At 37.8% G+C, this 57,318-nt stretch carries 58 protein-coding genes, 4 tRNA genes and 4 pseudogenes (1 of these 66 only partly in view); 46 read left to right on the top strand and 20 right to left on the bottom strand.

Annotated features, from left to right (window positions below; all coding sequences use genetic code 11):
• The 4 genes from EXE10_RS02575 to EXE10_RS02560 form a co-directional block, all read left to right on the top strand.
• Positions 1-393, top strand: the 3' end of a protein-coding gene (locus EXE10_RS02575; protein ID WP_130112256.1) for a tetratricopeptide repeat protein. 918 nt of this gene lie to the left of the window's left edge; 393 of the gene's 1,311 nt are visible here — the last part of the coding sequence; the start codon falls outside the window, past its left edge; the stop codon is at positions 391-393.
• Between the two features lie 83 nt (positions 394-476).
• Positions 477-800: a pyrimidine/purine nucleoside phosphorylase gene (locus tag EXE10_RS02570; RefSeq protein WP_068973849.1), complete on the top strand. Its 324-nt coding sequence runs from the start codon at positions 477-479 to the stop codon at positions 798-800.
• A 177-nt stretch (positions 801-977) separates the two neighbouring features.
• Positions 978-1,730, top strand: a complete 753-nt coding sequence (gene rlmB, locus EXE10_RS02565) for a 23S rRNA (guanosine(2251)-2'-O)-methyltransferase RlmB (RefSeq protein ID WP_068973848.1) — start codon at positions 978-980, stop codon at positions 1,728-1,730.
• A gap of 56 nt (positions 1,731-1,786) precedes the next feature.
• Positions 1,787-2,704 carry a DMT family transporter gene (locus tag EXE10_RS02560; RefSeq protein ID WP_087552277.1) on the top strand — a complete coding sequence of 306 codons (918 nt, stop codon included), beginning with the start codon at positions 1,787-1,789 and terminating at the stop codon, positions 2,702-2,704.
• A 12-nt stretch (positions 2,705-2,716) separates the two neighbouring features.
• Here EXE10_RS02560 and coaE read toward each other — a convergent pair whose 3' ends face one another.
• The 4 genes from coaE to pilB are packed head-to-tail and all read right to left on the bottom strand — an operon-like array spanning position 2,717 to position 7,210.
• Positions 2,717-3,328: a dephospho-CoA kinase gene (gene coaE, locus EXE10_RS02555; RefSeq protein ID WP_087552278.1), complete on the bottom strand. Its 612-nt coding sequence runs from the start codon at positions 3,326-3,328 to the stop codon at positions 2,717-2,719.
• Positions 3,329-3,366: 38 nt separating this feature from the next.
• Entirely contained in the window at positions 3,367-4,227 is an 861-nt protein-coding gene (locus EXE10_RS02550; protein WP_087552279.1) for a prepilin peptidase, read from the bottom strand.
• The gene (locus EXE10_RS02545; protein WP_087552280.1) at positions 4,227-5,453 is read right to left on the bottom strand and encodes a type II secretion system F family protein; all 1,227 of its coding nucleotides are present in this window, start codon (positions 5,451-5,453) and stop codon (positions 4,227-4,229) included. Before EXE10_RS02545 ends, EXE10_RS02550 begins: the two co-directional genes overlap by 1 nt.
• A gap of 32 nt (positions 5,454-5,485) precedes the next feature.
• Positions 5,486-7,210 carry a type IV-A pilus assembly ATPase PilB gene (gene pilB / locus EXE10_RS02540; protein WP_087552281.1) on the bottom strand — a complete coding sequence of 575 codons (1,725 nt, stop codon included), beginning with the start codon at positions 7,208-7,210 and terminating at the stop codon, positions 5,486-5,488.
• Between the two features lie 253 nt (positions 7,211-7,463).
• On the opposite strand from pilB, the gene tpiA reads away from it, so the two are divergent.
• From tpiA to EXE10_RS21850, 17 genes and pseudogenes are all read left to right on the top strand, one after another.
• Positions 7,464-8,258, top strand: a complete 795-nt coding sequence (gene tpiA, locus EXE10_RS02535; RefSeq protein ID WP_087552282.1) for a triose-phosphate isomerase — start codon at positions 7,464-7,466, stop codon at positions 8,256-8,258.
• A 9-nt stretch (positions 8,259-8,267) separates the two neighbouring features.
• Positions 8,268-8,600: a preprotein translocase subunit SecG gene (gene secG / locus EXE10_RS02530; RefSeq protein ID WP_087552283.1), complete on the top strand. Its 333-nt coding sequence runs from the start codon at positions 8,268-8,270 to the stop codon at positions 8,598-8,600.
• Positions 8,601-8,661: 61 nt separating this feature from the next.
• Positions 8,662-8,746 (top strand) — tRNA-Leu (locus EXE10_RS02525).
• Between the two features lie 47 nt (positions 8,747-8,793).
• A tRNA-Met gene (locus EXE10_RS02520) sits at positions 8,794-8,870 on the top strand.
• Positions 8,871-8,937: 67 nt separating this feature from the next.
• Positions 8,938-9,014 (top strand) — tRNA-Met (locus EXE10_RS02515).
• Positions 9,015-9,104: 90 nt separating this feature from the next.
• Positions 9,105-9,181: transfer RNA gene (locus tag EXE10_RS02510), tRNA-Met, on the top strand.
• 217 nt (positions 9,182-9,398) lie between these two features.
• The gene (rimP, locus tag EXE10_RS02505) at positions 9,399-9,923 is read left to right on the top strand and encodes a ribosome maturation factor RimP (protein ID WP_087552284.1); all 525 of its coding nucleotides are present in this window, start codon (positions 9,399-9,401) and stop codon (positions 9,921-9,923) included.
• 34 nt (positions 9,924-9,957) lie between these two features.
• On the top strand, positions 9,958-11,442 hold the full coding sequence (gene nusA / locus EXE10_RS02500) for a transcription termination factor NusA (protein ID WP_068973839.1): 1,485 nt from the start codon (positions 9,958-9,960) through the stop codon (positions 11,440-11,442).
• A gap of 43 nt (positions 11,443-11,485) precedes the next feature.
• Positions 11,486-14,014 (top strand): annotated as a pseudogene (gene infB / locus EXE10_RS02495) (translation initiation factor IF-2); the annotation flags it as partial.
• Positions 14,014-14,418 (top strand): ribosome-binding factor A, encoded by a 405-nt coding sequence (locus EXE10_RS02490; RefSeq protein WP_068973838.1) that lies wholly within the window; start codon positions 14,014-14,016, stop codon positions 14,416-14,418. The pseudogene infB and the gene EXE10_RS02490, both read left to right, overlap by 1 nt.
• Before the next feature lie 85 nt (positions 14,419-14,503).
• Entirely contained in the window at positions 14,504-15,325 is an 822-nt protein-coding gene (locus tag EXE10_RS02485) for a tetratricopeptide repeat protein (protein ID WP_130112255.1), read from the top strand.
• A gap of 97 nt (positions 15,326-15,422) precedes the next feature.
• The gene (locus tag EXE10_RS02480; RefSeq protein ID WP_068973923.1) at positions 15,423-16,013 is read left to right on the top strand and encodes a LemA family protein; all 591 of its coding nucleotides are present in this window, start codon (positions 15,423-15,425) and stop codon (positions 16,011-16,013) included.
• Positions 16,014-16,106: 93 nt separating this feature from the next.
• Positions 16,107-17,228 carry a TPM domain-containing protein gene (locus EXE10_RS02475; protein ID WP_130112254.1) on the top strand — a complete coding sequence of 374 codons (1,122 nt, stop codon included), beginning with the start codon at positions 16,107-16,109 and terminating at the stop codon, positions 17,226-17,228.
• Positions 17,222-17,782 (top strand): TPM domain-containing protein, encoded by a 561-nt coding sequence (locus EXE10_RS02470; RefSeq protein ID WP_130112253.1) that lies wholly within the window; start codon positions 17,222-17,224, stop codon positions 17,780-17,782. The genes EXE10_RS02475 and EXE10_RS02470 overlap by 7 nt, the downstream gene beginning before the upstream one ends.
• A 330-nt stretch (positions 17,783-18,112) precedes the next feature.
• Positions 18,113-18,457: pseudogene (locus EXE10_RS21855) on the top strand (hypothetical protein); the annotation flags it as partial.
• Between the two features lie 91 nt (positions 18,458-18,548).
• Positions 18,549-19,412: an IS982 family transposase gene (locus tag EXE10_RS02460; protein ID WP_130112252.1), complete on the top strand. Its 864-nt coding sequence runs from the start codon at positions 18,549-18,551 to the stop codon at positions 19,410-19,412.
• A 22-nt stretch (positions 19,413-19,434) separates the two neighbouring features.
• A pseudogene (locus tag EXE10_RS21850) lies at positions 19,435-19,614 on the top strand (hypothetical protein); the annotation flags it as partial.
• 66 nt (positions 19,615-19,680) lie between these two features.
• On the opposite strand, the gene EXE10_RS02450 reads toward EXE10_RS21850, so the two are convergent.
• Complete coding sequence (locus tag EXE10_RS02450; RefSeq protein ID WP_130112251.1) at positions 19,681-20,304, bottom strand: HAD family hydrolase; 624 nt, start codon at positions 20,302-20,304, stop codon at positions 19,681-19,683.
• A 145-nt stretch (positions 20,305-20,449) separates the two neighbouring features.
• Between EXE10_RS02450 and EXE10_RS02445 the strand changes: the two genes are divergently transcribed.
• Together EXE10_RS02445 and EXE10_RS02440 are read left to right on the top strand one after the other, a co-directional pair.
• The gene (locus tag EXE10_RS02445; protein WP_130112250.1) at positions 20,450-20,845 is read left to right on the top strand and encodes a transposase family protein; all 396 of its coding nucleotides are present in this window, start codon (positions 20,450-20,452) and stop codon (positions 20,843-20,845) included.
• Between the two features lie 34 nt (positions 20,846-20,879).
• Positions 20,880-21,260 (top strand): annotated as a pseudogene (locus EXE10_RS02440) (transposase); the annotation flags it as partial.
• Positions 21,261-21,323: 63 nt separating this feature from the next.
• Here EXE10_RS02440 and EXE10_RS02435 read toward each other — a convergent pair.
• The gene (locus tag EXE10_RS02435) at positions 21,324-21,590 is read right to left on the bottom strand and encodes a hypothetical protein (protein ID WP_004281168.1); all 267 of its coding nucleotides are present in this window, start codon (positions 21,588-21,590) and stop codon (positions 21,324-21,326) included.
• A 161-nt stretch (positions 21,591-21,751) separates the two neighbouring features.
• On the opposite strand from EXE10_RS02435, the gene EXE10_RS02430 reads away from it, so the two are divergent.
• Positions 21,752-21,961 carry a helix-turn-helix domain-containing protein gene (locus tag EXE10_RS02430; protein WP_130112291.1) on the top strand — a complete coding sequence of 70 codons (210 nt, stop codon included), beginning with the start codon at positions 21,752-21,754 and terminating at the stop codon, positions 21,959-21,961.
• 70 nt (positions 21,962-22,031) lie between these two features.
• Here the strand turns inward: EXE10_RS02430 and EXE10_RS02425 are convergent, their stop codons facing one another.
• Positions 22,032-22,457, bottom strand: coding sequence for a hypothetical protein (locus EXE10_RS02425; protein ID WP_130112248.1), 426 nt, complete (start codon positions 22,455-22,457; stop codon positions 22,032-22,034).
• A 15-nt stretch (positions 22,458-22,472) separates the two neighbouring features.
• Positions 22,473-22,856 carry a helix-turn-helix domain-containing protein gene (locus EXE10_RS02420; RefSeq protein WP_130112247.1) on the bottom strand — a complete coding sequence of 128 codons (384 nt, stop codon included), beginning with the start codon at positions 22,854-22,856 and terminating at the stop codon, positions 22,473-22,475.
• A 116-nt stretch (positions 22,857-22,972) separates the two neighbouring features.
• Here EXE10_RS02420 and EXE10_RS02415 point away from each other — a divergent pair, with 116 nt between their 5' ends.
• The 5 genes from EXE10_RS02415 to EXE10_RS02395 all read left to right on the top strand — a co-directional run bounded on the left by EXE10_RS02415 (position 22,973) and on the right by EXE10_RS02395 (position 29,132).
• Positions 22,973-23,161, top strand: coding sequence for a hypothetical protein (locus tag EXE10_RS02415; protein ID WP_130112246.1), 189 nt, complete (start codon positions 22,973-22,975; stop codon positions 23,159-23,161).
• A gap of 192 nt (positions 23,162-23,353) precedes the next feature.
• Positions 23,354-24,781, top strand: a complete 1,428-nt coding sequence (locus tag EXE10_RS02410; protein WP_130112245.1) for a tyrosine-type recombinase/integrase — start codon at positions 23,354-23,356, stop codon at positions 24,779-24,781.
• The gene (locus EXE10_RS02405) at positions 24,778-26,715 is read left to right on the top strand and encodes a hypothetical protein (RefSeq protein ID WP_130112244.1); all 1,938 of its coding nucleotides are present in this window, start codon (positions 24,778-24,780) and stop codon (positions 26,713-26,715) included. The genes EXE10_RS02410 and EXE10_RS02405 overlap by 4 nt, the downstream gene beginning before the upstream one ends.
• Positions 26,712-28,769 carry a hypothetical protein gene (locus EXE10_RS02400; RefSeq protein ID WP_130112243.1) on the top strand — a complete coding sequence of 686 codons (2,058 nt, stop codon included), beginning with the start codon at positions 26,712-26,714 and terminating at the stop codon, positions 28,767-28,769. The genes EXE10_RS02405 and EXE10_RS02400 overlap by 4 nt, the downstream gene beginning before the upstream one ends.
• A 3-nt stretch (positions 28,770-28,772) precedes the next feature.
• Positions 28,773-29,132, top strand: coding sequence for a hypothetical protein (locus EXE10_RS02395; RefSeq protein WP_130112242.1), 360 nt, complete (start codon positions 28,773-28,775; stop codon positions 29,130-29,132).
• 67 nt (positions 29,133-29,199) lie between these two features.
• On the opposite strand, the gene tfpZ (EXE10_RS02390) is transcribed toward EXE10_RS02395, so the two are convergent.
• Positions 29,200-29,934 (bottom strand): TfpX/TfpZ family type IV pilin accessory protein, encoded by a 735-nt coding sequence (gene tfpZ, locus EXE10_RS02390; RefSeq protein ID WP_130112241.1) that lies wholly within the window; start codon positions 29,932-29,934, stop codon positions 29,200-29,202.
• Entirely contained in the window at positions 29,934-31,274 is a 1,341-nt protein-coding gene (locus EXE10_RS02385; protein ID WP_228256768.1) for a spermidine synthase, read from the bottom strand. The genes tfpZ (EXE10_RS02390) and EXE10_RS02385 overlap by 1 nt, the downstream gene beginning before the upstream one ends.
• On the opposite strand from EXE10_RS02385, the gene EXE10_RS21845 reads away from it, so the two are divergent.
• The gene (locus EXE10_RS21845) at positions 31,269-31,436 is read left to right on the top strand and encodes a hypothetical protein (RefSeq protein ID WP_228256767.1); all 168 of its coding nucleotides are present in this window, start codon (positions 31,269-31,271) and stop codon (positions 31,434-31,436) included. The genes EXE10_RS02385 and EXE10_RS21845 overlap by 6 nt on opposite strands.
• Before the next feature lie 21 nt (positions 31,437-31,457).
• Here EXE10_RS21845 and EXE10_RS02380 read toward each other — a convergent pair whose 3' ends face one another.
• From EXE10_RS02380 to EXE10_RS02370, 3 genes are read right to left on the bottom strand one after another with little or no spacing between them, the layout of a single operon-like run.
• Entirely contained in the window at positions 31,458-32,063 is a 606-nt protein-coding gene (locus EXE10_RS02380; protein WP_130112240.1) for a fused MFS/spermidine synthase, read from the bottom strand.
• On the bottom strand, positions 32,060-33,715 hold the full coding sequence (locus tag EXE10_RS02375) for a phosphoethanolamine transferase (RefSeq protein ID WP_130112239.1): 1,656 nt from the start codon (positions 33,713-33,715) through the stop codon (positions 32,060-32,062). The genes EXE10_RS02380 and EXE10_RS02375 overlap by 4 nt, the downstream gene beginning before the upstream one ends.
• 59 nt (positions 33,716-33,774) lie before the next feature.
• Positions 33,775-34,275: a pilin gene (locus EXE10_RS02370; RefSeq protein WP_130112238.1), complete on the bottom strand. Its 501-nt coding sequence runs from the start codon at positions 34,273-34,275 to the stop codon at positions 33,775-33,777.
• 327 nt (positions 34,276-34,602) lie between these two features.
• Between EXE10_RS02370 and EXE10_RS02365 the strand changes: the two genes are divergently transcribed.
• The 4 genes from EXE10_RS02365 to EXE10_RS02350 all read left to right on the top strand — a co-directional run bounded on the left by EXE10_RS02365 (position 34,603) and on the right by EXE10_RS02350 (position 39,247).
• Positions 34,603-35,064: a pilin gene (locus tag EXE10_RS02365; protein WP_228256766.1), complete on the top strand. Its 462-nt coding sequence runs from the start codon at positions 34,603-34,605 to the stop codon at positions 35,062-35,064.
• 61 nt (positions 35,065-35,125) lie between these two features.
• Positions 35,126-36,796, top strand: coding sequence for a PglL family O-oligosaccharyltransferase (locus tag EXE10_RS02360; RefSeq protein WP_228256765.1), 1,671 nt, complete (start codon positions 35,126-35,128; stop codon positions 36,794-36,796).
• Positions 36,793-37,539, top strand: a complete 747-nt coding sequence (gene tfpZ, locus EXE10_RS02355) for a TfpX/TfpZ family type IV pilin accessory protein (protein WP_130112237.1) — start codon at positions 36,793-36,795, stop codon at positions 37,537-37,539. Before EXE10_RS02360 ends, tfpZ (EXE10_RS02355) begins: the two co-directional genes overlap by 4 nt.
• Positions 37,540-37,600: 61 nt before the next feature.
• Positions 37,601-39,247: an O-antigen ligase family protein gene (locus EXE10_RS02350; protein ID WP_130112236.1), complete on the top strand. Its 1,647-nt coding sequence runs from the start codon at positions 37,601-37,603 to the stop codon at positions 39,245-39,247.
• Positions 39,248-39,514: 267 nt separating this feature from the next.
• Here the strand turns inward: EXE10_RS02350 and bfr are convergent, their stop codons facing one another.
• From bfr to gmk, 6 genes are all read right to left on the bottom strand, one after another.
• Positions 39,515-39,979, bottom strand: a complete 465-nt coding sequence (gene bfr / locus EXE10_RS02345; RefSeq protein WP_068973821.1) for a heteropolymeric bacterioferritin subunit Bfr — start codon at positions 39,977-39,979, stop codon at positions 39,515-39,517.
• A gap of 326 nt (positions 39,980-40,305) precedes the next feature.
• Complete coding sequence (locus tag EXE10_RS02340; RefSeq protein WP_087552291.1) at positions 40,306-40,500, bottom strand: bacterioferritin-associated ferredoxin; 195 nt, start codon at positions 40,498-40,500, stop codon at positions 40,306-40,308.
• Positions 40,501-41,002: 502 nt separating this feature from the next.
• On the bottom strand, positions 41,003-41,386 hold the full coding sequence (locus tag EXE10_RS02335) for a RidA family protein (RefSeq protein WP_130112235.1): 384 nt from the start codon (positions 41,384-41,386) through the stop codon (positions 41,003-41,005).
• Between the two features lie 95 nt (positions 41,387-41,481).
• Positions 41,482-43,593 carry a RelA/SpoT family protein gene (locus EXE10_RS02330; RefSeq protein ID WP_068973818.1) on the bottom strand — a complete coding sequence of 704 codons (2,112 nt, stop codon included), beginning with the start codon at positions 43,591-43,593 and terminating at the stop codon, positions 41,482-41,484.
• A 211-nt stretch (positions 43,594-43,804) separates the two neighbouring features.
• Positions 43,805-44,086 (bottom strand): DNA-directed RNA polymerase subunit omega, encoded by a 282-nt coding sequence (rpoZ, locus tag EXE10_RS02325; protein ID WP_004718302.1) that lies wholly within the window; start codon positions 44,084-44,086, stop codon positions 43,805-43,807.
• Between the two features lie 137 nt (positions 44,087-44,223).
• Positions 44,224-44,844, bottom strand: a complete 621-nt coding sequence (gmk, locus tag EXE10_RS02320; RefSeq protein WP_130112234.1) for a guanylate kinase — start codon at positions 44,842-44,844, stop codon at positions 44,224-44,226.
• Between the two features lie 134 nt (positions 44,845-44,978).
• Between gmk and ispH the strand changes: the two genes are divergently transcribed.
• The 12 genes from ispH to rplS all read left to right on the top strand — a co-directional run bounded on the left by ispH (position 44,979) and on the right by rplS (position 56,423).
• Entirely contained in the window at positions 44,979-45,929 is a 951-nt protein-coding gene (gene ispH / locus EXE10_RS02315; RefSeq protein ID WP_130112233.1) for a 4-hydroxy-3-methylbut-2-enyl diphosphate reductase, read from the top strand.
• Positions 45,930-46,093: 164 nt separating this feature from the next.
• Entirely contained in the window at positions 46,094-46,531 is a 438-nt protein-coding gene (locus EXE10_RS02310; RefSeq protein ID WP_130072227.1) for a pilus assembly FimT family protein, read from the top strand.
• Between the two features lie 18 nt (positions 46,532-46,549).
• Positions 46,550-47,032, top strand: coding sequence for a type IV pilus modification protein PilV (gene pilV / locus EXE10_RS02305; protein ID WP_130072226.1), 483 nt, complete (start codon positions 46,550-46,552; stop codon positions 47,030-47,032).
• Positions 47,025-48,047, top strand: a complete 1,023-nt coding sequence (locus EXE10_RS02300; RefSeq protein WP_130112232.1) for a PilW family protein — start codon at positions 47,025-47,027, stop codon at positions 48,045-48,047. The genes pilV and EXE10_RS02300 overlap by 8 nt, the downstream gene beginning before the upstream one ends.
• Positions 48,047-48,733: a pilus assembly protein PilX gene (locus tag EXE10_RS02295; RefSeq protein WP_130112231.1), complete on the top strand. Its 687-nt coding sequence runs from the start codon at positions 48,047-48,049 to the stop codon at positions 48,731-48,733. Before EXE10_RS02300 ends, EXE10_RS02295 begins: the two co-directional genes overlap by 1 nt.
• A 27-nt stretch (positions 48,734-48,760) precedes the next feature.
• Entirely contained in the window at positions 48,761-53,146 is a 4,386-nt protein-coding gene (locus EXE10_RS21835) for a pilus assembly protein (protein ID WP_228256764.1), read from the top strand.
• 9 nt (positions 53,147-53,155) lie between these two features.
• The gene (locus tag EXE10_RS02285) at positions 53,156-53,695 is read left to right on the top strand and encodes a type IV pilin protein (RefSeq protein WP_130112230.1); all 540 of its coding nucleotides are present in this window, start codon (positions 53,156-53,158) and stop codon (positions 53,693-53,695) included.
• Positions 53,682-54,125, top strand: a complete 444-nt coding sequence (locus tag EXE10_RS02280; RefSeq protein ID WP_008303099.1) for a type IV pilin protein — start codon at positions 53,682-53,684, stop codon at positions 54,123-54,125. The genes EXE10_RS02285 and EXE10_RS02280 overlap by 14 nt, the downstream gene beginning before the upstream one ends.
• 138 nt (positions 54,126-54,263) lie before the next feature.
• Entirely contained in the window at positions 54,264-54,521 is a 258-nt protein-coding gene (gene rpsP, locus EXE10_RS02275) for a 30S ribosomal protein S16 (protein WP_068973809.1), read from the top strand.
• Positions 54,522-54,563: 42 nt separating this feature from the next.
• A complete protein-coding gene (gene rimM, locus EXE10_RS02270; RefSeq protein ID WP_087554320.1) occupies positions 54,564-55,112 on the top strand; it encodes a ribosome maturation factor RimM in 549 nt (182 codons plus the stop codon).
• A 54-nt stretch (positions 55,113-55,166) separates the two neighbouring features.
• On the top strand, positions 55,167-55,913 hold the full coding sequence (gene trmD, locus EXE10_RS02265) for a tRNA (guanosine(37)-N1)-methyltransferase TrmD (RefSeq protein WP_130112229.1): 747 nt from the start codon (positions 55,167-55,169) through the stop codon (positions 55,911-55,913).
• Positions 55,914-56,051: 138 nt separating this feature from the next.
• Entirely contained in the window at positions 56,052-56,423 is a 372-nt protein-coding gene (rplS, locus tag EXE10_RS02260) for a 50S ribosomal protein L19 (protein WP_068973806.1), read from the top strand.
• 67 nt (positions 56,424-56,490) lie between these two features.
• Here the strand turns inward: rplS and EXE10_RS02255 are convergent.
• A partial coding sequence (locus EXE10_RS02255; RefSeq protein ID WP_130112228.1) for an esterase/lipase family protein occupies positions 56,491-57,318 on the bottom strand: 828 nt, incomplete at its 5' end.

Raw genomic sequence — 57,318 nt, 5'->3', positions numbered from 1 at the left:
TTTTCCAATACACGTGTTATAGATCAGCATTTTTTACGCTATGCGATTTGGTCTACGATCAAGCAAAGTGTCTTGATTCATGACAGCCAAAGTTTTGAAGTGGATGCTATGCCATTTCCAAAACATGAACAATATACTGGTTTTGAAGACTTAAGCCAGTTTCATATTGGGATGAATGAAGGTTCTGGAAATTTGAAATTAGGCGTAAAATTTCCAAATCAGAAACAGGTTTTTTGGACCTTGCTAGATGAGAATGAACAACAAGTGTGTCGATATATTGCAGATGTCACAAAAGATCAGCAGATTATATTGGATGTACCAAGGTCATATGCACGACAGATCGAAAAGCAAAATTGGAAAATACAAGTAGACTTATTTGAAAACAATGAATGAAACATAGATTGATTAGTTGGTGAGGCAACATTAAACTACTCAAAACATAATTTTTATAAATGCGCATTATCTGGAGAATACGCATGTCAACTCAGTACGATCATGTATCCGTAGTAAAAAAATCGAATGTATATTTTGGCGGTTTATGTATTAGTCACACTGTTCAATTTGAAGACGGAACGAAAAAAACTTTAGGCGTGATTCTTCCATCAGAAGAAGCTTTAACTTTTGAAACGCATGTGCCTGAACGTATGGAAATCATTTCTGGTGAATGTCGCGTTAAAATTGCAGACAGTGAAGAAAGTGAATTGTTCCGTGCAGGTCAGTCATTCTATGTACCAGGCAATAGCCGTTTTAAAATCGAAACAGATGATGTTTTAGATTATGTATGCCATTTAGAAGGTTAATCTAAAGCTCCATTTTTCAAAGTGTAGATTGGATTGTCTTTACGAGTTTGGAAAATAAGCAAAGAATTTTTAAGCTAAATCGGTTAGACTAGATCATCAAATAAAATCCTGTAAAGTTGGCTTTGCAGGATTTTTCATTTCTATATTTCTATTATCGTGTTGTTAATGAGGTCGTTCATGGCGAAGTCCGAATATTATTATGGCGTTCATTCTGTGGAGTCATTATTGGAGTTAGAACCTGAGCGTGTTTTGACCTTATTTACCTTGAAAGGACGTGATGATCAGCGTTTGCAAAAGATTTTACAACTGGCTGAACCATTTGGAATCAGTGTGCAAAAAGCCAGCCGTGAAAGTTTGGAAAAACTGGCAGGGCAACCTTTCCATCAAGGTGTCGTGGCTGCAGTACGTCCACATCCTGTGCTGAATGAAAAAGACCTAGATCAATTACTTGAGTCTTCAAATCAACCTTTATTATTGGCTTTGGATCATATTACTGATCCACACAATCTCGGTGCTTGTATCCGAACTGCTGCGGCAATGGGTGTGGAAGCGGTGATCGTACCACGTGATCGTTCTGCGACTTTAACACCGACTGCACGTAAAGTTGCGGCAGGTGGTGCTGAAAAAGTGAAGTTTATTCAAGTGACTAACTTGGCACGTACATTGGGTCAAATCAAAGAAAACTACAATGTCCGTGTTGTTGGCACGATGTTGGATGAGAAAGCATTACCGATTCAAAAATTTGATTTTACAGGTACAGCAGTCTGTGTGGTGATGGGGGCTGAAGACACAGGCTTACGTCCAATCACTCAGTCGCATTGTGATCAAACGGTCTTTATTCCAATGTCTGGAAACCTACAAAGTTTAAATGTCAGTGTGGCAACAGGGATGGCGTTGTATGAAGCATGCCGTCAACGACAAACAAGCTAATTCACTATTTTTAGTGTCAATTTAATTATCAGTCCGCTGTAAATTAGAGAAAGATCATGATGACCTCCCGTACCCAAGGCTATTTATATGTAGCAATTACCATGTGCATTTGGGGCGGGTTTACCATTACATCAAGGTTGAATGCAATTTGGCATATCAGCCCTTGGGACATTACAGCTTTACGTTTTTCTCTGGCATTTTGTATTTTAATGCCAATTCTGCTTTATAAAAAAGACACGGCATTTTTATTAAAAAAAGAACCTTTTATTCTTGCTATGATTGGTGGGGTTGCTTATTGCCTAACTTCATATAGTGCTTTTCACTTTGTCCCCGCAGCACATGCAGCTATTTTCCTGAATGGTTGTATTCCTTTATGTACCGCTTTGGCAGGATTTATTTTATATAAACAGCCTTTCGATAAGCATACGTGGATCAGCTTGGTCATTATGATGACTGCGATTTCAGCCATGAGTTTCCTAATGTATGAGGAAACGGGCGTTGCTTTTGGCTTTGGTGATTTTCTATTCTTCTGTAGTGCGATTTGGTGGGGAATATTCACCGTCTTGTTGCGACAGTGGAAGCTATCTGCATGGCATTCGATGGCAGGTGTAGCGATTTGGTCAGCGATTATTTATGTGCCGATTTATTTATTGTTTCTACCAAAGCATCTTGATCAAGCCACTATGCCACATTTGCTTATGCAAACGCTTTTCCACGGCGTGTTCGTGGTGATTATTGCGACCTTGGCTTATGTGGAAGCGATTAAGCGTTTGGGCGCGTTTAAGACGGGCAGTATTGTCACACTTGCACCGTTCATTGCAGCCATTATTGCAGTACCATTGTTGAATGAACCGTTAAGCCTTGCGATTATTTGTGGTTTGATTGGTATGGGAATCGGTGCATTGCAACCTTGGCGCTGGTTTGCTCATAAGGACAGTTTACAAACCAGTTTAGAACAACAGAATAAAGATTAAGCCATCTGCTATTTATTGACTGTATTCGTTTTTAGATCTAGTTAAATATTGTTGGTGTAAGGGGGCGAGCTTTGTGTGTAAATGATCGATATGTCCATCATTTAACACAATGTCATTAGCCAACTCTTGTTTTTTCTCTCTTGGCATTTGCGCTGCAATAATTTTTTGAATTTGTTCAATAGATTGTCCATCACGCTGAGAAGCACGCAGAATTTGTAAATCCTCACTTGCATCAATCAGTAGTGTATGTTGTGTGAGTTGATGTTGATTGGTTTCAAACAATAAAGGTGAGACAAGAATTACATAAGGGCTCGTCGCTGCTTGAAGCTGTTGAATGATCGAGGTGCGGATCGCAGGGTGGGTGATTTGTTCGAGTTGATGGCGTGCTTCAGGTTCTTTGAAAATATATTCACGTAAAGCACGACGATCAAGTTCACCATTTTCAAGGAGTACCCAATCACCAAAAGTTTGCTGAATCTGTTGTAGTGCAGGCTGACCTTTTTCGACAATCTCTCGCGCCACAATATCAGCATCAACAACAGTAATTCCTTGGGTCTCGAACCATTGACTCGCAGCAGATTTGCCGCTACCAATTCCACCTGTTAAACCCAAGATAAATGACATGGTTGATTCCTGATTTTATAATTTAAAGTACTTTAAAATTATTGTCCTAAATAAATCTTCATGATTTGATCGCCCCATAAGAAAGCAATCCAACCTGCTATCGCGATATAAGGACCAAATGCGAAAGGAATATTTTCCTTGCGTATTTTGAGGAGAATAATTCCAATAATCGCGCCTACAACTGATGACAATAGAATAATTAATGGGAGGAGTAATGGTCCCATCCATGCACCCAATGCTGCAAGTAATTTAAAATCACCATAGCCCATGCCTTCTTTGCCAGTCACAACTTTAAAGAGGTAGTAGACAATCCATAAGCATAGAAAACCAATAATATAGCCCCAGATTGCTGATGTTGCAGTGGTGTATATGTTAAAACTGTTAATGCCTAAGCCAATCGCACCAAGTGTCAGAGTGAAGCGATCTGGGAGCAGTTGGGTATCAAAATCAATAAAGGTGAGGGTAATCAGCACCCATGTTAAAAAGACCCCGAAAACCATTTGTAAAGTTGGTCCAAAAACAGCAACGACAATTAAAGAGCATATAGCAGTCAGTAACTCAATAAAAGGATAACGAATGCTGATTGGGTTTTGGCAAGTACCACATTTTCCTTTTAATGCTAACCAACTAATAACAGGTATATTTTGATACCAACGAATTGAGGTTTTGCATTTTGGGCATGTTGAAGCTGGTTTGCTTAAACTGAGTTTTTCTTCATCAATGATAGGCTGCTCTGGATGAAGCAGAAGTTGACAGTCAGTATGCCACTCTTGTTCCATCATTTTGGGTGTTCTGTAAATGACAACATTTAAAAAACTACCAATGCACAAACTAAACACACCAACAGTCAAATAAAGTGCCGTTGGTGTTTGAATCAAATAATCGAGAAGTTCTTGCATTAAACTACTGAACCCATTTGGAAGATTGGAAGATACATTGCAATTACGAGACCACCAACAAGTACACCAAGTATAGCCATGATGAGTGGTTCCATCATCGAAGTTAAGCCATCAACAGCATTATCCACTTCATTTTCAAAGTGTGTTGCAACTTTATCTAGCATGGTATCCAATGCACCTGATTCTTCGCCAATGGCAACCATTTGAACTGCCATTGAAGGAAATAAGTTGGATGTCTTCATTGCAAAATTAAGTTGTTGACCAGTAGCTACATCTTCCCGAATTTTCATTACAGCATCTTCGTAAATTACATTATTGGTTGCACCAGCTGTTGACTTAAGTGCATCAATTAAAGGTACACCAGCAGCGAAAGTAGTCGCTAAAGTACGGCTATAACGAGCAATAATGGATTTGTAAATTAAATCACCAAAAATTGGCAGTTTTAAAGCCAATTTATCTAGTGTATTGCGAAATTTTTTACTACGTTTCTTGGACTCTAGAAAAAGAGTAATGACTAATCCTATCCCAATAATCATAAGGAACCAGTAAGATTGCATCCATTTCGACATATTTACGACCATTTGGGTGAAAGCCGGTAGATCAGCACCAAATGAGCTAAATAAGTCTTGGAACACAGGAACAACTTTAACCATTAGAATAATGGTGACGATGATTGCAACGCAAATAACTGCCATTGGGTATTTCATGGCTTTTTTAATTTTTTGCTTAAGAAGTTCTGATTTTTCTTTATAGATCGCAACACGATCTAGCATTGTCTCTAATGCACCAGAGATTTCACCAGACTCGACTAAAGAGCAAAATAATGGGTCGAAATGTTGTGGGTATTTTTGTAAAGCATCTGCAAAAGTACTTCCGCCCTCTACTTCTTTTTTTAAATTGAGAACTAAATCTCTCATGGTTGGATTTTCTAAGCCTTCAGCAACAATTTCAAAGCTTAAAATTAACGGAACACCAGCTTTCATCATTGTCGCTAATTGTCGGGTAAAAATAGTAATATCTAAAGTGGATATTTTTTTCTTAAATAATCCCTCTAGAATATTTTTACGCTTTTGACGGATAGTTTTAATGCTGATGCCCTGCTTTCGCAAGGTTACTTTCGCAAGAGCTAAGTTCCTTGCTGATAACTCCCCTTTAATTTTTCCCCCTTTACGATCAACTCCTTCATAAGTAAAAGTTGGCATCACTTGAGCATTATTAATTGCCATGGTTTCATCCTTAATTATTTTAGAGTTATATGCTATTCACTTGTAACACGATTGACTTCTTGTAAAGAAGTTAAACCATTCATCACTTTAATTAAGCCTGAGCGTCTTAAATTATTAAACCCCGATTTTTCAGATGCTGCTGCGATTTCAAGCGCATTACCATCTTCCATAATAATCTTCGAAATTTCAGGCGTGACTTTCATTACTTCATAAATACCTACACGGCCTTTATAGCCTTCTCTGCATTCTGGACAACCTACTGGTTGATAAACAGTAAATTTTGAACTAGATAAATCTTGTTCTGTAAATCCCAACTCAATTAAGCTATTTCGTGGAATTTGAATCGGTTTTTTACACTTATTGCATAGTCGTCTGGCAAGGCGCTGAGCGATTACCAAGTTGATAGATGTAGCAAGATTAAATGATGCCACACCCATATTATGCAATCTCGTTAATGTTTCAGGTGCACTATTGGTATGTAGTGTAGACATCACCATATGACCTGTTTGTGCAGCTTTAATCGCAATTTCAGCCGTTTCAAGGTCTCGAATCTCCCCGACCATGATGATATCAGGATCTTGACGTAAAAAAGATTTCAAGGCGGCTGAAAATGTTAATCCTACTTTTGGGTTGACGTTAACTTGATTGATACCTTCAAGATTAATTTCGACAGGATCTTCGGCAGTTGAAATATTCGAACTTTCGGTGTTCAAAATATTTAAGCCAGTATAAAGCGAAACGGTTTTCCCTGAACCTGTTGGTCCAGTAATTAATAACATACCTTGTGGTTTGTTTAGAGCTTCTAAAAAAAGTGCTTTTTGGTCTTCCTCGTAACCTAGCGCGTCGATACCTAATGTAGCACTTGATGCATCTAAGATACGTAAAACTAGTTTTTCACCATATAAAGTTGGTAATGAGCTAACACGAAAATCTATGGATTTAAACTGTGAAACTGGTAACTTGATACGACCATCTTGTGGTGAGCGACGTTCAGATATATCCATCTTCGACATGATTTTTAGTCGGACGGTAAGTCTAGGTGCAAGAACTAAAGGAGGAAACGAGATTGAATGTAACACACCATCAATACGGTATCTAATACGGTAAATCTTGGCATATGGTTCAAAGTGAAGATCAGATGCCCCCATTTTTATAGCATCATAAAGTATTTTATTTAAATATTTAACAACGATAGTATCGTCTTTTTCATGATCAGCATTTATATCAAAGTTGAGCTCTTTTAATATGTCTTCAGTGTTTTCGCTATCATCATTATTGTGAAGATTATTAAGAAATTCAAGCTGAGCATTTGTGCCGTAAATCTCTTCGAGAGCTCGTTCTAGTTTGTCATGTTCAACGATAATAATCTCAAGTTTTTTCTTGCTATTAAATCGAATGGTATCTAGATCATGTGTGAGAGTGGGGTCGGCTACTGCAATAAATAATGAGTGGTCTTTAACACTTAAAGGTATAACTTTATGTTTTGTGATTAATTTTTCATCGATTGCGCCTTTTGGAATTAGCGAAAGATTAAATGTGCTAAGATCAAGTAGAGGTTCTTCATATTCAGCAGAAATAGCCTCTGCAATGATTAATGGTTTTATATCAAAAGCTTCTACTAAGTATTGAACTATGAGTTTGTTGTTTTTATTTATTTCATAAAACATTCGATGAATCTGTTCATTTGTCAGAAATCCATTCGTTACTAAACGATCCAAATAGGTTGGATATTTTGACTTTAGTTCATCATCCGCCATTAGTTCACCCCAAATTTGTGAATATATATGAATTATTTAAAACTTATTTTTTAGATTATACGTATACTATTTTATTAAACAATCTTCAACGACCAAATCTATATTGAGGTCGATTCAATAGCAGTATGTGTTGGGTTTCAGAGAGTTCTTTTGAAACAAGGAAATTATATTTGATTTTTTTACCAAATAAAAAATTCAAAGTTTCTATAAAATCCGTGTAGAATGTGCTCATTTTCGATAAAAGGTTAGATGTATGTCGGATTCGACTATTACTCCTTGGGTTGTCGGCAATTGGAAAATGAACCCAATGCAAGCGAATTCGCAACAGCTCATTCAAGATTTAAAACAGTATTTAAAACAAACACCGATTACAGAACAACAATGTCATATTGGTGTTGCACCGATTTCTATTGCTTTATTGTCCGTTCAACAGTCATTGGTTGATGCACTGTCACCTGTTAAAGTTGTCGCTCAAGACCTTTCTCGTATGGCAGGTACAGGCGCATTTACAGGTGAAGTCAGCGCGGAGCTACTTAAAGACAGTCAAATTGATTATGTGTTGATTGGTCATTCTGAGCGCCGTGAAATTTTTGGTGATGATGTTGAACATGTGAAAGCCAAAGTTCTAAATGCACTGAATGCTAGTTTAACCGTCATTTACTGTGTCGGTGAAAGCTTGGAGCAGCGTGAAGCAGGGCAAGCTGAGCAAGTTGTGCTACAACAAATTTGTGACCTAGCGACAGTTGTAAAAGCAGATCAGTGGCGCAATATTGTAGTTGCTTATGAACCAATTTGGGCAATCGGCACAGGTAAGACAGCTTCTCCTGAAGATGCACAAGCGATGCATGCTCAAATTCGTCAAGGTTTGGCTCAAATTACAGCTGAAGGGAAGAATATTGCCATTTTGTATGGTGGTAGTGTTAAACCTGAAAATGCAGTAGAGTTGGCAGCTTGTCCAGATATTAATGGTGCACTGGTTGGTGGTGCATCACTCAATGCAGCGTCATTTTTTGAAATTGCTCGCGCATTTGCGAAAATAAAAGAATAGGAGTTCAGCATGCATACTTTTGTGCTGGTAGTACATATTATATTGGCTGTTCTGATGATTGGGCTTATTTTGGTTCAACATGGTAAAGGTGCAGATGCTGGCGCTTCATTTGGTGGCGGCGGTGCAGCAACTGTATTTGGTGCATCAGGTTCAGCGAGTTTTTTAACACGTTTAACTGCGATTTTAACGGCATTGTTCTTTGTTACCAGTATCACGCTTGCTGTGTTTGCGAAAAAGCAAACTTCCGATGCTTATGGTTTAAAAACTGTGCAAACAACATCGCAAGGTTCTGTACCTGCATCGTCAAATACGGGTGAAACTTCGCCAACCGCACCGAAATAACTCTTTTTTTGAAATTAAACCTTTCAATTTGGCGTGTAAGCTACTAGAATGCGTCACAGCTGCGGTGGTGGTGGAATTGGTAGACACGCTACCTTGAGGTGGTAGTGCTTTCGGGCGTGGGGGTTCAAGTCCCCCCTTCCGCACCAACAAAGAATCCAGAAATTTTTGTTGGTGTTTGCAGTGAATACGTTGTTGCGGGATGGAGCAGTCTGGTAGCTCGTCGGGCTCATAACCCGAAGGTCGTTGGTTCAAATCCAGCTCCCGCTACCAATTTAATTAAGATGCAACTTAATTAAAGGTAAAATTGAAAAATTTTACTCGTATATTTGCAGTTTGTTGCGGGATGGAGCAGTCTGGTAGCTCGTCGGGCTCATAACCCGAAGGTCGTTGGTTCAAATCCAGCTCCCGCTACCATTTTAGTTAAGATGCAACTTAACTAAGCTTAGAAATGAAACATATTGATTGAAATTTGAATCGTTTTTGAGTATAATATTGCAACGCTGATGCGGGATGGAGCAGTCTGGTAGCTCGTCGGGCTCATAACCCGAAGGTCGTTGGTTCAAATCCAGCTCCCGCTACCAAGTTTCTAAAAGGGCTCACAGATAGGTGGGTCTTTTTGTATAGTGAGCTACGGTTTACTGTACGATAATAGGGGCGATTACGCCCTTTTTTATTGGCTATCGTGTGGTGTGTACATCAATTGGTCAAAAAGACATGCTTCACTATAGTAAAGTTTGGTTAGTCCAAAAAATTGGTTAGTCCGATGAGCGATTGAATCGCACAAATTGACGAGAGTAAATGAAGCTATCAAATAAAACTCAGGCACTTCAAGATCTAATCACTCCTGCAGTGCAAGCTTGTGATGTTGACCTTTGGGGAATTGAATTTATCCCTCAAGGTAAACGTTCTTTATTGCGTATTTATATCGATAAAGAAGTTTCTGAAAATGCTGAACCTGTTCTAAATGAAGAGGGTGAGGTAGAGTTGGGTCGTGGTATCGGTGTACAAGATTGTGTACGTGTAACACAGCAAGTGGGTGCGATTTTGGATGTTCATGATCCAATTTCAGGTGAATATGCCTTAGAAGTATCATCACCAGGTTGGGATCGTCCATTTTTCCAATTGGCACAGCTACAAGCTTATATTGGTCAACAAGTTGCTTTGCGTTTAATCGCAGCGGTGGAAAATCGTCGTAAGTTTCAAGCGAAATTGGTTGCTGTTGATTTAGAAAATGAATTCATTCAAGTTGAAGTTGAAAAACAACAAATACTTGAAATTGATGCAAACAATATTGATAAAGCGAATCTGATCTATCAAGATTAATCCAGAAATAGAAATCTGAACAAATAGGTGACCTATGGCACGCGAGATTCTCACCGTCGTTGAAACGGTTAGTAATGAGAAAGGTGTAAGTCGCGAAGCAATTTTTGAAGCGCTTGAACAAGCTTTAGTTGCAGCGACTAAAAAGAAATTCTACGAAGGAACGAATTCGGAAGAAGCGCGTCTACGTGTGGAGATTGATCGTAAAACTGGTGACTATAGTACTTTCCGTCAATGGGAAGTGGTTGCTGACGAAGATCATGAAATGCCTGCGTGCCAAGATGCTATTTCTGATGTAGATCCTGCGCAGTGGTCAATCGGTGATATTCGTGAATTAGAAGTACCATCAATCGATTTCGGTCGTATTGCTGCTCAAATCGCGAAACAAGTGATTGTACAAAAAATTCGTGAAGCTGAACGTGCGTTGGTTGCAGATGCTTATGAATCTAAAGTGGGTGAGTTGATCTACGGTGAAGTGAAAAAACAAACCAAAGATGGCTTTATTATCGACTTAGGTGACAATGCAGAAGCATATTTAGCGCGTGAAGAAATGATTCCTAAGGAAATTCTTCGCCCTAAACAACGTATGAACGCAATTCTTTTCAATGTGAACCGTGAAGGTCGTGGCGCGCAATTATTATTGTCTCGTGCTAAACCTGAAATGTTAATCGCATTGATGAAAAAAGAAATTCCAGAAATTTCTGAAGAAATCATTGAAATTAAAGCAGCAGCACGTCAACCAGGCGTTCGTGCAAAAATTGCTGTGAAAACCAATGACCATCGTATTGACCCAGTAGGTGCTTGTATTGGTATGCGTGGTACACGTATCCAAGCAGTACAATCTGAGTTGAATGGTGAACGTATAGATGTGGTTGTATGGTCTGATGATCCTGCTCAATATATCGCTAGTGCTTTAGAGCCAGCAGATGTATCGGGTATTGTGATCGATGAAGAAGAGCGTACTGCAGATATTATTTTTGCGACCAGTGATCAACTCGCGCGTGCGATTGGTTCTCAAGGACAAAACGTTCGTTTAGCTTCAGAGCTAACTGGCTATAAACTCAATATGATGCTTGAAGATGAGTATCGTGCTCGTCAACAAAATGAAGCTCAACAATATTTAGACATGTTTGTAACGCGTCTTGATATTGAAGAAGATCTTGCAATGGCTTTAGTAGAAATGGGCTTCACTTCTCTTGAAGAGATTGCTTATGTACCTGCAGAAACTTTCGATGAAATCGAATTGGATGCGGATACAGTTGAATTGCTACAAAGTCGTGCAAAAGAAGCCGCTTTGGCAGATGCATTGAAACAACAAGAAGATATTCAGGATCCAAGTCCAGAGCTTCTTGAGATGGAAGGTATGACTTCTGAAATTGCGCATGCTTTAGCTGCTCGTGGTGTTGTAACAATCGATGACTTGGCTGACCAAGCAACTGACGATATTTCAGATATCGATGGTTTAGGTGCTGAAAAAGCAGGTCAATTGATTATGAAAGCACGTGAATCATGGTTTAACTAGGAGTGCATAAATGACGGATAAGTCAACGCAAGATGCAGGACAATCAGGACAAATTACGTTAAAGCGTAAAACGACCAGCACTGCAAAAGTTGCTAGTACTTCAGGTAAATCTAAAACGATTAATGTTGAAGTGCGTAAGAAACATACTTTTACCAAGCCGGATCCTGAACAAATTAAAGCTGAAGCTTTAGCGAAGGCTCAGGCTGATGCACAGGAAAAAGTGGCTCCAAAAGCACAGGAAGAAACTGCTGTTCAAGAAGTTGAAAAAACTGAGAGTTCAGCAAAAGCGAATTTGGAAAAAATGCGCGCTGCTGCAAAACAGCAAACCGCTGCAAAAGAAACACCGAAAGCTGCGGTTGTGGTTAAACGTAAATCTACGAACAAACCAATTACTAAAGCAACAGTGAAAACAATTGAAACGCCTGAGCAAAAACGTGCACGTGAAGCTCAAGCAGCGCAATTGAAAGCGACGGAAGAAGCAGCACGTAAAAAGTCAGCAGAAGAAGCACAACAACGTACACTTGAGCAAATGCGTCAAATGGCGTCGAAGTACTCGGCTGATGATAATGCACCAACAATTCGTGTTGTGGATGACTCTCCTTTGGCTGCTGGTCTTGTCGGTCAGGCTTATGAAGACTCATTTGCGAAAGAAGACCGTGAGATTAAGCGTGGTACAAACACGAATAATCCACGTGGTCAAAAGAAAGGTGGACGTCGTGGTCAAGAAGAGCAATCTTTCAGCCATAACCCACACAAACGCGGTTTGAAAACAAGTCAAGCAAACAAGCATGGCTTTGAAAAACCAGTTAAAAAACAAGTTTATGATGTTGAAATTGGTACAACGATTGTGGTTGCTGACTTAGCTGCGAAAATGGCAGTTAAAGTTCGCGAAGTGATTAAATCACTCATGAAAATGGGTGAATTGGTTACACAAAACCAAGCGATTGACCAAGAAATTGCAGCATTGATCGTAGAAGAAATGGGACACAATCCAGTTCTCGTTTCTGATACACAAGCGGAAGATAACTTACTTGAAGCAGCTGAAGAAGCGCGTGGTGTTCAAACTACTCGTCCTCCAGTCGTTACCATTATGGGTCACGTTGACCATGGTAAAACTTCGCTTCTTGACCGTATTCGTCGTGCGAAAGTGGCACAAGGCGAAGCGGGCGGTATCACTCAGCATATTGGTGCTTATCACGTTAAAACTGAGAAAGGCATTATTACTTTCTTAGATACACCAGGACATGCTGCATTTACTGCAATGCGTTCACGTGGTGCGAAAGCGACTGATATCGTGGTGCTTGTTGTGGCTGCGGATGATGGTGTAATGCCACAAACTGCGGAAGCAATTGACCATGCACGTGCTGCAGGTACACCAATCATTGTTGCAATCAACAAGATGGATAAAGAATCTGCTGATCCAGATCGCGTATTGAACGAATTGACAACGAAAGAAATCGTCCCTGAACAATGGGGTGGTGATGTTCCAGTTGCAATGGTTTCAGCACATACTGGTGCCGGTATCGATGACTTACTTGACTTAATTTCAATTCAAGCTGAATTGTTAGAATTGAAAGCATCTGAAGAAGGTGCTGCGCAAGGTGTTGTTATTGAAGCACGTGTAGATAAAGGTCGTGGTGCGGTAACATCTATTCTTGTACAAAACGGTACATTGAATGTAGGTGACTTGGTACTTGCTGGCGCATCTTATGGTCGTGTTCGTGCGATGACAGATGAAAATGGTCAACGTATCAAATCTGCAGGTCCTTCGATTCCAGTTGAAATCTTGGGTCTTCCAGAAGCGCCTATGGCGGGTGATGAAGTTCTTGTGGTTGATGATGAGAAGAAAGCACGTGAAGTTGCTGAAGCTCGTCTAGATCGTGAACGTCAACGTCGTCTTGAGCGTCAATCTGCAATGCGTCTTGAAAACTTGATGGCTTCAATGGGCAAAAAAGATGTGCCGATTGTCAATGTGGTCTTGAAAACAGATGTACGTGGTACTCTCGAAGCATTGATCGTTGCACTTTCTGAATTATCTACTGACGAAGTTAAAGTTCGTGTGATCAGTTCAGGTGTCGGTGCGATCACTGAGTCTGATGTGATTCTTGCTGAATCTTCAGAAGCGTTCTTGCTCGGCTTTAATGTACGTGCGGACAATACTGCACGTCAAAAAGCAGATGCAGACGACATCGATATTCGTTACTACAGCGTAATCTATCAATTGATTGATGACGTAAAAGATGCAATGAGCGGTAAGTTGGCTCCTGAACATCGTGAAACGATTCTGGGTGTTGCTGAAGTACGTGAAGTGTTCCACTCAAGTAAATTTGGTGCTGCTGCAGGTTGTATGGTACTTGAAGGTATGTTGCATCGTAACAAACCAATTCGTGTACTTCGTGATGATGTGGTGGTATTCCAAGGTGAGCTTGAATCTCTTCGTCGCTATAAAGAAGTGGTTGAAGAAGTTCGTGCGGGCATGGAGTGTGGTCTTGCGGTTAAAGGCTATAAAGACATCAAAGCACAAGATAAGATCGAAGTGTATGATGTTCAGTTGATCAAACGGAGTCTTTAATGGCGGGTAGTCAACGTCTTAAGCGTATGGCAGATACAGTTCAGAGAGAGCTCTCTGAACTGATTCGTCAGGAGCTGAAAGATCCACGCTTAGGTGGTCTCGTGACCATCTCTGCGGTAAAAGTAAGCCCAGACTTAGGTTATGCAGAAGTTTACGTGACTGTAATGGGGCGTGAACTGGGTGATGAACAAAGTGAAGCTGCGAACAAAGAAACTTTAGATGTATTGAATAAAGCATCTGGTTTCTTGCGTCATGAACTGGGTCGTCGCATTAAAACACGTGTAACGCCACGTCTGCGCTTCCATTATGACAAAACCAATGCATACGGAAACTATATGTTTGGTTTGATTGCAGAAGCTGTGAAGGACTTACCTCCTTCAGAAGACAAAAAAGATGATGAATAAACCATCATTTTGATGAGAGCCACCTTAGGGTGGCTTTTTTGTGGCTGAAATATATAATGAATACATTGAATAATAATGAATCAAAATGATGACAATAAAAAATATCTTATTTTTAAGCCTAGCTTATGCGGTTTCAAACTCAGCCGTTGCATGTATTAATAGTTATGCCTTTGATATGGGGGCAGGTGCTATGACTCAAGAATATGCAGAAGAAAAGCTTGAGAAAACTAAAGCTAAAATAAAAACAGTTGAAGAATTAAATGATTATGGTGTATTGCTCATTTTTGCCCATCGCTATAACGATGCGATAAAAATATTTAAACAACTTGAAAAACAATATCCCAATTTAGCCAAGACTGCGGCAAATTTAGGTACAGCCTACGAACTTTCAGGTGATTTAGAAAAAGCGAAATATTGGATTGCGCAAGGTATGCAACGTGATGCCAATATTCACCAAGGCAGTGAGTGGATTCATTTAAAAATATTGGATGCACAGATCCAGCAGAAGAAAGATTCAAAATGGATTCAAACCCATGATGTATTAGGTTTAGATTTTGGTACTTCAACTGTACCTAAGGCAAAAGTGCAAGAAATTGTATTTGAAAATAAGCATTATGATTTGGACAAAATATTGCTAGACAGTGAGATACAAATGGATCAGCGGCTAAGGTTTGTCAAGCATGATCCAATCAGCGCGCAGATTGTTTTTAATATGGCAAATATCGAACTTACAAAATACAATACAGATAATTATACCGTTGATATTCTTTATGATCGGGCTAAAGACTTAAGTTATAGCAATCCACAATTATTGGAAAAGCGTAAAGACTATTTCCTACATTCTAAGTGGTTTCAATTCAAAGCATTTGTATTTCAATTATGGCAACATTTAAAAGAAATATTTTGATTAAAGAATAGCAAAAATACACAAAACTTGTGCAAATTGTGTTTAGAATGCAAATATATATGAACAAATACAACGAAATATCTTTGAGGGAAATATGATGAATGCAATGAAAAAAGGCTTATTGGCACTTACATTGGCAAGTACTTTGGCATTTTCAGGTTGTGGCTATAATACCTTGCAGGCTAAAGATGAATCAGTAACTGCAGCTTGGTCAGAAGTTGAAAACCAATACCAACGTCGTGCAGATTTGGTTCCAAACCTTGTGAATGTGGTGAAAGGTTATGCAACACACGAAGAAAAAGTACTGACTGAAGTCACTCAAGCGCGTGCCAATGTTGCAGGCTTGAAAGTCGATAAAGAAGTGTTGAACGATCCTGAATTATTCAAAAAATACCAAGAAGCGCAATCGCAAATGACAGGTGCATTATCACGTTTATTGGCAGTGACTGAAAATTATCCAGATCTAAAAGCCAATGAGCAATTTCGTGACTTACAAGTGCAACTAGAAGGTACGGAAAACCGCATCAGTACTGCACGTACTCGTTATGTGACCACTGTTCAAGATTACAACACTTACGTACGTCAATTCCCTCAAGCAATGACTGCTAAAGTGATTGGTATGAAAACCAAACCAAACTTTAGTGCAGAAGCAGGTGCTTCTAAAGCGCCAACAGTGAATTTTAACTAATTTCAAAATACCTCACTCACCATCTTATTTGACGTGAATCGAGAGGGGTATTGATCTGGTTAATGAAGGCATTGTGTGAATAGAGGTGGTTTGATGATTGAATGGTTACAAGCATCACGAATTAAAAAAATCAGTATAGGTATCTTTATACTGTTTGGGTTGATGCTGTCTGTTCAATCAACCGTATGGGCTGAAACGGCAACAGCAACGGATGAACAAGAGGCACAGGAAGCAGTAGTTTTAGGTAAAATTGTGCCTAATGCGAATGTTCCAAATGTGATTGGTACAAATGCATCGGCGATCAATGGGCAACAAGCAACAAATACTGCACCGAAAACTCAATCACAAGCACCGACTGATGCGACTCAAAATTCAATCGCTGTTGCCAATGATATGGCAGAAGGGCAGTTATCTCGTGATATTCCAAGCTTAAATCAACCAGTTATTGACCAAGCAAATGTTTTAACTCCCGCGGAAAAGCAAAATCTCGAACAACAAATTCAAGATATTTACCGTCAGGGCAAGGCACAAATTGGTGTGATTATTGTTCCGACAACAGGTAATGAAGGCATTTTTGATTTTGCTATGCGTGTGGCGGAACAATGGAAATTGGGTTCAGCAAAACAAGACAATGGTTTATTGATTGCAGTGGCGGTGAATGATCATAAATTGCATATCGCTACAGGATACGGTTTGGAAGGTGTGCTTCCAGATATTATGGTCAATCGTATTATCCGTAATCAAATCACACCAGCATTTAAACAAAACCAATTTGGTCAAGGCATCCAAGCTGGTGTTGATGAAATTGAGCGTATCTTGGATATGGATCCAGAGACAGCCGCCAAAGCTGCGGATGAACTCAAGGATCGTCAAGATCAAGCGATAAAAGCACAGGAAGCCAAAGATCGAACACTCACTACCACGATGATTATTTTGATTATTGGTGTATTTGCATCGTTTATTGTGGGGAATCGTTTGAGTGCATCTGTGGCAGGAGTAACTGCTGCTGCGGCAGGTATGATTTATGGCTCAGGCATCGTGATGAGTTTAGTGCTTGGTTTTGGTGTGTTCTTTTTATTGATCACTTCAATCGCGCAGTTGCTGTTCCAAATGTTCGCTTCTGGTGGTGGACGTGGTGGAGGCTTCGGTGGGGGCGGAGGCTACAGCGGTGGCGGAGGTGGTTTTGGTGGAGGGGGAGCATCAGGTTCATGGTAACAAAGAACGATACAACAGAAATTGTGACGCAACCTAAGTTGCAAGAATCAGTTGAACCGAGTTTTAGACGTTGGCTCAAGCACTTTTTTTATATGCCTGCATCTAAACGGTATTTTTCTAAACAAGATCAGGTTGTGATTGCTCAAGCTGTACAACAGTCGGAAGATGGTCATGTTGGTGAAATTCAGGTGGTGATCGAAGGGCATATTCCAAGTCATCAGGCGTATTATCAAAATACACGTTTAAGAGCACAACAACTTTTTGCTGAGTTGGGTGTATGGGATACCGAGTTTAATAGTGGCGTTTTGCTGTATTTGAACTTATGTGAGCAAACTGTAGAAATTGTGGTGGATCGGGGGATCAATTTAAAGACGTCTACAAAGGTTTGGCAGCAAATCTGCGATCAAATTATTGCTGAGCTTAAAAATAAGCAGTATCGTTCTGCTGTAGTTAATGGTGTAGCAGAAATAGGTAAAGTATTGAATTTGTTTTACAATGATAAAAAACCTGATATGATGAACGAGTTGTCAAATCAACCTATAATTTTGAATTAGAACAGAAAAGTCTGAATTTTTTCTTTAAAAAAGTGACCATAAATGTCACTTTTTTACGTTAAATTACATGTTGAAAAATAACAATAAAAAAAGCTTGTAAAGAATTACATTCACACTAAAATCAGAATGTGTTCGAGGGCTGTTGGTTTTTTTCCACATAAGACAGACTCATAAAAGCTCTAAAAAGCGATAAAAAATTTTTAAAACATTGGAGAAATGTTATGAAATCAGTTCAAAAGGGTTTCACCCTTATCGATACTCCATAAGTGTCCATATAAAATGAACAATCCATAAGTAAGTCAATATGGAAATCAAAATAATAAATTTGATATGAAGAATCAATATTATCTTTTTCTACTTTTTTCAATCTCCGTTTTTACTCATGCTCAAGAACTAGACCTCATTCAATATTCAGATATTTCATCAATTCCTCAAATTGTTATGAATCCAAAAATCTAAACAGAACTTCAAACATTGTTAAAGCACGATTATCTAAAATTTCAATCGAATTTCGACAATTACTCAGCGCCCTATTTACTGAAAACAGATGAGGCTCTGTGTTATGAAGGTCGGTCTGGAAGCTGTTTAGATGCTTCATCAGCGATTGTGTTTAAAGATGGGCGATTGTTTGCTGCAATATATTTTTCCAATACCAACACCTTAAAATACTTTAACCTGAGTTCGATATAAAAAAGAGTAGAAAAAAAGCCCTGAATTTATAACATATTGGTTCTCAATACAAAATTTTATAAAACAAGGCTTTTCAATGGATCATATTACCGAATTATTTTGTATTTTGGACGATTTCTGCAAAACATTTAATGAATCTTTAGAAAAAGCTTTAATTTCTGATCAAAAATCCAAACTGAAAAAGTCAGCCTTGAGCTTGTCTGAAGCAATGACCATTGTCATTTTATTTCATCAATCCGGTTTTAGATTCTTCAAATATTTTTATTGCCAAATGATCGTTCCATTCTGGAAATCTGCTTTTCCTAAACTGCTTAGCTACAACCGATTTATTGAAATCATGCCCCGTTGTTTGCAAGCTCTGAGTAGTTTCTTCCACCAGGTGAAAGGAAAAGATACGGGAATCAGTATCATTGACTCCACTAAATTGGTAGTTTGCCATAATCTTCGGATTAAAAGGCATCGTGTATTTAAAGGCTTGGCCAGCCGTGGAAAAAGTAGTACGGGTTGGTTTTATGGTTTTAAATTACATATCGTTATCAATAATTTAGGTGAAATTATTAATCTCAAACTGACATCGGGAAATGTTCATGATGTTGCTATATTAGAATCTTTAACTCAAGAATTAAAAGGAATCCTACTCGGAGACAAAGGCTATTTGAGCAAAGCAAAAGCCGAAGCTTTAGCAGCAAGAGGACTGAAAATATTGACCCCATCACGTCGGAATATGAAAAATAAACCCATCCAAACTGAAGAAGAAAAACAATTACTTTGCAGAAGAGGATTGATCGAAACTGTGAATGATCAATTAAAAAATTTACATCAACTTGAACATTCACGTCATCGTTCGGTAAATAACTTCATGGTGAATATCATGGCTGCTGTAGTGGCTTATTGTTTGAATCCCAATAAGCCAACTTTCCAAAATATGCTAAAAGGCTAAGCAGATTTCGTCGAACTCAGGTTACTTTAGCAACGATGCCAGTTGCTCAGAACAGTTACATCCTACGATTCAAGTTTTTGCTCAGCAGCGTGAGATTCAAAGTATTGAGTATGCAATGGTAGGATTGGATACAACTTTAAAAAATTTTGGTATGCTCTCTAAATGTGAGGCTTATATGAAAAAGCTAAAGAAACGAAACTAATTTGAGTCATTTGAATTATACATATTTTTATCAATAATTTGTTCTCTAGCCCTAAGCCAAGACTCGTCACTTAATGATATCAGCTAAAACATCTGCTAGCTTTTGCCCATTCATACGATCAATTAAACGTGCTGACATACCAAATTCAGTTGGACCACTGTAATCAGCTAAACGAGTATCTCCAATAAACAAAATGTCTTTGGCATGACATTGTAATTTATTAATTAAATATTGATAAATTTGTGAATCTGGTTTAATTGCTCCAACCTCATAACTCCAAGCATAAGCATCAAGAGAAGGTAAAAGTGAAGAAACAACTTTTCCATATGGCATAGCTAAATTTGAGCATAATGCCAATCTGAATCTCAATTTTTTTAATTCTTCCAGAGTTGATAAGGTATCTTCATACAGTCTAATAGAGCGTAACTCTTCATCTAAATCATGTTCAAGTTCTTGCAGAAATTGGTATGGAATATTTACTGCTAATCGCTTTGTAAGCTCTGCTAAATTTAAATTGTGCGACATAATAAATTTGGCATCATCAGGTTTTGGTTGTCGCCCATTTTCTTTTAGCCATTTCATTAATTTTCTATATGGGGAACGTCTTTCCCCTATTTTTGCAAGTGTACCAAACACGTCAAAAACAATGACCGAAGGCTCAATATGGTCTGCTTTTATAAATGATTCCATATTTTTACAACCAATTAAATTGAATTTTACTTTTTGTTGAGATTACCATAAGAGACATTAGGTCTCTTTCATAAATCAAAAAATGATCAGTTAATTGGTCACTTTTAAATCAGTATATTTTTCGGATTTAATAGATAATTCAAGTATGAGATATACGGATATTCAAAAGCTTGAAGATATTCAGTTTAAGCGACTCACAGGTATCACTTGGTCAACTTTCAAGATCATGCTCATTGAACTAAATAAGCATATTCCTACTAAAGGCAGACCCAGTATTTTAAGCTTAGAAGATCAACTCCTTCTATGCCTAAGCTATTGGCGTGAATACAGAATTTTATTCCATATTGGAGTGAGCTACGGTGTTTCAGAAGCCACTGCATCACGAATCGTTCGTCACGTAGAAGACTGCTTAACGAAATCTAAATTATTTAATTTACACAAAAGAATACCTGCTGGCAGTGAACTTGATTGGAATGTTGTGATTGTTGATGCAACTGAAATAACAGTACAACGTCCAAAAAAAACAAAAGAAAAGCTATAGCGGTAAGAAAAAAGCACATACATTCAAAGTACAGGCAATTGTTCACTACAAGACCCAAGAAATACTTAGTCTATGTATGAGTAAAGGAAGTAAACATGATTTTGAGTTATTTAAAGAAAATTTAAAATGCATTCCTAAAGATGCATTTATATTGGCAGATAAAGGCTACCAAGGTATTCATAAGGTCTATGAAAAAAGTCTGATTCCATTCAAGGCAAAAAGAGGACGAAAATTAGCTGTTGAATTAAAAGTTTATAACAAAGAAATCAACAAAAGACGTATAGGGATAGAACATATATTTGGCAAATTAAAATCTTTTAAGATTTTAGGTGAAAGATACAGAAATCGTGGTAAGCGCCTAGGATTAAGATTTAATTTGATTGCTGGAATTTACAACTATCAGTTGATTAAATAATGATTTATGAAAGAGACCTATTACTATAAAAATTAAGGGAGATATTTGATATCTCCCTTTGTTTTATTCGCTAAAATTTGCAAACATAATTTTAGGAAAATTTTTCATAAAGTGGCGTCTGACATGATTGAAGTCACTGAGATCATGTTGATTTTTTTCAAAATAATTAACCCACGCTAAAGTTGCATCTTGGTCATTTAAATTGGGGTTAACATTCAGAAACAAAGCTAAATCAAATGTACGGTCAATATTAAACTCTTTGATTAGTGCAACAGCAGTTGAACGAACTTCCTCTGAAACAGAGAATTTTGGAGAAAAATAGTTATTCATAGCTGAACTTCCATAAAAAATTATATAATGAGATTTAGAGAAGTTAATTTGTTTTTAGGAAACAAAATAACCTGCTGTAGGTTAAATTATCATTCTAAATATGATTTATCAAGTTAAATTGACTTGCTGTAGGTTAATTTTTTAATTTAAAGGTCGTTATGATGATTAGATGTAGGCTATCAACTTTGATGGGTGAGCGAAAAATTCTAAAGTTAAGTGAGGTGGCTCAGGCGACTGGTATCAATCGTAATACGCTAACAAGTCTTTACTATGATCGTGCAGTACGAATTGAACTTTCAGTCGCAAATACCTTATGTGAATATTTTAATTGTAATATGCAAGATTTATTTGAATACAGTGAAGACTTGTAAAGCAGGGAACTAATTGGTTCATAATTTATTGATAAATTTAAAAATAATATAGAGTCAGCAAAGTTTTATGTTAGTGATAGCTTAAATTTTGATTGATATATTTTTGGGCTAAAAATATAGCATAAACTCTACCTAGATAAAAAATTACAAGACATAAAATTAATGTTGACATTAATGGGATGAAAGGCTCCATTAAATTATGATTCTGAAACATAATACCCGCAAAATTTGGTAAACGTCCCATAATGAAATAGAATCCACCAATTACTAAGGCAAAGATTACCCAACAAATCGCGATAGCATGTTTTTTATAGCGAAAAAATGTCTGACTACGGAATGATGAGATACATTGATTACAATAAGGAAACCTTTGATAGTCTTCATAAGAAAGCATCCCATCACCATTTTTACATGGTAATGAGTGATTAATTGTTAAATTGCCACCACATACATTGCCTGTATTTGAATGACCGACAGAAACAGAATTATTTGTCATAAGAATCCTAGCTATTTATTTAAGAGTTATATTTCTTCCTGCAACATTCCCAGTATTTGAGTCACCGACCGTAACAATATTACCCTTAGGTGGTTCTGTAGTATTTTGAGTTAATAACCCAGCCAAAATATGTCTTTGTACAGTTTCTGGTGCTTGCCGAAATAATTCAATCAGCATTTTTTCTTGTGTTGCCAGACTTAAAGACTCTCTTTTGCCTGTTAAAACGTAATTAACATCAAAGCCTAATTCCGTAAGTTTAGCAAGATACTCTGCATCTGGAGAACGTTTGCCATTTTCATAATTAGACTGTGTAGGAATTGCTACACCAACAAATTCAGCTACATCTTTTGCTTTTAAATTCAACCTATTACGTTCTTCTGTTAAAAAAATCTTATTCATTTGAATAAATCCTATTGATTTTAGTTAATCAAACGATTAATATTAATTTGTTAGCGATACTAACATAGTGTAACACACTCGAGAAAATCATGAACTAACACGCAAGGGTAAACGATATGAAAGGAAAGCCATTCTTGGTTCGGCTACCGAATACTGAAATTCGTGAGGCTTATCAACGATATTGTTCAGATCATTTAAGAAGTCTTGATGCACAGTCTTCAGTACTGATTATGAGAGAACTTAAAATCCAAGGCTATTTGAATGATTTATCAAGTATAAATCAAAAAACGCTACAAAAGAGATAGATGCTGTGGGCTAAATTTTAAAAGTAATTATTTTCATTCGGCAAAAAGTATAAAAGCCCATGCGGGAACATGAGCTCTTATGAATGTCTTCATTGCTGATCAGACATTTGTATTTTGATGAATAGGGGCATTTTTGTCAATCCTATCTCAAGATCACTTTTTGCCTGTTTTTTAATAAACAGGAGACTCAAAATGAGCACTAAACTTAAAAATGGTCAGTCACGCTACCAATCGAAAGCCAAAGTTGTGAGCATCAAAAAATTTCAGTTATTGACGTTGGTTAATGCAATCCGTTGTTTAAATGATGCAGCGTTTGAAAAACATGGTGATGCTTACCTTGAATTCCCTGTAATTGTTCAGGGAGATGGTAGCCCTTCTGACGTTTTTAATCTGTATTTGCTGAAAAAACTTGAGCAAACAATACAGTATGATTTTAAAACATTTGCATCTATTGCCAATCAGTTGGTTGATTTTCAGCGTTTTTTAGAAGATGAGCAACTGGACTGTTTGAAGTTCCACAAACTAAAACAGTTAAATGCGATTTTTAAATATCGTGCTCGTCTTATTGAGCATGCGAATGCAGGTCTAATTTCAGCTCGCTCTGCAAGTAATCGAATTAATGCGGTAGTGAATTTTTATCGATTTCTCGTTACAGAAGACTTAGTTGATCATCAGCACTATGGCATACCGTTTAAAGATGTCTACAAATATATTGCCGTGGATAATGAGTTTGGCGCACGTAGAAAAATGGCAATTAAGTCGCATGATCTTGCGATTCATGTTCCAGCCAAAGCGCCAAATTCTGAAGCGATTGTGGATGGTGGTGAATTAAGCCCTCTCAGCGTTGAATCGCAAACTGTCATATTAAAAGCACTGCAAAAATCATCAAGAGAATATCAGTTGATGTTCTATCTAGCATTATTCACAGGTGCGCGTTTACAAACGATTTGTACTTTACGAATCAAAAAATTAATTGGTTGTGAGCTTGATAGTCATGGCTTTATTCGTCTGCCAGTTGGGGCAGGTACAGGTGTGGACACTAAATTTCAAAAGCCGATGACACTTTTGATTCCAAATTGGTTAGTGCAAGATCTTAAAATCTATATCAATAGTGAGAAAGCGCGTCTGCGTAGACAGAAATCAAATTATGGCGACTCGGATGAAAACTATGTGTTTCTCACCAAGCTTGGTACACCTTTTTACACCAGCAAAGCCGAACAGCAAGAACTGACTGAGCAGATCAAAGCCTCTGACTCATTTGGGGCGAGGCTGAAACTGTATGAGGGTGAAGCGGTACGTAGTTATTTAAAAGTCGTGCTATTACCCGAAATTCGCTTGATTGATCCACAATTTAAAAGTTTCAAATTCCACGACTTACGTGCCAGTTTTGGGATGAATCTGCTGGAAAGTCAGTTACAGCATCTACCTGAAGGGCATTCTGCTATGACCGCTGTTGAGTATGTGCAAGCTCGGATGGGACATCGCAACATCAGCACGACTTTACAGTATTTGAATTATAAATCACGATTGCAATGGCGCAGTAAAATTCAGCATGAGTATGAATCAAGCTTAATGAAATACGTGATGTCTTCTGTCAATTTAGCAGGAGAATTGTCATGAATTTTAGACGCTCTCCAATTTTGGTGCATATCTCAGATATCAACAAACAAATTAATGAGCATGAGCGACTTGTTCTTGTCTGCAAAGATAAGACAGCTTCTTTTACTTTTAAGACATTTGACATTGGAACTCTGTTTTATCGTAAAAGAGTATTTGGCGAGGCTTCGTCAGAACAACAGTTATCTACATCTTTTGATGAAAAAAGACGTTATTTTTTGCAATGTTTAACGGACTATTTGTTGCAAATGAGCGGATCAGATTTGTCAAAAGGACTATTTTATTACACCAGTAAACTTTTTTTAGATTGGGTGGATAGCCAAAAGAAAAATTTTGATTTATCAAATCAAGACAGTGTGATAGATGCGTATCGTCGTTACAGCAAATATTTAGTTGATCGCACTTTGCTTGCAGATACTGATGAAGAAAACCTAGCTGCACATACAGCAAAGCAATATCAGCGTAATGCAGCGAAGTTAATCGCATATGTATTTGACTGTCATGAAATTGATATTGTTAGTCAAGCGATGCAAGTACAGTCTCAGCGTTATGATGTGCCTGTTTTGCCAGTCGCTAAAGAAGATCATCAAAAAACTTATGCAACTTTGTTGAATGTCTTTCTTGAAATTCATCGTATTGTTGTACAAGAAAATGACTTTCCTGCGCATTTTCAATCTGTAGATGAAGAAGATTTTTATTTCTATTCGGGCTTTCATCATCAAACTGAAAAACAGCATATTCAGTTTGATATGCAGAATTATTTAGCCAAATATCCAATTATTCCAGCCCTTTCTAAAATGCTTGCTGATTTTGAGTTAGAAGAAGATGGTGAGCATCGAAAACGTGTACGTGAAAATCGCAATCAAGCGATTCGTAAACTTGAAGAGCGTAATAAAGACAAGCGACATTTAGAGCGTACAAGACTTGCCTCCTATGGTCTTGCCATTGGTATGCTGTTATTTATTACGCAAACTGGTGCAAATCTAGACACTGCTCAACAGTTACAACTTGATACGATGGAAATCCTACCAAGTATCCAAGGGCGCAGGTTTTCAGGAACAAAAAGCCGTGCAGGTGACAAAATAGTACGACCAGAATTTGGGGTGAAATTTGAGCCAGTTTTTAGGAAAATTCTGGAACTTCGAGAGTGGTATGTGCAAGATGAAGCATGTGATTTTGTCTTTCCAATGCGCAACGAAATTCAGCAATTGGGACCTGTAAGCAACGGCAGATTACAATTAATAAAAAATTTTTTACAGCGCATTTTCCCGAAAATGGTTTGGATTAGGCCGCAGCAGTGGCGTAAACATAAAAGCAGTCAAACTGTTGAGTTTAGCGCTGGAGATCTACTGCTTGAAGCTGAAGTCATGGGTCACTCTCTCGATACAGCAAGAAATAATTATGCACGTACTTCATTCAAAGATGCAGCTCAACAAATTTCACAGTTCTTTAATGAGCTGCGAGAAGTTGCCGTCTCAAAAACTCGAACGCTTGAACGAATTTCGGTGCAATTGCTAGATGAAACTATTGATGCTCAAGCCTCACCTGTCGGGGCATGTGCCTCTATCCATCCACAGCCTGAAAAAGCTATTGGGTTTACTGAACGAGCCCCTACACCCAATTGTCAGCAATTTGAGCATTGCTTATTCTGCCAACACTATGCAGTCCACGCTGATGACGAAGATGTGCGTAAGCTTTTATCACTGAAAAGCCTACTCGGCTACGTTAAGCAAAAAGCCACGGACTTAATCAAGTGGGAACAGCAGTTTGGGGTTGTGCTACATCGAATTGACGAAGTACTAAACGAATTATCAGATACTTATGAAAATTTACGTGATCGTATTTTTTCAATTCAAGAAGAAGTAGAAAGCGGTGATTTAGATGCCTATTGGCTCAATCATTTTGAATTGCTAATTGATTTGGGGTGGATATCATGAGTTCATTTAATTCATATCTATATTCATTGGGTATTGCTGAGCAGTTCTTACCTGATGAGTACAATCTACAGAGTAATCAGCTGACTGTTCCAAGTACTTTTGTATTATCGCGAATGAAGAGTGGTGGGATATTGTCAGTTTATTCAGACAATATCTGGGATCTTTCTCCATATTTACCGAAGTGTGATTGTCGCCTGAATTTTGATAGTTGGCTTGATAATGCCCGAGAAAATGACTTTCTTTACTGTCAAATTCGGGCAGAAATGAAAAAAATCAGTTTTGCTTTGCTTTATATTAAATCTGGTAAGTCGATTATTAAAAGTATCGAACAGCGGCATACGGTTTTACGCCAGTTTGCAGCAATTGCATATAAGAATGGCTGTACATTGCAGCAGTTATTTAGCGATGTTGCTTATATGTCAAAAGTAAATGATGCTTATGTTGGTGTGAGCTATCAAAAAGCCATTCACATTAAAGCATTTTTAACGGATTGTTTTGCCTTACAACAGCAATACCCATTGCTCATTCCTGCGTTTAGTACATATAAGCCAATAGAGCATTTAGCAAAGTTGGCTGCTCAACTCAGGTTGCAGTCAGGTAAAGTAGGCCCACAAACCAAAGTTATTCCTTCACGGCTTTATATAGGCTTAATTAATGCTTTAGCAGATAAATTAAATGAGTTTAATCAAAATGCATCAGCACTTCTGAAATGGTTTCAGCGTATCCAGAGTAATTCAACTTTTGCACTCATGCCTGTAGAATTTAAGCGTGCAAAAAATGCGATAAGTTTTACCGATGCTCGTGACTTACTTGGTTTAACTGCACTGTTTGAAGATAATCAGATTCGAAAGCATTCAAACCTCACACGTTATATGACTTTGGTTCAAGGTATGGCCAAGCTTTGGATTCACTTATTTACAGGGATGCGGGACAATGAAGTAAATCAATTGTCTTATGATTGCTATCAAACGATGGAAAGCAGTGAGCATCTTGTGCATATCATTATGGGCTATACATCAAAGTTACATGGTGGTGGGAATAAATCCACTTATTGGATCACATTTGAAGATATTCAGTTTGGAGTGCATGCAGCACAAAGTATTGGTGAAATTTACGCTCTGTTCAACCCGCATTATGATCTGTCGAACCCTGCTGAATATCCATTATTTCCAACATTATATTCACAAAAACATCGATATAAAAATAATCGAAATATTGAGTATGAAAAGGATTTTGTGTCAAATTTTTCAGGTGCTCCAACCCGAACACAAGCCAATTTTAACCAGTATCTAAGCCGTATTTGCGTATCACTGGGTGATGGATTGAGAATCATTGAAAGTGATTTAGCCGAGCTAGAAGCTTTCGATGCTTTCCGCAACTGGCGGGACGAAAAAGACTGTCAGCTAGGTGAATACTGGAATATTTGTACCCATCAATTTCGACGTTCTTTAGCGGTATATGGTGCGCGTTCAGGTGTGATCGGTTTGGGTGCTTTGTCGGTGCAATATAAGCATTTGACTGAAGCGATGACCTTGTATTATCGGGAAAACTCAGTATTTGCCCCTAATATTTTAGCCAATGATAGCCAAAAAGAGTTTATTCAGGAGCTAGAATATCAGCGTCTGGTGCATTCTTATGCGCAGTTTGAGGAAGGTGTTATTCATAGTTCTAGGCGTTTGCTCGGTGGTGCAGGAACCTATTTGCAGCTGCAAAAAGACCGTGAGCAATTGTTGAAGGTATTTCCAGATCGTGAGGAAACGATTAAACGGATGAAAAAAGGGGAAATTGCTTACAAAGCTAGTCTTTTTGGTGCATGTACCAATCCTGATGCTTGCGAAAAAATTTCTTTTACGGCAATTACCAGTTGTTTGAGTTGTGCACATGCAATTTTTGATACTGGCAGTGCCGATAAAATACAAAAGGCAGTGCAACGGATACAAAAAGTGCGTGATACACAAGCACAAGGGAGTCTGCTGTATGACCAAATGAACAGCGATATTATGGCTTTAAATAAAATGATTACAAAAATTCAAATAACTAATATTGAGGAATAAAACATGAGCGCAATCAATGAATATTATGCTGCTTTGGAGCGTTTAAAAGCGAATAAGCCAACTGTCCTACCGAAAGGGTCTGCCATTAATAATGACACCGTAGCACTTGAAGCAGGACGTAAACGAGGTTCGATTAAGAAGAGTCGTCATATTGCACTGGTGCAAGCAATTGAACTAGCTGCAAAGCAAGCGGGGCAAAATGTACTTTCGCCTATACAGCAAATTGAGCAGGCTAAAAGTAAAACCAAGGCCGTGAAAAGTGATTATGAGCAGCTGAAAGAAGATTATGAAAAACTGCTACAAAAGTGCAATTCTTTACTGCTAGAAAATTTTGAGTTGAGACAAAGTACTCGGACTATTTGATTGATTTAGCCACTTAGTTTATGAACTTAGTGGCCTTTTAAAAAATGGGGGAAATATGTCGTTAAAATTAGTCCCACGGTCTTAGATCTACAATTTTAACTACTTCACCTTTTTCTTTTTGCAGTAGAACCACCATATCTACAGCATTGGCTTTTAATGGAACCCATGCATTGGCTTGTGGATATTTGTTAAGTACGTTTTTAACATCGATGGGAGTATTAAACTGATTTAGCGTATCTAAATCGAGTGCACGTTGCTGAATTTGTGTTTTAGCCTTTGAAAAGTCGACATAACGTTCAGGTTTTTGTGCAATGGATACACCACCTAAAGCCTCAGCAAACATATCGTTCGAACGTGTATCTTGATTTTGGGAAAATTCAGTTGCTACAAATTCGGGCTTGCCGAGCGCTATCTGCTGAAATTGCGGTTTCGCTTGATCAATATGATCTAATATTAAATCATTATTACGAACCAACTCAAAACGGTCAACTACGTAAGCAATATAAACAGGTCGCCCTTGGGCTATACTATAAAAACCATAAATAAAAGCTGAAAGTTGGATGAGAATAATAACACTCAAGTCAAGCTTTAAACTTTTTTTACCTTGTTTGTAGACTAAAAAGCCAAGAATAGGACCAACAATTACATCTATCGCAAGCATCATTAAAAAAATATGCGTCACACCCACTGCTGTGGCTAAAGGTGTTGGATACCAAATATAAAATACTAAACCAATCACACACAAGGCAATCATCAAAGAAATACTTAAATGACTAAGAAAAAATTTTAGACGTTTTGACATTAGAGGCTCTTTCCATATTTATATTCAGTAATCATATTGTCATCAGTAATTACTTCAGGTGGATGATATGGAAATAGGGATAAATCCATTTCTGCATATGGTGTTAATGGCGTTTTTAAAATAATGTCTGCTGCGGATGAACATTCATTAGCATCTTTAAAAATAGGCATTTGAATTGAATGTCGCACCAATTTACATAATTGTGTTTGCATATATTCATGATTTGGCAACGAAACTGGTTGCATTGCATTGAGTACCATAAATTTATATTGATATACATTAGGAAAAATTTGATTTGCAGTATAGTATGCATCTATAGATTGGGTTGTGTTGTAAAACAGAATACCATCATTTTTCATTCTAGGTTTTAGCATAATTAAAAAATCTTGACTTAATAAGTTGGATGCGTAGGCACGCCAATACCATGTAGTATTCATTAAAATAATGTCATATTTTTTCTCTGGTTGCTTTTTTACCCATTTTCGACCATCGTCAAAAATAATCTCAATACGTTTATCTTTGAGTATATCCGATACAATTGGATCTGTTTTAATTAGATCAATATAAGCAGGATTAATTTCAATCACGGTAATTTTTTTTAAGTTTGGCATCATGCTTAAAACTTTGACCCATGACCCCGTACTTAGTCCAATCACCAAAACTTCTTGTGCATCAGGTTTGAGTACAGGCAGTAAGTAAGCGCGATCAATGCCGTTAGAATTATGAAAGATATTAGTATTGAGCTTTCCATCATAGACATTTGCTCCGTATACAACACGGTCTTTTCCTTGCTCATAGACTTGGATAAAACCATGTTTATTTTCAAAAATTTGACTTGGATAAGCACTCAAGTGTGGATTTAAAGGATCTTCTTTTTTTGAAAGCTCATAAAATATTTTCTCTGGAATGAACATAAATAACAGTGTAATAGCAGCTAAAGAAATGCCTACATATTTTAATTTTTCTGAATTTAAACAAAAAATCCCAATAATAATCGTAAAAAAACAAATTAATAGATAAACTTGCTGAGTATTCAAATAATCCAATGCAATAAAACTAATTAAAATCGGAGCTAAGGCACTACCAAAGACATTTGAAAAATAGACATTGGAGATTTGTGCACCTGTTTTTGATTGTGCGGTTCCAACATGATGAACTAAAGGAAAAATAATCCCACGGACGGATGCACAAATAAACACACATAAGCCAAGAAACAAGATAGAGATATTAAAGTTTTTGGTGAATAAATATACCAATGCAATGAGAATAATATCAACTATCGCTGCAAGCATAAAAAATTTACCCAAAACATAGATTTGCACATGAGTGTTTTTTTGCAAATAGATTTACCTATAGATGCGCCGCAAGCAATCCCCATTAAAAATAATGCAAGTGTATATGAAAATGTTTGTGGAACCGTCATTCCCGCAAAAGAAATCAAACGTATCCAAATAATTTCTTGGGCTAAACTTAAAAACCCACTAAAAAAAGATAAAAGATAAATTAGATATTTATTTTTCATATTATTTTCTACCATAGGCAATGAAAACTAAAAATGAAATGCCTAGATTTAGCATTGCTGCAACATAGATCGTATGGGATAAGGTAAAATGATTAAAAAGGATGAATCCCGTTGCTAATGCACCAAAAGCTGCACCAAGAGTATTGTAGAAATAAAGTTGACCAATAGAGTCACCAATATTTTGGATATGTTGATTAAAAAAACTGGTTAATAATGGTAAAGTTGTTCCCATTAGGAATGTAGGGAATAATAATAAAATAAAACTGCCCAATGCTGTCATAACTAAGTTGGCATGAATCAACATATCTTGTAAGTTTAGAATTAAATGATGACTCAACAAACCAAAACAACCAATACCAAATTCAATCAAGCAAAATAAGATAATGATATTTTTAGAAAATTTATCTGCAATACGACCGCCAAAAAATGCGCCTATACCCAATCCCGCCATAAAAACTGAAACGATGACGGTAATTGAAGTCAAATCAACTCCAAAACCTGTAAAAAGTAATCGTTGCCAACAAACTTGATAAATTAAAGCACTTAAGCCTGAGATAAAAAAGATCGCAGCTAAGTTAAAGAGCATTTTTTGTTGGGTTTGGTTCATTTTATTTCCTTGCAGATTTTATCATATTGGGCTGAGTCAAAATTTTTGCCACCTAAAACCAGTCGTGGGTAATCTTTAAATGGGCTTATTATACTTTTTTCTTCCGTATATTCAGGAATATGAATTTTAGCCGCCTGAATTAAGGTTGGGAAAATAGCCGTTTGATTAATTTTTCGGTCTTTATTTTGATTTAAAATAGCAATTTTCTGTTGATTATTTTTTAAGTATGTATCTGAATACCATGCGAAACTAGCAATTTCGAAATTATGCTTAGTTCTCAAACCGTGCCCACTTTTTTCACAACCATTATCAAAAAGATCTTCGCCATGATCTGATGTATATAATAAGAAAGACTCTGCATCTTTCTGCTGTTTTAATATCTCAATAAATCCATTCAAAACATGATCAGTAAATAGAATCGAATTATCATAACTATTTACGAGTTGTTGCTTATATTTAACCTCCTGCAAACTATATTTTGATAAATCATTAAGTGATGGTCTAAAAATATCATATTCTTTTGGATAACGATGTGCATAGTTATAATGACTTCCTAAAGTATGAAGTACAATAAATTGCTTTTTTTCATTAGAATGAATTATTTTATTCAATACAGGAATCATCACATTATCATGTTCGCCTGCATCTGTATAATTGGCTTTATTTAAAAAAATCACTTGGTCTGCTTCTTTAGCATAAACCGATGTGCTGGTATCAAAATTTCCGAATTTTTGCTGAGTAGATAACCAATAGGTTTTGAACCCTACCTCTTTAAAAGCTGAAATTATTGATTTTTCTGGAAAATTATAGTTATAAATTTGATCTGCTGATTTACGTGTCAAGATCATAGGTATAGAGGTTCGAGTTGCACTAGAAATAGATAACATATTGTTAAAGTTAACTATGTTTTTTTGTTGGCTCAATAAGGGATTGGTTTTTCTGGTATAGCCATTGAGTTGCCAATTTTTTCTGCGACTAGTTTCTCCGATTACTAAGATATATATTTGTTTTTGAGTCATATTCAAATTTTGCTTTGCATTAAATTTGAATTTTTTCTTTTTTTCAAAAGAAAAATTAATTTTTTTTTGTTCTTTTATTAAGTCCGAAATAGAAATAAAAAAACCTATAGGATAGGTTTTTTTAATGTCTTGAATATATGGATTCTTTTCTTCAGTTAGAAAACTATCTTTTTGAATCGGGAGGAATTCTTCAGCTTGAGCATCAAGATTTAGATTTAAAGCATAAGTTAAAATGAAATATAGTGTTCCTGTTATTAACACCCATAAACGACTGCGATGATTCCAAATTAAAGGAGACTTGTAGTTTTTATAGAAAAGTTTTAAGCATCCAATACACCAAATAATCCAAAAAACTAAATAAATGAATAGTTTGTTGCCGATAAAAGCTATAGCTTCTTGATAGTCTGTTTCTAATACAATGCTTAATATTTGTTCATTAATATTTGTTTGATATATTGAAATATAATAAAGGTAGACTGGAATAAAAAGAAAGAATGGTGCAAATAAAAAAAGGTACTTGTTACTTTTTAAGATTGCACATAAATAAATAATAACAAATATACTTAGTGCAAGAACTTTAATATTATGTTGCGATATATATAAGTATAAGTCAGGTAATAATAATAACCACATATTAATTTAGTCTAAAAGAACACCTCTCATATGAGAGGTGTTCTTAGATTTACTTTAAATTAAGAAGCTTGAGTACGGCAAGAAGCTGGTACATATTTATTATCGCCATCAAATGAACATTTCCAAGTACGTATAGGTTTATTTGCACCATTTACATAATCAGCTGCCGTCATTGCATTAGTGAAATCTGTAGTAGAATAAGGTGTCAAAGTAACTTTTTTTCCATCAACATCAGTTGCTTTGATATGTTGAGCTTCAACAGAAATCGCACCAGCTGCGGTAGTTGTTATTTCTTTAACATATTTACTTGTCACTGCATTAGGAGAGCCAGACTCACCACACCCCCAAGCATTTGTCTTTGTTGGTGCAACATTTAATCCTGAATCAGCAGCTTCAGCAATAGTATTTTTACATGCAGTCGCCGCTAGAACTACTTCTGACATTTTTGCACGAGCGGTGTAGTCTTGATAAGCAGGTAAAGCAACCGCAGCAAGAATACCGATAATTGCGACAACAATCATAAGCTCGATGAGTGTGAAGCCTTTCTGAATCTCTTTCATAAAATTTCTCCAAATTTAAATTTATTTATTGCTAATTTAGTTATAGCAAATTTTGTTTACGAGTTAATTTTAAGCGATACGTAACTATTTGCAATTTTATTTCTCATAGTGTTATTTAATGTTAAAAAGTGACAATTTTTGTCAGTATTTAACATTTATTTTTATCCTAGAAAAATAGTTTATGGATTTGTACTATATCAAAGATAAAAACATATGGACAAAATTAACTAGAGTGTACATTAAAATCGCTGTCCATATGGACATTTATTATTTCTTATAAAAACAATATATATCATGTGGTTGGGATGTCTACATGGAAATCGACTTATGGAATGTATCGAATTAATGATCGTTGTTGCGATTATCGGTATTCTTGCTGCGGTTGCACTTCCTGCTTATCAGGATTATACAATTCGTGCGAAAGTGTCTGAGGCAATTTTAGCAGGTTCAGCATGTCGTACTGCAGTTTCAGAAGCATACCAATCAGCAGCGAGTTTACCCGCTGATAATGGTTATGGTTGTGAGCAAAATACGACTAAAGCAGATGCTTCGATACCATCTAAATATGTACAGGCAGTTACAACGACAAGTGCAGGTGTAATTACTGTCACAACTTCAAAAGAAACTAGTTTGAAAGGTGCGGCTTCTAAAACTATTGATATGACACCTTTAGCTGCTGGTGGTGGTAACGCTACTCTTAATACACCAGTAGGTGCTTGGAAATGTGGACCAGGTGCAACAGCAGGAATTGATGTGAAATACTTACCAGCATCATGTCGCGGTAACTAATTTATAAATAAGCTTAAAGAAGGGATATTTATATATCCCTTTTTTTATTGGTAAGGTGCTTGTGAAAAAAATTAATATTTATTTGTTAATGCTGATTCTTATTGGTTGTAGTTTTTCTTATTTATTGCCTAATCACTATTATCCATGGATTTCTGCATATCAAGATTTTTCATCATTTCTTGTATTGTTGGTGATGTTTACTGTTTTTCTAAAGAATAAATTAATATTAGACCTTAAGTTTTTTGTTATTTGTTTGATTGCTGTAATTCCACTGATTCAAGTCATGGCTCATAAAATCTTCTTTTTTGGGGATGGCTTAGTCGCTTTTATCTATATATTGTCATTTGGGCTGGCTTATTTAGCTGCATTAAATTTAGGTAGACAAGAAGATATAACGAACTATTTATTGCTTATATCCAGTATTTTTATTTTTAGTTCTATCATTTCACTTTATGTAATTTTAAAACAATGGTTATTGTTAACACAAGGTGGTGTTTGGTTGGCAGATTTACCCCCAGGAGCGCGTCCATTTGCAAATTTTGCTCAACCTAATAATTGTGCAACTTTTTTGTGTATGGGGTTAATTGCATCTTTATATGTCTATGAACAAAAATATATCAATCAAATTTGCGGTACATTGCTAGCTAGCTTTATTTTGTTTGGTATCGCTTTAACACAATCACGGACAGCATGGGTATTCGCACTCGCTTTTCTGATCTGGTGGTTTTGGAAAACTAAGTATTTTCAGGTTCGCTTACATAAATATTCACTTGCTTATTTTGTAGGGATATTTGTCTTATTTATTTTTATGCTTCCTTATGTATCTAATTATTTAGGAGTAACCATAACTGCCGATGCTGTGAGTCGTGCTAGCTCAGGGTATTTAAGAATACCGATGTGGCATCAAATGTTATTAGCAATTCAAGAGCAACCACTGTGGGGGTATGGTTGGAATCAAGTTGGTGTGGCTCAACTTTCAATTTATTTGAATTATCCTATCTCTGAATGGACAGAACATAGTCACAATATTCTCATTGATTTATTGATTTGGAATGGTATTCCAATTGGTTTAGCAATCATTGGATTCTTTACGTGGTGGTTATATCGTTTAAGCCTATTGGCAACAACTATAGAGACTTTTATTGCACTTGCAATGGTTGGAGCAGTATTGGTACATGCAATGCTAGAATATCCATTAGATTATGCTTTTTTTCTATTGCCAGTAGGATTTTTATTGGGCTTGGTACAAGCTTATGACAAAACAATTAAAATTATTGAAATACCAAGAATAATCGTCGTAATTTGTTTCACTATTTTTAGCACGTTATATTGCTGGATATTTTACGAATACCAATTGATCGAAAAAGATGTACAGTTGGTTAGATTTGAGTCGTCCAATATTGGTACTTTACATGCAAAGCAGGCGGCCCCTGATGTGATCTTACTTTCACAATTAAGAGAGCAAATACGGTTTATTCGTACGCAACCTAAGGAAAATATGACTCAAGAACAGTTGGCTTGGATGAAGCAAATAACTTATCGTTTTTCAACATCTGCCGCGCTATACCGTTATGCACAGGCTTTGGCACTTAATCATCAGCCAGAACTAGCAAAAAAATATTTATTAATTCTGGAAAAATTACACGGTCAAAAGCATAGCCTTGATTCATTATACCACGTTAATGAATCTCTAGCCTTTGAGTGGCAAAATAAGAGCGAATCTAAACCATGATGAATAGTTTATCCAAACGGAAAAAGTTTTTTTTAGGTCACTTAGGTATATCGTGTGTATCGGCATTAATTATCTTGGTATGGGTGTTTTTTGTTTGGTATCCATCTCCACTTGCAAATGCGGTTGGTGTGACACAGATTTTTCTGATGATGCTCGCGATTGATGTCATTGTAGGGCCAGTACTTGGCTTTATTGTTTATAAAGAAGGAAAAAAATCTTTAAAAATGGATTTGGGTGTCATTATTGCACTGCAAATATCTGCGCTTTGCTACGGTATTTATAGTATTGAGCAAGGTCGACCAGCTTGGATCGCTTTTAATGTGGATCGTTTTGAATTGGTCCGAAAAAATGAAATTATTGAAGATCATATCGCAGAAGCATTGCCTGAATATCAACACGTATCATGGTTAAAACCGCAATTTATTGCAGTTGAATTTGCTAAGGATGTAAAAGTACGTAATGAAGATATGTTTGCAGAAGTTTTAGGTGGTATTTCTCTTTCACAAAAGCCTGAACGATATATTGCTTTAAGTAATGCACAAAAACAAATGTCTGATCGTGCGCAAAATTTAAGTGGTCTTAACTTATTCAATAGTAAACAAGATGTAGATAACATCATTAAAAAATACTCGCAAGCCAATGCATGGCTTCCACTTAAAGCTAATGCAGAAGATATGGTGGTACTGATCAATAAAGAAAAAGGCCAAGTGATTAAAATCGTTGATTTACGACCTTGGAAATAAACTCTTAAATTTTGCAAACTGAGCTTATAATAAGCTCAGTTTTTCTTTGTACTTTCCATTTATGAAAGCCATTCCATACATTTTTTCAGCCATATTCTTATTACTGGCATGGTTACTCCCGATCCATAAAATACCATGGACAACCTTTGGTAGCGAGCTACTAACATTCCTATCAGCTATTGCATTGCTCTCAGCATTTATCAATAAAGACTTAAAAATTCCACGACCACAAATAGTCGCGCTGCCAATTCTTATAATGCCCTTGATTCAATTTACTTTTGGTCAAATTCTTTATTTAAGTAATGCGTTACTGTGTACAGCTTATATCGCTATGTTTTGGCTGATGGTGAGTGTGGGATACAATCTTGCAACTGGCGAGAAAGGACAAAGAGAGCAGGTTTTTAAAATATTCTGTGTCGTGGTTTTTACTGGGGCTACTCTTTCAAGTGTAATTGCAATATTTCAGTGGTTAGGATTGCAACCTTATCTTAGCCCATTTGCTAATGTTCTCAGTAGTAGTCGACCATATGCGAACTTTGCCCAACCTAATAATTTAGCAACCTTTATATGTATGGGCGTGTTTGCTTGTTTATATTTCTATGAAAAAAGAATATTACCAAGTTTGGTTTTAATTCCTGCAACATTCATATTTTTATTCACGATTGCATTGACCCAATCTCGTACAGCTTGGGTGGTTTGCCTATTCACTCTTATTTATCTAAGCATTAAACAATTTGGGAAAAGTAAACGTTTAAGTTTTCCCAAATTATTGGCATGGGTCACTGTCTTTATCATCATCATTTCTTGTTTACCGATACTGAATCAACTGATCGCTTCAGCAACTGAGCATCAAGTGATGCAAACAGCATCGGTGGTTGAAAGAGCATCTTCTGGCTATTTGCGTCTGGATATGTGGAATCAAGCTTTAATCGCCATTGGTCAACATCCTTGGTTTGGTTATGGTTGGAACCAAACAGGGATGGCACAAATCGCAGCATTTGATCTTTATCCATCACATGAATGGTACAAAACTGCACATAACGTGATTTTAGATTTACTGATTTGGAATGGTGTTCCAATTGGTGGATTGATCATCCTTTATGTGGTTTGTTGGTTGTATTGGCTCAATAAAGGTATCCGAGAACCTGTTTCCATCGCTGCTAGTTTAATGGTCTGTGCGATCTTGATTCATGCATTATTAGAATATCCAATTCATTATGCATACTTTTTATTACCGTTAGGGTTTTTACTCGGGATGATCCAAGCGCAGTATCCAAATTTGCCGACAGTTAAATTAAAGTCATCGGTGATTGTTACTGTGATGATTATTGGTGTGATGCTCGTTGGTGTGATTTATCGTGATTATATTATTTATCGCCAACAATCTGTTTTTGTCTCAAAGAAAACACTCACTGCTTCACAAAAAGAAGTCATGGATCAAGAGATCTATGTCCTAACACAATTTAAAGAGCGTGTTTGGTGGATTGGTTTAAATCCTTATACACACATGTCAGATCAACAATTGCAATATATCGGGCGTATGGTGGCAAATTTAGCATCGGCTTATGACATCAATAAATATGCTCAGGTACTCGCATTTAATGGTAAAAAAGCAGAAGCTGAACACCAGCTGTGGATTTTAAAAACCTTGCATAGGCAAGATAAGCGCTATCAAGATTTATTACCGAGTTCTATAGTCAAACCATAATAATCGAGCGCATAAAAAATCTTCAGCCGAATGTTTAATGTTGGTTAGTTAAGCAAAATTATTGCATAAATTTCTAAAATCTCCCCTAGCCCCTCTTTAAAAAAGAGGGGAAACTTCTTGTAACTAAAATAATTTTTAGTAATCTTGCGTAGCTGAGCTACTCATCCCTCCTTTGAAAAAGGAGGGTTGGGGAGGATTAAAGAATCCTTAACTGACTGGTGTTGAGCATAATGTAGGAGTTTTTTTATATCTACAATGATTTTCAGCTTACATTTGACTTTGAATGTAATTCTCAATACCCACACTTTCTGAAAGATCGAGTTGAGTTGTTGTCCAATCCCAGTATTCTTCTTCTTTTTCTAAAATCTCTTGAACCAAGTCACGAGTCACATAATCTAAATGAGTCTCTGCGAGAGCAACTGCTGATTTAAGTGCTTCAATATTCTCTTTAACTTTGCGTACATCGCAGTTCAACACTTCAACGGTATGTTGACCGATATAAAGCTTTCCCAGATGTTGAAGATTTGGTAAGCCTTCGAGGAAAAGAATACGTTCAATGATTTTATCCGCATGCTTCATTTGGCGAATAGATTCTTTGTATTCTGCTGAACCGAGTTGTTCAATTCCCCAGTCATTAAACATGCGTGAATGGAGGAAATATTGGTTAATTGCCGTTAAATGATGATAAAGCACTTGGTTAAGTTGATTGATGACTTCACGATTGCCTTTCATGGTCAAAGCTCCATTCTAAATTTCTGCCTTAAGATCAATTAAAAATTAAGGCAATCTGATATGTTTTATATTAATCAAAATTTTAGCTTGTTTCGAGTAATTTATGGAACGGCAAATGAAAATCGCAATCAAAAACAATAGAACTGTGTTTTGAGGAACCGCTTATATAAAAATAACCCGCCTTGAGTCGAGGCGGGTGAGGAATATGATCCGAAGATCATTGGAGAAATGTCATTATTATTCGTTGGCTAAATTTATGATTTTAAATTAGGTTTTGTATTCAAATCATGCGCTTAATGATGAACAAGAGTGAAAGCTGAGTAAATTTAAGCCGCCACAGAAATTCGTGCTGCAATCAGACTAAGCTCTTCATTAATGATGCTTTTTGCTTCTGGCGCACAACGACCACAACATGTACCAAGATCTAAAAGATCACGAACTTCACGATAGCTTTCTGCACCTTTTGCCATAGCATTTTTAATATCTTGATCTGTAATACCACGACATAAACAAACGTACATAAAAACTCAACCCAAGGGTTAAATGCGATAACTAATATTATTGATAATTATTATCACTTGTCAATGAAATTCATTTAAAAATACACTTATCTTGATTGGCTTTTTGAATAAAAAAATACTACGTGATCGGTGATATTTTATATTTATCTTTAAAGTTATTAAAAATGAGTGATTTAATAATTTTAATCTTTTATTTAATGACGTTATGCACTTCAAAAGAAACGCATCATTTTAAACTAGTTTGAAGCTTGCTTGGCGGGGTCTTACGTCAAAAGTTTTATTTTTGGGATTAGCCTTCGGCTCGAGGCACTTTTGTTTCGGCAAAAGTACCCAAAACCATTGTCATCCGCAAAACTCGTTAACTACCATCTTTTGATTGATATATCGCAGAAACATTAACTTGCAGATCTAGTCCTGCCTCAAACACGTTGCGGATGACGTTATCGCGTATCTAATTTTATTGAGAAACAAAAAATGTTTTTATGTTTCTTCATAACATTAATTATTTAGAAATAATGACGACGCCATCCATTTCAACCAATGCACCCTTAGGTAAGGCTGCTACACCGAGAGCTGCACGCGCTGGATAAGGCTGTGCAAAATATTCGCCCATGATTTGGTTGACGAGTTGGAAGTTAGATAAGTCAGTGAGGAAAATATTGAGTTTAGCAATATCAGCCAATGAACCGCCAGCAGCTTCACAGACTGCTTTTAAATTATCAAACACACGACGGATTTGCGCTTCAATGCCTTCTACCAATTCCATGCTGTATGGGTCTAAGCCAATTTGCCCTGAAAGGTACAAGGTATTGTCAACTAAAATCGCTTGAGAATAGGTTCCAATAGCAGCAGGGGCATTTTCAGTATGGATTACTTGGCGGGACATCGATTTCTCCTTAATTTCAACTCAATTCATCTGATATGAATGAACGGTATACTTGAAAGTGGCATGATTCAGTTGAAAAATGCTCAAGCTCTAACTTAGCACGCTTTTGCTTTGATGGGTTCATTAATTGTTGGTGGCATTGCAAGACGACTGATGCGAGGGAAACCGAACTGCATACGTAATTCACGAATGATTTGTGCAATTTGCTTACGATTGTTCACCACGATATTGACATAAGTTTTGCCTTCATGGGAGCGAACAGATTCAACACCAGTTTTGGCTTTACGGCACAAATAGATCAATTCAGAAATCTGCTCATCATTCAGTACTAAATCAATACTTAGGTAAGCATTGAAGTTGACATCATCTTCTTGCTCAGAGGTCCAGTGTAACAGCATGATATTTTCAGGGTGTAAATGTTGTTCATGCAATAGGTTATGACAACGTTCACGATGTACGATTAAACCACGTCGTGATAAATGTCCTTGAATCGGATCGCCTAAAACAGGGTTACAGCAATGTGCATATTTCACATCAACCCCATCAGTCCCTTGAATTAAGCGTTCTGAAGCTGCTTCATCAGCATTTTGTGATTGTGCAAATAAATGATTCGCCACCAATTGTGGTAGTAAATCACCAACTGCAATTTGTTCAAACAAGGTATCTTTGTCTTGAACATGGCGCCATTGCAATAAATCAATCCAATCTGCTTCAGACAAATCTTTGGTCGAGCGATTAAAGAGTTTTAGAGCGCGATCTAAGGCTTGTTGTCCAACTAAACGTTGTTCATCAATATCTTGGTCACGCAGAATGTTTTGAATCGCACGACGGGCTTTTTGTGTATTGATAAAACTGAGCCAATCAGGGTTAGGGGTCGCCAATACATCGGTAATGACTTCAACCACTTGACCGCTGACGAGTGGGGTCGACAATGGTTTCACTTCACCATTGATCTTTGCACCAACCGCATGGTTACCTAAAAATAGACTGGCTGAATAAGCAAAATCGACCGCAGTCGCACCTTGGGGCAGTTCATGCAGCTGACCATGTGGGGTATACACCCAAATTTTTTCTTGATGTAAATAATCAAGTAGATCACTAAATGTGGTTTTTGCACAATCACCACCCACCAAGATGTCTAGATTTTTCATCGAGGCTTGGATTGCAGAGCGACAAGCTTGAGGTGCATTCTCACCAAGAACCACACCAAAACGCGCGGCTTTACGCATTAGTTCTGTTTGAATGGTGAGTGATAGTGTAGTTTTTTCACCTTTCAGTCGAATCATTAAAGATTGGTTGCCACCAGGCAAAGGGCGACGAATATGATCTTCATAACTTAGTACTTGGAAATTTTCACGTAGAGCTTCAACTAAACGGTCACAATCGGCAATACTTTGTAAAATAATTTCAAAGGCATGGCTGTGTGTAAGCTCTTGTAAGTCGATTTCATTTTTGACAAAGTGACGGAGTAATTCGATATTGTTATTTTTCTTTTTAATACGACCGACAATATTATAGTTATTGAGTAGATCGGCAAGATTTTGTTCCCAAACAGATTGATATTTACATCGTTCAGGTTTGGTCTTTAATAGATTTTCTTGAACATCGTTATACATATCTAAATCAAGATTTTGATAACACAGATGTTCTAGGTTGTCTGCCATCTCATTCATACCAACAAGACGCGCCATCGGAACGAAAATATCAAATGTTTCTTGGGCAATACGGGCGCGCTTATCTGGTCGCAGTGCGCCTAAGGTCGTCATATTATGATAACGATCGGCAAGTTTGATAATAATAACGCGAGGGTCTTGTAGGGTGGCTTGGAGAATTTTACGGAAAGAAGCAGCTTTATTATATTCTTTATCGCTGGAATGACTGAGTTTAGTGACGCCATCGACCAGTTCAGCGACGACTTTACCAAATTTTTCAGTAATGTCTTCTTTGGTAAAATCTGTATCCTCAATGACGTCATGCAGTAAGGCTGCCATGAGGGTTTCTGCATCCATACGCATATGTGCAAGGATACAACTGACCGCAATTGGATGCAGAATATAGGGTTCGCCACTTTTACGTGTAATGCCATCATGCGCAATATCAGCATAATCACAAGCCACAAGTACTCGCTCGACATCACTCGGTTTTAAATATGCGTCGATAATAATATTGAGCTGTTGTTTAGCTTGGCTGACCGCTTGGCCTGGCATAGAACACCTATCTTAAATTACAAATTTGAACTATTTTTTCCTAATGCTCTAATGAAAAGCATATTGCGTCTCTTGTCAATTTCTTGACATTAAAAATATCTATTTTTTTAACAAATATTTTGAGTTTTGTCGATGAGTTGGCAAAATAAATAATATAAATATGCAATAAAAAAGCCTAGTATCAAAACTAGGCTTTTTTAGAAAGTTCAACTTATTGGAAAGAAAAACCTTCAAGATTAAGATTGTTTGCAGACAATGCAAGATCAAGACTAGAAGTTTGATAATCTTGATCACGTTGTTTCAAGATGTCTTTCGTTACATGACCAATTGCAATTTCACGTAATGCAACAACAGTCGGTTTGTCGTTATCCCACTCTACAGTCGGTTCGATACCTTGACGTGCCAATTGACGCGCGCGTTTGCTTGCCACTAGTACAAGCTCAAAGCGGTTGTCTACATGGTCTAAACAATCTTCAACGGTTACGCGTGCCATAAGAATTCTCGTTTGAATACAAATTTTTTAAATAGACTATGCAGTATAAAATGCTTTGACTACAGACTCAAGTTTTAATCGATGCTTATTTAAAATCATCTATTAAAAATTATCGGCAGTTTCCAATCAACAAATCGTTACGATTGTGGCGTAATCAATTTGGTAATAAGCGATTGATGGCGATTAGCTTGCTGGCTGAGCTTTAAGCGATTTGCATTGATCACAGACTCAAGATCATGTAATGCTTTATTGAAATCATCATTGATAATAATGTATTCAAAATTAACATACTGTTGCATATCTTCAACAGCACAGCTTAGGCGATGCTCGATCACTTCTACAGAGTCTGTGCCACGATTTGAAAGACGTTGACGTAAATCAAACTGTGTAGGGGGAAGAATAAAGATTTGTTTAGACTCAGGAAAAAGTTTGCGAACCTGTTCAGCACCTTGCCAGTCAATTTCCAATAAAACGTCGTGACCTTTTGCCAATTGGTCTTTTACAGTAGCTTGAGACGTACCATAATAATTACCAAAAACTTCAGCATATTCGATGAAACCGCCTTGATTGACCTGCTCAAGAAAAATTTCTTTACTGGTGAAATGGTAATGAACGCCTTCGAGTTCACCCACACGTTGACCACGTGTAGTATGAGAAACAGAAACGTGCAAATTACTTACACGCTCAAGCAGGGCTTTCACGAGAGATGTTTTGCCTGTTCCTGATGCAGCAGAAACGACAAACAATAGACCCGACATGATATTTTTCCTGATATGATAAAATATCTTCTCTATTTTAGAGTAGAGTGCGCACAAACAAAATAGCTTTTGAATATTGTTTGTCATTTTCTGAATAAATTTTATTGAAACTTTGAGTGAGCCTTGAGGGTGTTATGAAAATTGTATTGGCCAATCCACGTGGTTTTTGTGCAGGTGTAGACCGTGCAATTGCGATCGTCAATCGTGCACTTGAATGTTTTAACCCGCCGATTTATGTCCGTCATGAAGTGGTACATAACAAATTTGTCGTGGATGATTTGCGTCAGCGAGGCGCAATCTTTGTTGATGAGCTTGATGAAGTCCCTGATAATAATATTGTTATTTTTAGCGCACATGGCGTATCTAAAGCAGTACAACAAGAAGCTGAACGCCGTGGTCTAAAGGTATTTGATGCGACTTGCCCATTGGTGACTAAAGTACATATCGAAGTGACTAAGTATGCACGTGAAGGTGTAGAAGCGATTCTGATTGGTCATGAAGGGCATCCAGAAGTTGAAGGAACAATGGGACAATATGACACAAAAAATGGCGGACATATTTATCTGGTTGAAGATGAATACGACGTTGAGTCTCTACAGGTAGAAAATCCGAATAAAGTTGCATTTGTTACTCAAACGACTTTATCCATTGACGATACAGCAAAAGTAATTGACGCATTGCGTGGAAAATTCCCCAATATTCAAGGGCCACGCAAAGACGATATTTGTTATGCCACACAAAATCGTCAAGATGCTGTTCGAGATTTGGCACAGCAATGTGATGTTGTACTTGTGGTGGGTTCGCCAAACTCATCCAACTCTAACCGTTTACGAGAGTTGGCACAACGTATGGGTAAACATGCGTATTTAGTTGACAATGCAGATGAATTAAAAAAAGAATGGTTTAAAAATATCCAAAAAATTGGTGTAACTGCAGGAGCATCTGCACCTGAAATTTTAATTAAACAAGTAATTCAGCGCCTACAAGATTGGGGGGCGAAAGCACCGCAAGAGTTAGATGGTCGTGAAGAAAATATTACATTTAGTTTGCCAAAAGAGTTACGTATTCCTGTAACTCAGGCATAAAGTGTTAATGACTTAACATTCTGAATTTTTTTAAGAATTGACAGATAATTGCTTTTTGGCAATTATCTGTTTTTTTATGCCTTTTATCCTTATTTGTGTTTGTTTTGTAATTTAATTAGATATTATTTTTAATAGGGTAAAGTTTGGTGCGCCTTGGGGGGAGTATGCAGAAAAATAATGGATTTACATTAATAGAGCTGATTGTGACCATTGCTGTTATGGCGATTATTGCGATGATGGCGGCTCCTTCAATGACCAGCTTGATTCGTAAAAACCAATTACATAGCGATGCAAGAGCTATTATTGAATTGTCCACAATGGCACGTTCCGAAGCTGTATTTACCAAGAAACAACAGAAGTTGGCATTAGATGCTTCGGTAACAGACGGCCAGTTCAAGTGGTTGCCAGATCAACATACCAACTGGGCAACCAAGCCAGTCAATAGCCTGACCTACAATATGTTTGGCTTTTTAGTTTCAGCGAATGATCGTGAGTGTTTTATTTTGCAGCATCAAAAAGACAGCTCACAAAAAGCGGTCATCGAGTTTTTTAAAAATGGTTCGATTCGATATGAACGCTCAAATAGCACATGCCCAAATTAATAGGATGAGGCTAGAACAATGATAAGAAATCAACGTGGTGTGGGCTTGGTCGAGGTTTTAGTGGCATTGGTGCTGCTTGGAATTGCAGTGCTAGGCTTTACTGCTTTGCAAATTCGGGCAGTTTCTGCCAGTGCAGACGCAGGTCAAAACATTCAAGCTATGAATATTGCACGAGATTTATCTGAACGTATCCGTATGAATCGTGATGGATTAAATGAATATAAGGCAAATGCAACCGTGATAGATTGTGCTGCAAATTTTTGTACCAGTAATCAAATGGCAGCCTATGACTTTCGACAAGTTCAGTTGCGTGCAGAAAATTTAGGCATGTCTATTGCTGTTAACGACTGCCAAGGTTCGACCCTAAAAAGAAAATGTGTATATGTGGCTTGGGATACAACCACTGCAACAGATGGAAGTGGGGGTAATCACTGCACCAATGGGACAGCGTATAACCCAAATGCACAATGCATAATTATGGAGGCTTATAACTATGACTAAGCTTCAGAAAGGTTTCACTTTACTTGAGCTGATGATTGGCTTGGCAATTGGTTTATTGGTGGTTAGTGCAGCAACCGCTATTTTTCTCAGTGCACAACGATCTTTAGGATTTCAGTTGGGTATGGGTGATGTGCAGCAAAACTCAAATTTTGGTTTGGCAATGCTGACTCATGACTTACGACACGCCAACTTAAACACCCCGTCTAACCAAAAAATTAACAATAAGATTGTGGGTTCTGGCGTAATTTTTGCTCGAGAAAACTACCCATCCAGTTTGCATGCAAATTTGACCAATATTGCGTATAGCACACAAAATTTTGCCGATGATGCAACGGCAGGTAAAAGTGATCAAATTGTGATTCAGTTTGTGCCACAGTATCAAATTGAAGAAGCATCAGATGTTGACCCAAATGATGCTAGCAAGAAAATCAATGAAAGATTATTAAGCAATACAGATATGTATGATTGCGAAGGCAATAGAATTGGATTTACAACCGCCAAAGCCAATGAGGATACCCAAGCAATCCGCCCAACCATGGTACAGCGTTACTATGTAGCAAAATTACCAACCTCACAGCACGGCAGTGATGGTTTGGATCGTTACGGACTGTACTGTGATGCAGGGCATTATAATGCGGGTGGTAGTACGATTAATGGTTTGGGTAGCAATGCACAATTGCTCATGCAAAATATTGATGCCTTTAAGGTACTTTTGGGGGTGAAAAATCCACAAAACAATCAATTGCGCTATGTCTCGATAGATCAATATAAAACTTTAATGTCATCCATTACTGCAGAAAAAGATTATCTACAAGTGATTTCCTTGCAGGTATCTGTAGTAGCGCGATCTGCGACCAATATTGGGGCTGATGCTGGTTTAAATAATAAAACCATTACCCTCCCAGGCGCCGCAACTGAAGTGGTGTTCGATGGTGATGCGAATTTGAATAACAAATACATACGTCAACTGGTCACTCAAGTGGTTGGTTTGCGTAATACATTGGGAGCATCGTAATGAAACAGGAAAAAGGTGCAACCTTAATTGTGGTTTTGGTCATTCTTATTTTAATTACTCTGGTTGGTACATTGGCCGTTCGTTCTGGGATTTTAGGATTAAGACTGGCCACCAACAGCCAAGTACAGGCTTTGTTATTAGAAAATAGTAACGCAGCATTATTTAATTTGGAAAATCCAAATCAGGTTGAGCGTCAATTGGCACGAGATGGTATGTATAGCTATTTTAACTCCGCTGCTAATGCAGAAGATGAGTTGGTGTTTTGCTACCGTGCATCGCAAAGTACATTTTTTTCTATGAATCAAGCTAGTGCAATTTCCCGTACAGGTTCAAAAACCAAAATTGGGGTAACAGGTTATTGTAAAGCCAATCAGTTTGCAACAGGGCGTTCAGCGGTATTGGCGCAAGTCTATTTAAAGAAAAATATAGACAATGTGGTGCCATTTGCACACGTAGCACAAAAGACCAGTATTGGCTCAAGCAACTTACCTGTGGTGTCGAACAGTATTAGCGTTACCGTGATTTCAGTCTTGCCAAGTTTTTCTAGTGCAAGTAAAGAAGAAATTGAAGGTTGCTTTAAAGAGCGTGCGGCAAATGTATCACGCTGTTTTGAAAATTTAAATATTCCCTATAACACGCAACGTGCAGACTATGTAGTTGGTGGTCAGCCGCAACTAGTGTCGTAGTTGAACAGAATCAGTGAGGATTAGCAAATGAAACAGTTTAATAAAAAAGTTCTTTCTGCAACTGTGTCAATGATGATGACATTGGCAGTGTGTGGAAGTATTCCGACTTCAGTTGCCAGTGATATTGAAATTTATAAAGATTCAACCAAGGGTAAAACCAATATTCTTTTAATGTTGGATACCTCTGGGAGTATGGGAATTAGTTCATTGGTATTGCCAAAAAACAATGCCTATGGCAGTCCTGGTGATGTTAATATTGCATTATGTGACCGGGTTGCTGTACCAGAATATAACAATACCCGTGGATCAACCTATAATATTTATCAGTGGGCATATAATTTAAAAGACCCTGCCACAAACAGAACAGCCATCAAAAAGACTGTGAACATTGGTGGAACTTCAATTGATTACTATATGCGTGGCTGTCGTAAACAAATTAGTGGTCAATGGGTGCAAGAGTATGATCGTCTCTCTCGTTTAAAAGATGCAATTATACCTTTATTGGCCAGTAAAGAATTGGGGCCAGATGTGTTAATGGGTTTGGGGCAATTCTCATCTAAAACAGAACTAACCATTGGTACTGCGACCAACCGCTTAACCGATGGTCACTCAGGGCGTATATTGGTGCCCAATGCACCGTTAGACACTGCGCAACGGATTAGAATTGCTCGAGAAATCGCCAACATTAAATCACTCGATACTACGACAAATGAAGATGGGACATCTAATCCTGATTTAAAGTTATCTAGTAATAATTATCCAAATGTTACCAAAGCTGCAAGTGGTACCCCAACCGTACATGCGTATGCAGAAGCAGGTGCGTATATGATGGGAACCACCACAGGTGGCACGGGTACAAATAGTGGGCAGGTCAATACCATTTACGATGGTTATATGGCTATGCAGAATGGCTCAGCCCAAGCTTATTTTATTTGTGTAGAGGTCGGGACTACAACCACGAATGCTTTGGGGGCAACAGTACAGCAATGTATCAATAATTGGCCTGAGTATGATCAGAATAACAGAACAATTACTACAGGAACGATAAATGGTGGTGTATTTAAACCCGACTCTACAAGCTCTACAGGTTGGAGACAAATCACGAGTCAGGCGGCATTTAAAAATGAAGTAGGTTCAATGGACTCTGCATGGGAAGTGTTTTCCAAGATGCCCGAAGGCTGGCGTTATGGTGGTTGGATGAAAGTTAATAATGAGCCTATGGATATTGAGCCAATCGTGGGGACAGTGTGGACAGGTTATGTAGGCGGTACCATTGGGATTGTGTCATATCGTACCAGTCCATTTTCTATTAAAAGTGGAACAGTAACGCGACAAGTGACAACGCAAGGATTTAAAAACTGTGAAAGTGGATTTAATGTGTTGTCAAGCTGGACGTCATTATGTGTTCAAAGTGGTAATTGGAGTAGAAATGCCACAAAAGAGGAAAGAGATCAAAACAAATGTTTATCCCCTGTAATAGGGGAGAACCCTATTCCAAATGCACGAAACCCACAGGGTCAAATGCATTATGAAACATATAATATGAATAATAATCGGACTTATATGACAGGAAGTGGGAGCAATAAGCGATGTGAACAAAAAGAGTATGCTGTAGCTCGCCCTTGGGGGGATATACTCACAACAGAAACAGTGATCCAACCAATTGATAATGCTGGTGGTTTTATTTATTCTGTTGATGGGGCAAAAAAAGGCAATCTTTATGCAGCGGGTGGAAGTACCGAAAGTTGTGATGGTAACGGAATTTATTTCTTAACAGACGGTGCGCCAAACTCGACTAAAGACACTATGGCACGCACGATTATGAATCACTCATTATCCAATGGCACTTATGCTTTTTCAGGCAGACCTGATATTAATAGTAGTGATGTACTAAAGCCTGTACCGCTAAAATCTAATCTATTTGCGGGTGAAACAGGTGGTTGGGAATATATAGGTGCCTACGCGAAAAAATTGCGTAATCGTACGTTATTATCCAACACTCAGAAGAACCCTGCAGATATGAGTATCAAAACAGCGGTAGTTGGTTTTGGTTCATCTTTTGCAGGTATTACTAAAAAAGCGAATGGTACTTATGATTGTGACAGTGCACCAAATCAAGATGCAAAAAATGCCTGTTTGTGGGGTAGTGCAGAATATGGTGATGGTGGATTCTACTATGCTGAAAACTCAGAAGATATTAAAAACAGTATTCTTGATTTTGTAGACAAAGCTGGGGCAGACTTTGAACCTATTGCAACAGGTAGTCCAACTATTCCAGTAGACAGCTTAAATCCAGTTCAGTTGCAGCCATACGGATATTATGCAGCTTTTGAGCCAAAACCTCAGGAGAATACCCAGCTTTGGGCGGGGAATTTAAATAAATACAATTTAAGAAATGGTGAGTTGGTCGACAAAAACTTACAGCGCTTAATTTTAAGTACGGGTGCTCTCAACAAAGATGCTGTGGGTTTATGGGTTAATGGTGTTAAAGGTCAATTACCACTGGGCACTTTAGTTGCCGCAAATGGCGAGCAAAATTCAAAACGTAAAGTATTTACCAATCGAGTGATTAAAGCGGATAAAACCGCTGTTTCAGGTGATCGTTTGGCACAAGTGAGTTTATTGAGTTTATTTGCAGAGAATAATGAAATTGCCAAATTCAAGTATGATGCCGATAAAAACTATTGGTTAAATTTCCTAGGTTATGATGTAGGTATTACAGAGAACATTGCGAGTTTAGCTGATTTAACCAGTAAAACAGAGTACCGAGAGCTTGGAAGCGTGATGCACTCCACGCCAGTCATGCTGACCCAAGAAGGAAAAATTACGGTTGTAGATGGTAAGTTAACTACAACGGGTCGTAAAGATTACCTGATGTTTGGTTCTACGCAAGGTGCGTTGCATGTGGTAGATGACGCTGGCAAAGAAGTATTTGCCTTTGTACCGCATGAAATGATGAAAAATCAAAAAAATGCATTTATAGGTAGTGGCAAATATACAGGTTCGGGTAAAAACAATTTGTTCTATGGTGTAGACGGTCCTTGGGTTGCACACACCCAATATGTTTCAAAAAGTGATGGAACATTAACAGTGAAAGATGCTGGGCGTAAGGCAAGTGATGAAGAAAATGCGCAGAATCTGATTGGTATGCAGTGGGTGTATGGCGGTTTGCGTATGGGGGGTAAAAGTTACTATGCGCTGGACTTAACTGACATTGAAAAGCCTGAGTTGAAATTCCATATCAATCCAGATGCAGATAATGCTTCTGCTGCACTCAAACAAATGGGGCAAAGTTGGTCAAAACCGACTCTCGCTTACGTAAATTGGGGCGATACGCGCAAGCTTGTAATGTTTGTAGGTGGTGGTTACGACCCTGTTTATGAAACTCATAATGCAGACCCAAGCTCAACCAAAGGGAATGGTGTGTATATGTTTGATGCACACAATGGCGATTTACTCTGGTGGGCGAGTGATAGTGTAAAAACAGGTGCCAGCCGTTTTACTCAGAATAATGAGTTAAAATATAGCGTTGTTTCACAAATTAATGCCATTGACCGTGATGGTGATGGTTTAACCGATCATCTGTATTTTGGTGACTTAGGTGGACAGGCATTCCGTGTCGACTTTAATAACCGCGCAGCAGACACAGCAAACTTTGCAACACGCGTAGTTCGTTTGTTTACAGAGCATCAGGGTTCGGGTTTAAGTCCTCGTTTCTATGAAATGCCAAGCGTATCCATCCATCAAGATGATGGTAGTTACTTTGCTGCAGTAGCATTTAGTTCGGGTAATCGTAGTTCGCCATTAGCAGGTTTAAACTCTACAGACAGTGCTAATGATGCCGTATTTGTAGTGTATGACAATGATGTAGCACGTCAGGACTTGTATAAAACAGGCATCACACTAAATACCGAAGATGAAAGCTTAACTCAACTTAACTTTGATAGTGGTGTAGCACGCCGTGGGCAAAATAATATATTCAATGGTGGATGGAAAGCTTATTTTGATAGTGCAAAAGCAGGCCGTTATAAAGGCATGAATGACCTGTATGCTCTAGATGGCATGCTATACGTCAATGTTTATGATCGTGATGGTACTGGTATTGGCGGAAATTGTGGTGCAGGTGTAGCGGGTGACTCTTATCTGTATCAATATTGTTTACCTACAGGGAAGTGTAATTTCTATTCAGGCACTGGAAACAAACCAAGTCGGGTAAAACTTGGTGCAGGTATTTTGGGTACAGGTTTGGGCCTGGGTTATGGAAATAATGCAAATACAGTGAGTTTAGTGGTGAATCGTGATCAGCCATCTGCACTGGATTGTAGTTTACCTGCCAATAAAAACTTACCTCAATGCCAATTGTTTGATACACAGGTAAAACTCAAGCAAATGCGCTGGTATGAGTCGCGTTAAGGGGGGAGTATGCAATTCAAGAAAGGCTTTACCTTAATTGAGCTGATGATTGTGGTCGTTGTGATCGCAATCATTGCAGCCATCGCGATTCCGAGTTATGCGGCATATATTCAGCGTAAAGATCTTGCTTTAGCAAAGCAGGAAGCATTGCGAATAGCGACAGAGCTAGAAAAATTCAAAGCTAAAAACTTCAGCTATAAAGGTTTTGATGCAACCTACTTATATACAGGTTATGCACAATCTACAGGCACTTTAGCAATTCCTGTAGATGGTTCAGATACTAAATTCAACCTTACTTTATTGGATTTAGCCACCAAGAAGCCTTTATCTATACAAAGAGGCACAGATGGTAATGAAACCGCAGATTCAAGTTCTGTACGTGGTTTAAACTGGGTGATACGGGTTGAGCGTGCTAAAACAGGTACAACCTTAAAACAACCACGTAATTATGATTTATTGTTGACTAGTGAAGGTGTGCGTTGTCAAACTCGGACTCCAGATATGGTATCAACATATACTTGTGGGACTACAAATAATGAAAACTGGTAATCAAGAGCGCGGATTTACACTGATTGAACTCATGATTGTGGTAGCTGTTATTGCTATTTTGGCTGCAATTGCGATGCCATCCTATACTAGTTATAAAGTCCGTGCCAATCGTGTAGAGGTTCAAACGGAGCTGATGCAACTCGCGCAGCGCTTGCAAAGTTATAAGGCGATGAATCATAGTTATAGAAATGCAACATTGGCGAGTATTGGAGGAAGTAGTACATTTCCAAGCCATCAAGCTTTATATAATATTAATTTAGCAATTGATGCATCTAATCAAGCATATACTCTGTCAGCTTTGCCTATTTCAACAGCTGCACAAAAAGGGAATGGTGCCTTAAGTTTAGATCAGACAGGCCGCCAATGCTGGTTTAAAGGTAAGGATTCACCTGTAACAACAGATACTTGTTCTGCTTGGTCCGATAAATAAATTCTAACTGTTGATAACCTAAAATTTGATCTTTCATTCAGGGCAAAATTCACGTAAAATACTGCCCTCTATGAAAGGGGTTTGAAATGTATCGATGGTCGATGCAGGGATAATCCGTAAAAACTATAAGGTTGTATCATGGTAGTTATTCGTCTTGCACGCGGTGGTGCTAAAAAACGTCCGTTTTATCAAATCATCGTGACTGATAGTCGCAATGCACGTGACGGTCGTTTCATCGAGCGTATCGGTTTCTTCAACCCTACAGCTCAAGGTAAAGCAGAAAAACTTCGTTTAGATGCTGACCGTTTTGCTCACTGGGTTTCACAAGGTGCTCAACCTTCTGAACGTGTTGCTTCTTTAGCTGCTCAAGCTAAAAAAGCTGTAGCTGCTGCATAATTAATTCTTCGCAGAATTATTTTACTTGTCAGTAGGTAACCCATGACACCAACACAGAATGTACCCGAAGATCGTATTCAGATTGGACAGCTACGTTCAGCATATGGATTAAATGGGTGGCTCTGGGTCTATTCCAATACAGAACCTATGAGCAATATATTTGACTACCTGCCTTGGTACATTGAAACCAAAGCAGGTTGGCAAGTTATAGATGTAAAACGTTGGAAACCGCATGGCAAAGGTTTGGTTGTTTCGCTGAAAGGTGTGAGTGATCGCACCGCAGCAGATAGCTTAGTTGGCGCAAATGTCTGGATTTCAAAGTCGCAACTGCCTCAAGCGGGCGTGGACGAGTATTATTGGTCTGATTTGAAAGGTCTAACAGTGTTAGGTCTGGATGAAGAAGAACAAGAAGTCAATCTCGGTCAAATCCATGAATTGTTTGAAACAGGTGCTAACGATGTGATGGTTGTTCGTGCAACAGCAGAAAGCATCGATGGCGAAGAGCGAATGATTCCGTGGCATAAAGATGTGGTACAACGTGTTGATCTTGAAGCTGGTCGTATTTACGTCAATTGGGGCGTAGATTATTAATTCTTAAATTTATTTTTAAAGAATTAACGCAGCAGGAAAATAGAGGAGTCTGCGATGTTTTTTGCAGTCATTACGCTTTTTCCTGAAATGTTTGAAGCGATTACAGCCTACGGGATTAGCGGACGTGCAGTAAAACGTGATTTGATACAAGTCCATTGTATCAATCCACGTGAGTTTGCTGAGGGCAACTACAAAAGAGTGGATGAACGTCCATTTGGTGGTGGTCCGGGCATGGTGATGATGGCGGAGCCTTTAAGCAAAGCAATCAACCGTGCCAAAGCGCTTGCCGTGCAAGCGGGTGCAGTTCATGTCCCTGTGGTGTATATGTCACCACAAGGAAAGACCTTAAATGAATCTGCGGTACAACAGTTCGTCGATTACGATGGATTGATTGTATTGTGTGGTCGTTATGAGGGGGTAGATGAGCGTTTGATCCAGAAATATATTGATCAGGAATGGTCAATTGGGGATTACGTATTATCTGGTGGTGAACTCCCTGCGATGGTTTTATTGGACAGTATTATTCGACGTTTGCCGAATGCAATGTCTGATGAACAATCACATGTGCAAGACTCATTTGTGGATGGTCTTTTAGATTGCCCACAATATACCAAGCCAGATCATTTTGAAGGTTTGGATGTACCTGAGGTTCTTAAATCTGGGCATCATGCAAATATTGAAAAATGGCGGTTTTTGCAACGCTTTCAACGGACACTTGAGCGTCGACCTGAACTGGTTGAAAAAGTGGAGTTGACCAAGCAGCAAAAAAAATGGCTTCGGGATTCAAATACTCAAAATTAATTTGTGTATTTTTTAATAGGCTCTTTATACATTGAAGTGGTCAAGTATAAAGGGAAAGCTAATCGGGTTTATGCGCTTTAGCCTCTATACCCAGCGATGATCAGACCTCTTCTGACTCGCACATATTGGAGATACCCCATGAGCGGTAAGCATCCTTTAGTACAAGCTGTAGAAAATGCTCAGCTTAAACAAGACATCCCTGCTTTTGCACCAGGTGATACAGTTATCGTATCTGTAAAAGTGAAAGAAGGTGATCGTGAACGTCTTCAGGCTTTTGAAGGTGTTGTAATTGCTAAGAAAAACCGTGGTTTGAACTCTGCGTTCACAGTACGTAAAATTTCTAGCGGTGTTGGTGTTGAGCGTGTTTTCCAAACTCACTCTCCAATCGTTGCTAAAATCGAAGTGAAACGTCGTGGTGACGTTCGTCGTGCTAAGCTTTATTACCTACGCGAATTGTCTGGTAAAGCTGCACGTATTCGTGAAAAATTGCCAGCACGTAAACAAGGTTAATTTTAACTTTGCTTTACAGCTAAAAAATGCGCCTTTTGGCGCATTTTTTATGTCAGAACATAAAGTTTTATAAGCCTTGCGACTTTAAACGATTGGCATGTTCGCGGTAGACTTGCACAGGGTCTTGAGAGAATAAGCCACGTAAGCCGAGCACTTGGTTTACCTCATCGAAATGGTTCCAAGCATAATCATTTCGAATGGTTTTACCCAAGCGACCACTACATGTAGAAACTAGACCATCACCTTCTCCCCCCATCAACAATCCAGTCAGTCCCATTGCTGAATCAGGGTCAAAGATATTCGTGACCAGTCGATTCCCTTGAAACGAATAGAATGAAATTCCTTTTTCTTGGTAGGCACCTTCGTTACAATTGGCTGAGACGCCCATTGGGAATTTTCGACTGAATTCTGTTGCACCAGCAGTATTCAAACTTTTAGCACCAGCTAAGGCGTCGCTCGGAAATTGTTTTTGGTCTAAGCCTTGTGCCCAAACAATTGATGCAGAAATGATATTTACGACAGCAACTACAGGTCCTTTTAACGGCGTGTCTTCTAATGAGAGAATAAGATCTGAAATTGTTGAGCCTTTTTGAGGTGAGGCAACAGCAGTAACTGAAGCAACCTTTGTAGGGATAATACCCGCAACATATCGAGCTGTTGGACCACCATGACTATGCCCAAGTAAGTTAACTTTTTCTTTACCTGTAAGGGTAAGAATTTCTTCAACTTGCTGAAGAAGTTGTTCACCTCGAACTTCAGTTGAGTTAAATGGAGAAACACGTGTTATCCAAACATTTGTACCATTTCGTGCAAGGTCTGGTGCGATTTGATACCAATAGTCTAAACCAAGTGTATCTGTACCAATGCGAGAGAATCCTCCCATTCCATGGGCAAG

Origin of the sequence: Acinetobacter sp. WCHAc060033, assembly GCF_004209125.1 — a bacterium.
Lineage (GTDB): Bacteria > Pseudomonadota > Gammaproteobacteria > Pseudomonadales > Moraxellaceae > Acinetobacter > Acinetobacter wuhouensis.
This window is presented reverse-complemented; position numbering and strand designations above follow the sequence as displayed.

What these genes read in the sequence shown, in the direction of transcription:
- pilB (WP_087552281.1), bottom strand. Translation starts at nt 7,210, where the DNA reads ATGGCGGATGATGAACTAAAGTCAAAATATCCAACCTATTTGGATCGT.
- EXE10_RS02485 (WP_130112255.1), top strand. Translation starts at nt 14,504, where the DNA reads ATGATGACAATAAAAAATATCTTATTTTTAAGCCTAGCTTATGCGGTT.
- rpoZ (WP_004718302.1), bottom strand. Translation starts at nt 44,086, where the DNA reads ATGGCACGCGTAACCGTTGAAGATTGTTTAGACCATGTAGACAACCGC.
- EXE10_RS02415 (WP_130112246.1), top strand. Translation starts at nt 22,973, where the DNA reads ATGAAAGGAAAGCCATTCTTGGTTCGGCTACCGAATACTGAAATTCGT.
- tpiA (WP_087552282.1), top strand. Translation starts at nt 7,464, where the DNA reads ATGTCGGATTCGACTATTACTCCTTGGGTTGTCGGCAATTGGAAAATG.
- ispH (WP_130112233.1), top strand. Translation starts at nt 44,979, where the DNA reads ATGAAAATTGTATTGGCCAATCCACGTGGTTTTTGTGCAGGTGTAGAC.
- EXE10_RS02380 (WP_130112240.1), bottom strand. Translation starts at nt 32,063, where the DNA reads ATGAACCAAACCCAACAAAAAATGCTCTTTAACTTAGCTGCGATCTTT.
- EXE10_RS02570 (WP_068973849.1), top strand. Translation starts at nt 477, where the DNA reads ATGTCAACTCAGTACGATCATGTATCCGTAGTAAAAAAATCGAATGTA.
- EXE10_RS02470 (WP_130112253.1), top strand. Translation starts at nt 17,222, where the DNA reads ATGGTAACAAAGAACGATACAACAGAAATTGTGACGCAACCTAAGTTG.
- EXE10_RS02435 (WP_004281168.1), bottom strand. Translation starts at nt 21,590, where the DNA reads ATGAATAACTATTTTTCTCCAAAATTCTCTGTTTCAGAGGAAGTTCGT.
- rplS (WP_068973806.1), top strand. Translation starts at nt 56,052, where the DNA reads ATGAGCGGTAAGCATCCTTTAGTACAAGCTGTAGAAAATGCTCAGCTT.
- gmk (WP_130112234.1), bottom strand. Translation starts at nt 44,844, where the DNA reads ATGTCGGGTCTATTGTTTGTCGTTTCTGCTGCATCAGGAACAGGCAAA.
- rlmB (WP_068973848.1), top strand. Translation starts at nt 978, where the DNA reads ATGGCGAAGTCCGAATATTATTATGGCGTTCATTCTGTGGAGTCATTA.
- EXE10_RS02310 (WP_130072227.1), top strand. Translation starts at nt 46,094, where the DNA reads ATGCAGAAAAATAATGGATTTACATTAATAGAGCTGATTGTGACCATT.
- EXE10_RS02430 (WP_130112291.1), top strand. Translation starts at nt 21,752, where the DNA reads ATGATTAGATGTAGGCTATCAACTTTGATGGGTGAGCGAAAAATTCTA.
- EXE10_RS02425 (WP_130112248.1), bottom strand. Translation starts at nt 22,457, where the DNA reads ATGACAAATAATTCTGTTTCTGTCGGTCATTCAAATACAGGCAATGTA.
- EXE10_RS02405 (WP_130112244.1), top strand. Translation starts at nt 24,778, where the DNA reads ATGAATTTTAGACGCTCTCCAATTTTGGTGCATATCTCAGATATCAAC.
- secG (WP_087552283.1), top strand. Translation starts at nt 8,268, where the DNA reads ATGCATACTTTTGTGCTGGTAGTACATATTATATTGGCTGTTCTGATG.
- EXE10_RS02400 (WP_130112243.1), top strand. Translation starts at nt 26,712, where the DNA reads ATGAGTTCATTTAATTCATATCTATATTCATTGGGTATTGCTGAGCAG.
- EXE10_RS02475 (WP_130112254.1), top strand. Translation starts at nt 16,107, where the DNA reads ATGATTGAATGGTTACAAGCATCACGAATTAAAAAAATCAGTATAGGT.
- EXE10_RS02450 (WP_130112251.1), bottom strand. Translation starts at nt 20,304, where the DNA reads ATGGAATCATTTATAAAAGCAGACCATATTGAGCCTTCGGTCATTGTT.
- EXE10_RS21835 (WP_228256764.1), top strand. Translation starts at nt 48,761, where the DNA reads ATGAAACAGTTTAATAAAAAAGTTCTTTCTGCAACTGTGTCAATGATG.
- EXE10_RS02545 (WP_087552280.1), bottom strand. Translation starts at nt 5,453, where the DNA reads ATGGCAATTAATAATGCTCAAGTGATGCCAACTTTTACTTATGAAGGA.
- EXE10_RS02420 (WP_130112247.1), bottom strand. Translation starts at nt 22,856, where the DNA reads ATGAATAAGATTTTTTTAACAGAAGAACGTAATAGGTTGAATTTAAAA.
- EXE10_RS02365 (WP_228256766.1), top strand. Translation starts at nt 34,603, where the DNA reads ATGGAATGTATCGAATTAATGATCGTTGTTGCGATTATCGGTATTCTT.
- EXE10_RS02375 (WP_130112239.1), bottom strand. Translation starts at nt 33,715, where the DNA reads ATGTGGTTATTATTATTACCTGACTTATACTTATATATATCGCAACAT.
- EXE10_RS02340 (WP_087552291.1), bottom strand. Translation starts at nt 40,500, where the DNA reads ATGTACGTTTGTTTATGTCGTGGTATTACAGATCAAGATATTAAAAAT.
- EXE10_RS02480 (WP_068973923.1), top strand. Translation starts at nt 15,423, where the DNA reads ATGAATGCAATGAAAAAAGGCTTATTGGCACTTACATTGGCAAGTACT.
- nusA (WP_068973839.1), top strand. Translation starts at nt 9,958, where the DNA reads ATGGCACGCGAGATTCTCACCGTCGTTGAAACGGTTAGTAATGAGAAA.
- tfpZ (WP_130112237.1), top strand. Translation starts at nt 36,793, where the DNA reads ATGATGAATAGTTTATCCAAACGGAAAAAGTTTTTTTTAGGTCACTTA.
- EXE10_RS02280 (WP_008303099.1), top strand. Translation starts at nt 53,682, where the DNA reads ATGAAAACTGGTAATCAAGAGCGCGGATTTACACTGATTGAACTCATG.
- EXE10_RS02395 (WP_130112242.1), top strand. Translation starts at nt 28,773, where the DNA reads ATGAGCGCAATCAATGAATATTATGCTGCTTTGGAGCGTTTAAAAGCG.
- tfpZ (WP_130112241.1), bottom strand. Translation starts at nt 29,934, where the DNA reads ATGTCAAAACGTCTAAAATTTTTTCTTAGTCATTTAAGTATTTCTTTG.
- EXE10_RS02330 (WP_068973818.1), bottom strand. Translation starts at nt 43,593, where the DNA reads ATGCCAGGCCAAGCGGTCAGCCAAGCTAAACAACAGCTCAATATTATT.
- EXE10_RS02550 (WP_087552279.1), bottom strand. Translation starts at nt 4,227, where the DNA reads ATGCAAGAACTTCTCGATTATTTGATTCAAACACCAACGGCACTTTAT.
- rpsP (WP_068973809.1), top strand. Translation starts at nt 54,264, where the DNA reads ATGGTAGTTATTCGTCTTGCACGCGGTGGTGCTAAAAAACGTCCGTTT.
- bfr (WP_068973821.1), bottom strand. Translation starts at nt 39,979, where the DNA reads ATGAAAGGCAATCGTGAAGTCATCAATCAACTTAACCAAGTGCTTTAT.
- pilV (WP_130072226.1), top strand. Translation starts at nt 46,550, where the DNA reads ATGATAAGAAATCAACGTGGTGTGGGCTTGGTCGAGGTTTTAGTGGCA.
- EXE10_RS02410 (WP_130112245.1), top strand. Translation starts at nt 23,354, where the DNA reads ATGAGCACTAAACTTAAAAATGGTCAGTCACGCTACCAATCGAAAGCC.
- EXE10_RS02295 (WP_130112231.1), top strand. Translation starts at nt 48,047, where the DNA reads ATGAAACAGGAAAAAGGTGCAACCTTAATTGTGGTTTTGGTCATTCTT.
- EXE10_RS02350 (WP_130112236.1), top strand. Translation starts at nt 37,601, where the DNA reads ATGAAAGCCATTCCATACATTTTTTCAGCCATATTCTTATTACTGGCA.
- rimM (WP_087554320.1), top strand. Translation starts at nt 54,564, where the DNA reads ATGACACCAACACAGAATGTACCCGAAGATCGTATTCAGATTGGACAG.
- EXE10_RS02490 (WP_068973838.1), top strand. Translation starts at nt 14,014, where the DNA reads ATGGCGGGTAGTCAACGTCTTAAGCGTATGGCAGATACAGTTCAGAGA.
- EXE10_RS02370 (WP_130112238.1), bottom strand. Translation starts at nt 34,275, where the DNA reads ATGAAAGAGATTCAGAAAGGCTTCACACTCATCGAGCTTATGATTGTT.
- EXE10_RS02560 (WP_087552277.1), top strand. Translation starts at nt 1,787, where the DNA reads ATGATGACCTCCCGTACCCAAGGCTATTTATATGTAGCAATTACCATG.
- EXE10_RS02285 (WP_130112230.1), top strand. Translation starts at nt 53,156, where the DNA reads ATGCAATTCAAGAAAGGCTTTACCTTAATTGAGCTGATGATTGTGGTC.
- coaE (WP_087552278.1), bottom strand. Translation starts at nt 3,328, where the DNA reads ATGTCATTTATCTTGGGTTTAACAGGTGGAATTGGTAGCGGCAAATCT.
- trmD (WP_130112229.1), top strand. Translation starts at nt 55,167, where the DNA reads ATGTTTTTTGCAGTCATTACGCTTTTTCCTGAAATGTTTGAAGCGATT.
- EXE10_RS02335 (WP_130112235.1), bottom strand. Translation starts at nt 41,386, where the DNA reads ATGTCCCGCCAAGTAATCCATACTGAAAATGCCCCTGCTGCTATTGGA.
- rimP (WP_087552284.1), top strand. Translation starts at nt 9,399, where the DNA reads ATGAAGCTATCAAATAAAACTCAGGCACTTCAAGATCTAATCACTCCT.
- EXE10_RS02460 (WP_130112252.1), top strand. Translation starts at nt 18,549, where the DNA reads ATGGATCATATTACCGAATTATTTTGTATTTTGGACGATTTCTGCAAA.
- EXE10_RS02300 (WP_130112232.1), top strand. Translation starts at nt 47,025, where the DNA reads ATGACTAAGCTTCAGAAAGGTTTCACTTTACTTGAGCTGATGATTGGC.
- EXE10_RS02445 (WP_130112250.1), top strand. Translation starts at nt 20,450, where the DNA reads ATGAGATATACGGATATTCAAAAGCTTGAAGATATTCAGTTTAAGCGA.